54 protein-coding genes, 1 tRNA gene and 1 pseudogene (2 of these 56 only partly in view) are annotated in these 55224 nt (G+C 67.4%); 23 read left to right on the forward strand and 33 right to left on the reverse strand.

From position 1 onward, the window contains the following. Positions 1-1126 carry the 3' portion of a sorbosone dehydrogenase family protein gene (locus AKJ13_RS04765; protein ID WP_050732324.1) on the forward strand. It extends 215 nt beyond the left edge of the window, so the window shows 1126 of its 1341 coding nt (coding positions 216-1341); the start codon falls outside the window, past its left edge; it ends in the stop codon at positions 1124-1126. Between the two features lie 76 nt (positions 1127-1202). Continuing rightward, complete coding sequence (locus AKJ13_RS30215) at positions 1203-1403, forward strand: hypothetical protein (protein WP_082316854.1); 201 nt, start codon at positions 1203-1205, stop codon at positions 1401-1403. 54 nt (positions 1404-1457) lie between these two features. Here the strand turns inward: AKJ13_RS30215 and AKJ13_RS04770 are convergent, their stop codons facing one another. From AKJ13_RS04770 to AKJ13_RS04790, 5 genes and pseudogenes are all read right to left on the reverse strand, one after another. Continuing rightward, complete coding sequence (locus AKJ13_RS04770) at positions 1458-1643, reverse strand: hypothetical protein (RefSeq protein WP_050732325.1); 186 nt, start codon at positions 1641-1643, stop codon at positions 1458-1460. Positions 1644-2002: 359 nt separating this feature from the next. Further along, positions 2003-3691, reverse strand: a complete 1689-nt coding sequence (locus AKJ13_RS04780) for an MCP four helix bundle domain-containing protein (protein ID WP_050732326.1) — start codon at positions 3689-3691, stop codon at positions 2003-2005. 185 nt (positions 3692-3876) lie between these two features. After that, positions 3877-4242: a helix-turn-helix transcriptional regulator gene (locus tag AKJ13_RS32540; protein WP_244471511.1), complete on the reverse strand. Its 366-nt coding sequence runs from the start codon at positions 4240-4242 to the stop codon at positions 3877-3879. 119 nt (positions 4243-4361) lie between these two features. Then, positions 4362-4829, reverse strand: a pseudogene (locus AKJ13_RS32545) (AraC family transcriptional regulator); the annotation flags it as partial. Positions 4830-5184: 355 nt separating this feature from the next. Then, positions 5185-5826: a hypothetical protein gene (locus AKJ13_RS04790; RefSeq protein WP_050732327.1), complete on the reverse strand. Its 642-nt coding sequence runs from the start codon at positions 5824-5826 to the stop codon at positions 5185-5187. 469 nt (positions 5827-6295) lie between these two features. Between AKJ13_RS04790 and AKJ13_RS04795 the strand changes: the two genes are divergently transcribed. Next, positions 6296-7483, forward strand: a complete 1188-nt coding sequence (locus AKJ13_RS04795) for a site-specific integrase (protein WP_050732328.1) — start codon at positions 6296-6298, stop codon at positions 7481-7483. Positions 7484-7554: 71 nt separating this feature from the next. Here AKJ13_RS04795 and AKJ13_RS30220 read toward each other — a convergent pair whose 3' ends face one another. Continuing rightward, on the reverse strand, positions 7555-9624 hold the full coding sequence (locus AKJ13_RS30220) for an EAL domain-containing protein (protein ID WP_244471512.1): 2070 nt from the start codon (positions 9622-9624) through the stop codon (positions 7555-7557). A gap of 514 nt (positions 9625-10138) precedes the next feature. On the opposite strand from AKJ13_RS30220, the gene AKJ13_RS32185 reads away from it, so the two are divergent. The 3 genes from AKJ13_RS32185 to AKJ13_RS04805 are packed head-to-tail and all read left to right on the forward strand — an operon-like array spanning position 10139 to position 11246. Then, positions 10139-10309 carry a hypothetical protein gene (locus AKJ13_RS32185; RefSeq protein ID WP_200905595.1) on the forward strand — a complete coding sequence of 57 codons (171 nt, stop codon included), beginning with the start codon at positions 10139-10141 and terminating at the stop codon, positions 10307-10309. A 17-nt stretch (positions 10310-10326) separates the two neighbouring features. Beyond that, positions 10327-10674, forward strand: coding sequence for a hypothetical protein (locus tag AKJ13_RS04800; protein ID WP_050732329.1), 348 nt, complete (start codon positions 10327-10329; stop codon positions 10672-10674). A gap of 20 nt (positions 10675-10694) precedes the next feature. Continuing rightward, entirely contained in the window at positions 10695-11246 is a 552-nt protein-coding gene (locus AKJ13_RS04805; protein ID WP_050732330.1) for a hypothetical protein, read from the forward strand. A 367-nt stretch (positions 11247-11613) separates the two neighbouring features. Here the strand turns inward: AKJ13_RS04805 and AKJ13_RS31270 are convergent, their stop codons facing one another. Together AKJ13_RS31270 and AKJ13_RS30235 are read right to left on the reverse strand one after the other, a co-directional pair. Beyond that, positions 11614-11961 carry a hypothetical protein gene (locus tag AKJ13_RS31270; protein WP_144426183.1) on the reverse strand — a complete coding sequence of 116 codons (348 nt, stop codon included), beginning with the start codon at positions 11959-11961 and terminating at the stop codon, positions 11614-11616. A gap of 943 nt (positions 11962-12904) precedes the next feature. After that, positions 12905-13780, reverse strand: coding sequence for an ATP-grasp fold amidoligase family protein (locus AKJ13_RS30235; RefSeq protein ID WP_082316858.1), 876 nt, complete (start codon positions 13778-13780; stop codon positions 12905-12907). 677 nt (positions 13781-14457) lie between these two features. Here AKJ13_RS30235 and AKJ13_RS30240 point away from each other — a divergent pair. From AKJ13_RS30240 to AKJ13_RS04815, 4 genes are all read left to right on the forward strand, one after another. Further along, a complete protein-coding gene (locus tag AKJ13_RS30240; RefSeq protein WP_200905587.1) occupies positions 14458-14862 on the forward strand; it encodes a type II toxin-antitoxin system antitoxin SocA domain-containing protein in 405 nt (134 codons plus the stop codon). Beyond that, positions 14862-15272: a hypothetical protein gene (locus AKJ13_RS31275; protein ID WP_144426184.1), complete on the forward strand. Its 411-nt coding sequence runs from the start codon at positions 14862-14864 to the stop codon at positions 15270-15272. The genes AKJ13_RS30240 and AKJ13_RS31275 overlap by 1 nt, the downstream gene beginning before the upstream one ends. 253 nt (positions 15273-15525) lie before the next feature. Beyond that, positions 15526-15729: a hypothetical protein gene (locus AKJ13_RS04810; protein ID WP_144426185.1), complete on the forward strand. Its 204-nt coding sequence runs from the start codon at positions 15526-15528 to the stop codon at positions 15727-15729. Positions 15730-15956: 227 nt separating this feature from the next. Continuing rightward, positions 15957-16445 (forward strand): hypothetical protein, encoded by a 489-nt coding sequence (locus tag AKJ13_RS04815; protein ID WP_050732332.1) that lies wholly within the window; start codon positions 15957-15959, stop codon positions 16443-16445. Between the two features lie 230 nt (positions 16446-16675). On the opposite strand, the gene AKJ13_RS32190 is transcribed toward AKJ13_RS04815, so the two are convergent. The 4 genes from AKJ13_RS32190 to AKJ13_RS04830 form a co-directional block, all read right to left on the reverse strand. Next, positions 16676-16813 (reverse strand): hypothetical protein, encoded by a 138-nt coding sequence (locus AKJ13_RS32190; protein ID WP_200905588.1) that lies wholly within the window; start codon positions 16811-16813, stop codon positions 16676-16678. Positions 16814-16817: 4 nt separating this feature from the next. Continuing rightward, a complete protein-coding gene (locus tag AKJ13_RS04820) occupies positions 16818-17012 on the reverse strand; it encodes a hypothetical protein (protein ID WP_050732333.1) in 195 nt (64 codons plus the stop codon). Between the two features lie 369 nt (positions 17013-17381). Further along, positions 17382-17457 (reverse strand) — tRNA-Lys (locus AKJ13_RS04825). Between the two features lie 103 nt (positions 17458-17560). Continuing rightward, positions 17561-19120, reverse strand: coding sequence for a 2-isopropylmalate synthase (locus AKJ13_RS04830; protein ID WP_050732334.1), 1560 nt, complete (start codon positions 19118-19120; stop codon positions 17561-17563). Between the two features lie 411 nt (positions 19121-19531). Between AKJ13_RS04830 and leuB the strand changes: the two genes are divergently transcribed. The 3 genes from leuB to ubiB all read left to right on the forward strand — a co-directional run bounded on the left by leuB (position 19532) and on the right by ubiB (position 23239). Next, the gene (gene leuB / locus AKJ13_RS04835) at positions 19532-20641 is read left to right on the forward strand and encodes a 3-isopropylmalate dehydrogenase (protein ID WP_050732335.1); all 1110 of its coding nucleotides are present in this window, start codon (positions 19532-19534) and stop codon (positions 20639-20641) included. A 188-nt stretch (positions 20642-20829) separates the two neighbouring features. Next, positions 20830-21612, forward strand: coding sequence for a bifunctional demethylmenaquinone methyltransferase/2-methoxy-6-polyprenyl-1,4-benzoquinol methylase UbiE (gene ubiE / locus AKJ13_RS04840; RefSeq protein WP_007559838.1), 783 nt, complete (start codon positions 20830-20832; stop codon positions 21610-21612). 64 nt (positions 21613-21676) lie between these two features. Next, on the forward strand, positions 21677-23239 hold the full coding sequence (ubiB, locus tag AKJ13_RS04845; RefSeq protein WP_050732336.1) for a 2-polyprenylphenol 6-hydroxylase: 1563 nt from the start codon (positions 21677-21679) through the stop codon (positions 23237-23239). A gap of 29 nt (positions 23240-23268) precedes the next feature. Here the strand turns inward: ubiB and AKJ13_RS04850 are convergent, their stop codons facing one another. Together AKJ13_RS04850 and zapE are read right to left on the reverse strand one after the other, a co-directional pair. After that, positions 23269-26190: a response regulator gene (locus AKJ13_RS04850; protein WP_050732337.1), complete on the reverse strand. Its 2922-nt coding sequence runs from the start codon at positions 26188-26190 to the stop codon at positions 23269-23271. 32 nt (positions 26191-26222) lie between these two features. Further along, entirely contained in the window at positions 26223-27455 is a 1233-nt protein-coding gene (zapE, locus tag AKJ13_RS04855) for a cell division protein ZapE (RefSeq protein WP_050732500.1), read from the reverse strand. A 297-nt stretch (positions 27456-27752) separates the two neighbouring features. On the opposite strand from zapE, the gene AKJ13_RS04860 reads away from it, so the two are divergent. Further along, positions 27753-28346, forward strand: coding sequence for a GNAT family N-acetyltransferase (locus AKJ13_RS04860; RefSeq protein WP_050732338.1), 594 nt, complete (start codon positions 27753-27755; stop codon positions 28344-28346). A gap of 9 nt (positions 28347-28355) precedes the next feature. Here AKJ13_RS04860 and AKJ13_RS04865 read toward each other — a convergent pair whose 3' ends face one another. After that, positions 28356-29117 carry a ComF family protein gene (locus AKJ13_RS04865; protein ID WP_050732339.1) on the reverse strand — a complete coding sequence of 254 codons (762 nt, stop codon included), beginning with the start codon at positions 29115-29117 and terminating at the stop codon, positions 28356-28358. 18 nt (positions 29118-29135) lie between these two features. Next, positions 29136-29381, reverse strand: a complete 246-nt coding sequence (locus AKJ13_RS04870; RefSeq protein WP_050732340.1) for a hypothetical protein — start codon at positions 29379-29381, stop codon at positions 29136-29138. Between the two features lie 182 nt (positions 29382-29563). Between AKJ13_RS04870 and AKJ13_RS04875 the strand changes: the two genes are divergently transcribed. Next, positions 29564-30454, forward strand: a complete 891-nt coding sequence (locus tag AKJ13_RS04875; RefSeq protein WP_050732341.1) for a methyltransferase domain-containing protein — start codon at positions 29564-29566, stop codon at positions 30452-30454. Further along, the gene (locus AKJ13_RS04880) at positions 30451-30819 is read left to right on the forward strand and encodes a DUF427 domain-containing protein (RefSeq protein ID WP_050732342.1); all 369 of its coding nucleotides are present in this window, start codon (positions 30451-30453) and stop codon (positions 30817-30819) included. Before AKJ13_RS04875 ends, AKJ13_RS04880 begins: the two co-directional genes overlap by 4 nt. 119 nt (positions 30820-30938) lie before the next feature. Here the strand turns inward: AKJ13_RS04880 and AKJ13_RS04885 are convergent, their stop codons facing one another. Next, positions 30939-32465 (reverse strand): DUF6880 family protein, encoded by a 1527-nt coding sequence (locus AKJ13_RS04885; protein WP_050732343.1) that lies wholly within the window; start codon positions 32463-32465, stop codon positions 30939-30941. Positions 32466-32481: 16 nt separating this feature from the next. Next, entirely contained in the window at positions 32482-32721 is a 240-nt protein-coding gene (locus AKJ13_RS04890) for a DUF2188 domain-containing protein (RefSeq protein WP_007559814.1), read from the reverse strand. Between the two features lie 105 nt (positions 32722-32826). Here AKJ13_RS04890 and AKJ13_RS04895 point away from each other — a divergent pair, with 105 nt between their 5' ends. Next, a complete protein-coding gene (locus tag AKJ13_RS04895; protein WP_050732344.1) occupies positions 32827-33084 on the forward strand; it encodes a hypothetical protein in 258 nt (85 codons plus the stop codon). Between the two features lie 12 nt (positions 33085-33096). On the opposite strand, the gene fabI is transcribed toward AKJ13_RS04895, so the two are convergent. The 4 genes from fabI to fabA all read right to left on the reverse strand — a co-directional run bounded on the left by fabI (position 33097) and on the right by fabA (position 36205). Beyond that, the gene (gene fabI / locus AKJ13_RS04900) at positions 33097-33927 is read right to left on the reverse strand and encodes an enoyl-ACP reductase FabI (RefSeq protein ID WP_050732345.1); all 831 of its coding nucleotides are present in this window, start codon (positions 33925-33927) and stop codon (positions 33097-33099) included. 192 nt (positions 33928-34119) lie between these two features. Continuing rightward, positions 34120-34242: a hypothetical protein gene (locus tag AKJ13_RS33045; RefSeq protein ID WP_279596884.1), complete on the reverse strand. Its 123-nt coding sequence runs from the start codon at positions 34240-34242 to the stop codon at positions 34120-34122. Between the two features lie 59 nt (positions 34243-34301). Beyond that, positions 34302-35528 carry a beta-ketoacyl-ACP synthase I gene (gene fabB / locus AKJ13_RS04905; protein WP_050732346.1) on the reverse strand — a complete coding sequence of 409 codons (1227 nt, stop codon included), beginning with the start codon at positions 35526-35528 and terminating at the stop codon, positions 34302-34304. A gap of 140 nt (positions 35529-35668) precedes the next feature. Continuing rightward, positions 35669-36205, reverse strand: coding sequence for a 3-hydroxyacyl-[acyl-carrier-protein] dehydratase FabA (fabA, locus tag AKJ13_RS04910; RefSeq protein WP_050732347.1), 537 nt, complete (start codon positions 36203-36205; stop codon positions 35669-35671). 224 nt (positions 36206-36429) lie between these two features. On the opposite strand from fabA, the gene irr reads away from it, so the two are divergent. Further along, a complete protein-coding gene (irr, locus tag AKJ13_RS04915; protein ID WP_007559805.1) occupies positions 36430-36945 on the forward strand; it encodes a Fur family transcriptional regulator Irr in 516 nt (171 codons plus the stop codon). A gap of 457 nt (positions 36946-37402) precedes the next feature. On the opposite strand, the gene AKJ13_RS04920 is transcribed toward irr, so the two are convergent. Further along, positions 37403-37966, reverse strand: coding sequence for an SH3 domain-containing protein (locus AKJ13_RS04920; RefSeq protein ID WP_050732348.1), 564 nt, complete (start codon positions 37964-37966; stop codon positions 37403-37405). A 332-nt stretch (positions 37967-38298) separates the two neighbouring features. Here AKJ13_RS04920 and AKJ13_RS04925 point away from each other — a divergent pair, with 332 nt between their 5' ends. Further along, the gene (locus AKJ13_RS04925; protein ID WP_050732349.1) at positions 38299-39297 is read left to right on the forward strand and encodes a D-glycerate dehydrogenase; all 999 of its coding nucleotides are present in this window, start codon (positions 38299-38301) and stop codon (positions 39295-39297) included. A 15-nt stretch (positions 39298-39312) separates the two neighbouring features. On the opposite strand, the gene AKJ13_RS04930 is transcribed toward AKJ13_RS04925, so the two are convergent. Beyond that, positions 39313-39939 (reverse strand): cyclic nucleotide-binding domain-containing protein, encoded by a 627-nt coding sequence (locus AKJ13_RS04930; RefSeq protein ID WP_050732350.1) that lies wholly within the window; start codon positions 39937-39939, stop codon positions 39313-39315. A gap of 92 nt (positions 39940-40031) precedes the next feature. Beyond that, a complete protein-coding gene (locus AKJ13_RS04935; protein WP_244471521.1) occupies positions 40032-41381 on the reverse strand; it encodes an NAD(P)/FAD-dependent oxidoreductase in 1350 nt (449 codons plus the stop codon). Between the two features lie 177 nt (positions 41382-41558). Here AKJ13_RS04935 and AKJ13_RS04940 point away from each other — a divergent pair, with 177 nt between their 5' ends. After that, complete coding sequence (locus AKJ13_RS04940) at positions 41559-42263, forward strand: sulfate transporter family protein (RefSeq protein ID WP_050732351.1); 705 nt, start codon at positions 41559-41561, stop codon at positions 42261-42263. A 93-nt stretch (positions 42264-42356) separates the two neighbouring features. After that, positions 42357-43643 (forward strand): efflux RND transporter periplasmic adaptor subunit, encoded by a 1287-nt coding sequence (locus AKJ13_RS04945; protein ID WP_050732352.1) that lies wholly within the window; start codon positions 42357-42359, stop codon positions 43641-43643. A 324-nt stretch (positions 43644-43967) separates the two neighbouring features. Here the strand turns inward: AKJ13_RS04945 and AKJ13_RS04950 are convergent, their stop codons facing one another. Beyond that, on the reverse strand, positions 43968-44345 hold the full coding sequence (locus tag AKJ13_RS04950) for a plastocyanin/azurin family copper-binding protein (protein WP_082316861.1): 378 nt from the start codon (positions 44343-44345) through the stop codon (positions 43968-43970). Positions 44346-44607: 262 nt separating this feature from the next. Here AKJ13_RS04950 and AKJ13_RS04955 point away from each other — a divergent pair, with 262 nt between their 5' ends. Then, positions 44608-47427 (forward strand): EAL domain-containing protein, encoded by a 2820-nt coding sequence (locus AKJ13_RS04955; protein ID WP_244471513.1) that lies wholly within the window; start codon positions 44608-44610, stop codon positions 47425-47427. A gap of 42 nt (positions 47428-47469) precedes the next feature. Here AKJ13_RS04955 and AKJ13_RS04960 read toward each other — a convergent pair whose 3' ends face one another. From AKJ13_RS04960 to AKJ13_RS04990, 7 genes are all read right to left on the reverse strand, one after another. Beyond that, positions 47470-48852: a 3-deoxy-7-phosphoheptulonate synthase class II gene (locus AKJ13_RS04960; RefSeq protein WP_050732355.1), complete on the reverse strand. Its 1383-nt coding sequence runs from the start codon at positions 48850-48852 to the stop codon at positions 47470-47472. A gap of 379 nt (positions 48853-49231) precedes the next feature. Next, positions 49232-49552, reverse strand: coding sequence for an RNA polymerase sigma factor region1.1 domain-containing protein (locus AKJ13_RS04965; RefSeq protein WP_007559779.1), 321 nt, complete (start codon positions 49550-49552; stop codon positions 49232-49234). A gap of 54 nt (positions 49553-49606) precedes the next feature. Continuing rightward, on the reverse strand, positions 49607-50989 hold the full coding sequence (gene gor / locus AKJ13_RS04970) for a glutathione-disulfide reductase (protein ID WP_050732356.1): 1383 nt from the start codon (positions 50987-50989) through the stop codon (positions 49607-49609). Beyond that, on the reverse strand, positions 50986-52254 hold the full coding sequence (locus AKJ13_RS04975) for an O-antigen ligase family protein (RefSeq protein ID WP_244471514.1): 1269 nt from the start codon (positions 52252-52254) through the stop codon (positions 50986-50988). Before AKJ13_RS04975 ends, gor begins: the two co-directional genes overlap by 4 nt. Before the next feature lie 350 nt (positions 52255-52604). After that, entirely contained in the window at positions 52605-53168 is a 564-nt protein-coding gene (locus AKJ13_RS04980; RefSeq protein WP_050732357.1) for a DUF2059 domain-containing protein, read from the reverse strand. 30 nt (positions 53169-53198) lie between these two features. Then, a complete protein-coding gene (gene rpiA, locus AKJ13_RS04985) occupies positions 53199-53912 on the reverse strand; it encodes a ribose-5-phosphate isomerase RpiA (protein WP_050732358.1) in 714 nt (237 codons plus the stop codon). Positions 53913-54042: 130 nt separating this feature from the next. Next, positions 54043-54507 (reverse strand): hypothetical protein, encoded by a 465-nt coding sequence (locus tag AKJ13_RS04990; RefSeq protein WP_007559769.1) that lies wholly within the window; start codon positions 54505-54507, stop codon positions 54043-54045. Positions 54508-54635: 128 nt separating this feature from the next. Between AKJ13_RS04990 and gph the strand changes: the two genes are divergently transcribed. Continuing rightward, a protein-coding gene (gene gph, locus AKJ13_RS04995) for a phosphoglycolate phosphatase (protein WP_050732359.1) crosses the window boundary here: on the forward strand, positions 54636-55224 show its 5' portion. The gene runs 110 nt beyond the window's last position; the window shows 589 of its 699 coding nt (coding positions 1-589); it begins with the start codon at positions 54636-54638; the stop codon falls past the right edge of the window.

A 55224-nucleotide genomic window follows, 5' to 3' on the forward strand; every position in this document is an offset into this window, starting at 1 on the left:
CGCGACCGGCCTCAAGAGCCCGCGCTCGCTGCTGGTGCTGCCCAACGGCGACATCCTGGTCGCGGAGAGCGGCGGCCCGACCCCGCCGATCAACCGGCCGAAGGAGATCATCATGGGCTGGCTGGAAGGCCTGTCCCACCCGCCGGAGAAGCCCGGCCAGCGCATCACCCTGCTGCGCGATGCCGACGGCGACGGCGTGGCCGAGCTGCGCACTGTCCTGCTCGAGAACTTGAACGCGCCCTTCGGCATGGCGCTGGTCGGCGACGACCTCTACGTCGCCAACACGGATGCGGTGATGCGCTACCCCTACAAGGCCGGCGCGACCCAGATCGCCGAGCCCGGGACCAAGCTCACCGAGCTCCCGGCGGGCCGGATCAACCACCATTGGACCAAGAGCCTGACCGCGAGCCCGGACGGGACCAAGCTGTATGCGGGCGTCGGCTCAAACAGCAACGTTACCGAGAACGGACTGGACGAGGAGACCGACCGCGCGTCGATCTGGGAGATCGACCGGGCGACCGGCGCCCACCGGCTCTACGCCACGGGCCTGCGCAACCCGAACGGCCTCACCTTCGAGCCGCAGACCAAGACCCTCTGGTGCGTGGTCAACGAGCGCGACGAACTCGGCCCCGACCTGGTGCCGGATTACATGACCTCGGTGAAGGATGGCGGCTTCTACGGCTGGCCGTACAGCTACTGGGGCAAGAACCTCGATCCGCGGGTCATGCCGCAGCGCCCCGAGCTGGTCGCCCAGGCGCTGATGCCGGACTACTCGCTGAGCTCGCACGTCGCGCCGCTCGGGATGGCGTTCGCGACGGGCACCGGCCTGCCGCAGGCTTACCGCAGCGGTGCCTTCGTGGGCGAGCACGGCAGCTGGAACCGCGATCCGCTGAACGGCTACAAGGTCGTCTACATCCCGTTCGAGAACGGCAAGCCCGCCGGTAAGGCGCAGGACGTGGTCACCGGCTTCGTCAATGCCGACAAGCAGGCGCGGGGCCGGCCGGTCGGCGTCGCGATCGACAGCCAGGGTGGCCTGCTGATCGCCGACGATGCCGGCGGCACGGTGTGGCGGGTGGCTGGGTCGAGCGCGCGTTCCGACGCGGCACCCGCGACCATCCTTCGATGATCCCGGTCGGGGCAGCCCGCCATGTCGCTCGTGAGCCCTGCACTCAGCGCGGATCCAACATCGGGAGGCCTGCACGATGACGAAGTCGACCCGTTCACCGACGGCGATCAGTGACGAAGGACGTCATGCCCGGGATCGTGGGGATCCGATCACGGCCAATCCATATCCGGCAGATTCGGACGAGCACCGCATCTGGGAGCGCGGCTATCAGATCCCGGATCGCGAGGCGCAGGATGCGGCGGCGAGCCCGGAGTCGGGTCGGGCGCCGTCACCGTAATTGGCGAATAGCCGGGTCGTCAGGGTCGTGCCGGGCGGCGACCGGCCGGTTTTGCTACGGCGTACGAACGAGGGGGCTCGTTGACAGAACCCGCGGACCCTCGGCGGTATCGTCGAGATCGTCCCGTGCGACGAGCGGGGCGGCGGATCCGAAGCCCTCAAGGGTGTCGTCGAGAAGCCTATCGAGCGTCTCGGCGACCCAGCTCGCGCCGTCGACCATGGACGTCAGGATGGCGTGCATCGCCTGCCTCCCCGGAGCGGGGCATTCGTTCGCGAAGGCGGCGGAGCGCCGGATTGCCGGGCGTTCCGTCGCCGGGACCTGACCGCATCAGGCGAAATGCGCCGGCAGGGCGAGGCTCAGGGCCTGGACATAGGATCCGGCCAGGACCGCGACGGTGGCGATCGTCACGGCGGTGGCAATGGTGAGGCGGGTTGCGAGGGTCATTGGAAGTCTCCATCAGGTCCGCGACTGTGTTCGCGGTGTGACCCTGATGTATGCCCAAGCTTTCCCGGCGGGCGTGCTCCGGCGCACCTGCATCATAACCTGCCTGATCGGTGGGCCGCGCGCTTCCGCCGATAAGCGCGCGGCCGAATCCTGATCTAGGCGGCGCGCACGGTGGCGAGGAAGCGATTGACCTCCGCCGCAAGGTGCTCCGATTGCCGCGAGAGTTCCGACGCCGCTCCGAGCACTTGGCTCGCCGCCGTCCCGGTCTCCTCGGCGGCGCCCGCGACGCCGGCGATGTTGCTGGTCACCGCGCCCGTCCCCATCGCGGCCTGGCTGACGTTGCGGACGATCTCCTGCGTCGCCGCGCCCTGCTCCTCGACGGCCGCGGCGATCGAGGTCGTCACGCCGCTGATCTCCTGGATCCGGGTCGCGATCGAACCGATCGCCGACACGGCTTGACCGGTCGAAGCCTGGATCCGGGCAATCTGGCCCGAGATCTCGTCGGTGGCTTTGGCGGTCTGCTCGGCGAGCGCCTTCACCTCAGAGGCGACCACCGCGAAGCCGCGGCCGGCCGCACCGGCGCGGGCCGCCTCGATGGTGGCGTTGAGCGCCAACAGGTTGGTCTGGCCGGCGATCGACGAGATCAGCCCGACCACGTCGCCCACCCGGGCCGCGGCGGCGCTGAGCTCCTGCACCAGCACGGCTGTCTGATCCGCCTCGTTGACGGCGCGCTGCGCCAGGCTGGCCGAGCCGTCGACCTGTCGGCCGATCTCTTGGACCGATGAGCCGAGCTCCTCCGCGGCAGCCGCCACGGTGTTGACGTTGGACGCAGCCTCTTCCGCAGCCGCCGCAACCGCGCCGGATTGGGCGGAGGTCTGGCCCGCCATCGCCGACATCGCCCCCGCGGTGGCCTGCAACTCGGTCGCCGAGGCTGAGACCAGGCCGATGATCCCGCCCACCGCCTGCTCGAAATCCTGGGCCATCTGGCGCATGCCGAGCTTGCGCTGCTCCTCGGCGGCGAGCCGGGCCTGGGCGGTTTCGGATTCCAGCGCCTTCATCTGGATCAGCCCATCCTTGAACACCTGCACAGCGTCGGCGATCTTGCCGATCTCGGTTTTCGCGCCCTGATGGGGAATCGTCGCCGCAAGGTCACCGGCGATCAGAGACTGCATCGGCTCCACCACCGAGCGGATGCCGCGTGTGACACCCAGGACGATCACAACACCCGACAGCACGGACAGAGCCACCGCGATCCCGATCGCGATGAGGATCAGCATCCGGGTCTCCTCGAAGACCGCTTTGCCTTGAGCCTCGGCAGCGCTGGCGCCGTCGTTGTTCAGGGCGACGAGTTTCTCGAGGGCGCTGGACACGGCGCGACGCGGTGCGAGTCCGCTCGTCTCGTAGAGGCCGTAGGCTTGTGCCTTGTCACCCCGGCGCGAGATGCTCAGCACCTCGTCCCGGATTCCCCGGAAGCTCTCGGATGCGCGGCTCAGGGTCTCGTAGAGCGCCTTTTCCTCCGGCGAGCTGATCAACGCCTCATAGAGCTTGGTCTTCTCGTTCAGAGTCTTATCGAAGTTGGCGATGTCCTTATCGATGCTCGCGAGAAGCGCCGGGTCGGTCGCCTGCGTGTGGCGCAGGAGGAGCCCGCTGCTGCGGGCCGTGAGCGTGTTGATCTCGCTCAGCGTCTTGACGCTCGGCAACCAGTTCGTCTCGATCGCGACGGTCTGATCGCGCAGCGTCTGCGTGGCCGCGAGACCGAGCATGCCCAGGCCGACCACGAAGACGGTCAGGATGGTGAACGCCACGATCAGCTTTGTACGAATGGATACAGATTGCAGCGTCACGACAACCTCGCAATGCAGCGGAATACAAAATCGCTCCGAGCTGCAGCCGCGAATGCTTGCCGAAGATAGATTAACAACCGCTGATTACGGGTGTCTTTCGCGCTACGAATGTTGACCGGTGGCGTAAGGGCGTCGCCCGGCGTCCCGGCCCTGTTTCGACGTCAGCGACGCGCGTTTCCGCCCGATCAGATTTTCGGGGCGGGTTGATCCGAGAGATGGCGGAATTCTTTCGGCGCCATGCCGTACCGGTCCTCAAACCGGCGAGAGAAATGGGCTTGGCTGGCATAGCCGCAGCCATAGGCCGGGGTGCCGATGGAGAGATGGCGGCATCCCTGATCGGTCAACCGCTTGGCCGCCGTCTCCAGCCGCCGCTGCCAGATCCAGTCGAAGATGTGCTGGTCATGCTCGTGGAACAGCTCCCGCAGCCGGCGCAGCGACACACCCACCGCCGCGGCGAGCTGAGGCGGGTCGAGGGCCGGGTCGCCGAGATGAGCCTCGACATAGGCTTTGGCGCGTTGGACCATGACGGTGCCGTGCAGCGGTCGTGGCATTTCGCGCGCCAGGCGCTCGGCGATGCTGGCCGCGACGAGGTCCAGGCGATCGCCGACATCCGCTGGGCGGCGTGCGGCGTGAGGGTGTTCTCGACCCGCAGCAACGTGTCAAGGAACGTCGTCACCAGCCGGGCGCTTCCGAGATCGGCCCCGACGGTCGGGACCGAGAAGTGGCGCGCGTCACCCAGAAGGTTCTCCAGCCGGTCGCGTGGGATCTCCAGAAGGAGGGAGCGGGGCGGTCCGGTCGTTTGCCGGACGGACGGGCGAGCTCGATCCAGGACCATGATCTCGCCGGGCTGTACGATCGCTTGTCGACCGAACTGCTCGCACATCGAAGTTCCAGACAGCTTGACCGTGACCGCGAGGGTGTCCCGCTTGTCGTTTCTGCGGAGCGTCGTCGGTGTCGAGTCGAAACGCACGGCGCTGAAGGTCGAACGCGTGATCAGCAGCGACCCGAGATCGCTTCCTTCGAACAGGCCGTGGAACGTGCCGTCGCCGACCTGATACAGCTCCGCCGGAATCAGGCGAGCATTCGCGAGATCTTTCCAGATCCCAAAATTGCAATCGGAATGCTCGCCGAGGGCCAAAAAATCGTCTTCTTCGCGTCGGCGATCGACCCATCATTTTCAATCTTGGATCGTGGAATTATCTCGCGTCTCGTACAAGAGGGTAGATTTTTAACAAAGGCTCGGAAATCATAAATTGCATAAGTGTTTCCGCACGAATAGCGCAGGAACAGAATTATATGCAGTATAAGCATTGATAATAGAGCATAGGCGGCAAGCGCGGCGATGAGGCGTGGCCGATAGTACTCGGAGTTAAAATGTCATGTGGAGTGTCCTACAGGCGGTCGGCCGGTCCGGCCGTCGATGCGCCCGGTTGCCCTACGATCCTCGATGAATCCCGCAATCCGGCTGCATCCGCGACCACGCGATCCGCCAATCAGTCGGCGATCGGTGGACCGGCCTCGTCGGGGGCCTCACGCGGCGACGGCCGAGGCTTGCGGGCCGGCTTCGCGGGCTGGACGGCACGGGCCTGCGGAGGCGCCTGCGTGGCGGGGCGCTGAGGTGGCCGCGGCGGCCGCTCGATCTGGACCTTCCTGGGTGCGCCGGCCGCCGGCCCGGCCGGAGCCGGTGCGGCGGGCTCCGATGTGGCGCCCGGGCGGTCCGGAGGCGTCGCGGCATGCGCCCGGTTCTGCGGTGCGCGCGTCGGCGGGCCGGCGGCCGCGGGCAACCCTGCCCGCCCCGGCATCGCCGGGAGCGGCGCCGCGGCGTTCGGCGGGGCGACTGCGCATTGCTGCCCGCAATTGCTCACGACCGCCTCGACGGCCTTGCCGTCGATCGTGGCCGCGACGATGCAGCGGGCCGGGTGGTAGACCAATTCGTACTGGAACTTGCCCTTGTCATCCGATTCGGTGCGGAACTTGTCCTCCAGCACCACGGGCATGTGCGGGCGATCCGTGGTCCCGACGACGTAGAGCCGGCCCGTTGCGATCGCCGCCAGGGTGATCTCCGGCGCCGCCCAGGCGGGCCCGCACGCCGCCAGGGCGCCTGCGGCGGCAACGATCGAGGCGAAGCGAACCAACCGACAAATCTCCGAGTTCAACCATCGACAAGCGACGGCTAGACCATCTTCAGGCGGAGATAGTTCCGAAATCTAGATCGCATAGGCGGGAGAAATTGTCCTCCACGCTATCGGGCAGGTTTTGATTTCGTTGTGTACGGAACAGCAGGCCGCATGGCAGCTTCGCTGCCGGACCCTTCCCGTGCGTCGCTCCGGCCGGAACGCAGAAACATCAAGCGCAGCGGCTCATCCGCAGCCTCGAAGTTGTCTTCACAAGAGAATGTTCAGAAAATCTTGGTGGGCGCACTAGGGTTCGAACCTAGGACCCGCTGATTAAGAGGACTAGGCTATAGGCACCATGACGCAAATTAGCTGCTTAGTGGCCGCCGTGTGCCGTTGATTTCGCTGCTCTTTTCGCTGATACCCTCTGAGCGTTGGTCCGCGACGCGCCGTCGTGCGTACCTCGCATGCTTAGTATGTGATCAGTGGAATGCGCCTGACCAACCAGACCGCCGCCGCCGTGCCGCTGCCGACCGAACGGGCCCAGGTCGTGGTGTTCGACGACGATCTGCCGGGCTTCGGGCTGTGCGTGAACCGGGGTGGCTCGCGGCAGTGGATCGTCCAGTATCGCAACAATCTGGGAAAAACCAAGCGAGAGACCCTGGGGCGAGCGGGCCTCCTATCGGCCATGGACGCCAGACGCGCAGCAGGTGAGCGTCTGGCGCGGGCCAAGCTCGGCGAGGATCCGCACGCGGAGCGACAGATCGCCAAGGCCAGGGCCGCCCTGACCCTTGGTTCGAAGGTAGAGCCTTACCTCGCGGCGGCCGGGAAGCGGTTGCGCGACAGCTCGCTCCGGGATGCGACGCGGTACATGCAGGTGGCTTGGAAGCCGCTGCACCGGCTGCCGCTGCACTCCGTCTCCCGGGCGAACGTAGCCGATCGCCTAGCGGTGATCACGGAGGAAAGCGGGCCCTACGCGGCGAATCGGGCGCGGGCCACACTCTCGGCGTTCTACGCATGGCTGATCGGCACCGGCGCGGCCGACACCAATCCCGTCGTCGGCACCCTGAAGACGGCTCAGGAGGAGAAGCGCCGCCGGGTGCTGAAGCCCGACGAGATCGCGGCGGTGCTCAAGGCCTGCCGGGACGACGATTTCGGCCGGATCGTGCGGCTGCTGCTGCTCACCGGTCAGCGCCGGGAGGAGGTCGCGGGACTCCGATGGGGCGAGCTCGATCTAGCCAGCGGCGTCTGGCATCTGCCGGGCGCGCGGACCAAGAACAGTCTGCCGCATGACGTGCCGCTTTCCCGCCCTGCCCTCGAAGTCCTGGCTAGGATCCAGCCGATCTCTGGACGCTCGTACCTGTTCGGTGACGGAGCCGGGGCGTTCTCAGGCTTCTCAAAGGCGAAGGCCGCACTCGACAAGCGGTCTGGTGTCACCGACTGGCGGTTGCATGACCTGCGGCGGACCGTGTCCACCGGCATGAACGACCGGGGTGTGCTGCCCCACGTGGTCGAGGCGGTTCTGAACCACGTGTCCGGATTCCGGGCGGGTGTGGCCGGCGTCTACAACCATGCGCTATACAACCCTGAGAAGCGCGAGGCGCTCGATTTATGGGCCAGCGCTCTTGCCGCCACAGAAATGCTGGCAGGCGAAAAGCTTGGCCCGTGTCTGTTATAGGTGGCGGCTGTGAAAAAACGCAGTACCGTTAGAAGGATCTTTCCAAGAATCCTCTCGCAAAATAGCTGAAATCAGGCGACGAACTGGTCGCTGTGTGCGGCGGCTCGGACTTCGAGCTCGTGGAGCAGCATTCCAAAAGGCATGGGTTTGCCAACCAGGTATCCCTGGACATATCTGCATCCGTGGCTTCGCATTGTGCTAAGTTGTTCCTTCGTTTCAATTCCCTCGGCAATACAGTCAATATGCAAATTTCTACACAAATCGACGATAGTATTTACAACGTTGTATCCAATTTCGGTATCGATATCAGCAAGAAAGCTGCGATCAATTTTAATCTTGTCCAGGTGCAGGCGGTGAACGTAGCTTAAACTTGAGTAGCCGGTTCCGAAGTCATCCAGGGCGATTTTGATCCCTATTGCTCTTAACGCAGCGATTGATCCTCTTGCTGCCTCAAAGTCGCGCATCAAAGCGGTTTCGGTCAACTCTAGTGTGAGGCGGCGAGGGTCGAAGTTGCTCTGACGAACGGACGCTATTATCGACATGATCGTAGAAGGTGATACGAGGTCGTGCGACGAGAGGTTGAATGATAGGCCTACTGTAAGCGGCAGATGGACAGCGTCCGCGAGCGCCTTTCGAAGAAGCATGATGGTCAAAGTGTGGATCATCCCACAGCGTTCTGCAGCCGCAATGAAACGATCAGGTGAGACGCGACCGAGGGTAGGACTGTTCCAGCGCGCCAAACCTTCGACAAGCGAAATAGTATTAAAGGCAGTGTCTAATATAGGCTGGAAGACCACCTCCATTTCCTTCGCGAGATCTGCGTTTTGCAGATTGGTTTCTATTGCGCGTTCGGCTCGGATTGCATCTTCGTGCTCCTGAGAAAATATCGTCGTTCTGCCGCGTTGGCTCGCTTTGGAATGGTAGAGAGCATAGTCTGCGCGATCGAACAATTCGTCTGCGGTATGGCCGCCGGTTGGATAGACCACCAGTCCGCCTGAGCAGCCTGGGACGACCTGCGTGTCTCCCAAAGGGACCGGAATATGCAGTGTCTCGCAAATCCCGTTGCAGAGCGTGAGAACTTCCGAAGCAGCACCAGAATACCGCACAAGTAGGCCGAATTCATCTCCGCCTAAGCGGGTGACTATGATGTCTTCGGTTGCTAATGATGCGAAGCGGCGTCCTGCCTCCACAAGCACTCTGTCTCCCGCAGTGTGCCCGTAGGAGTCGTTGATAGGCTTGAAGTGATCCAAATCAAAAATGGCAAGCGCAAAACCGTGCTGGCCGTCCGCAGAAGTTTTGAGTAACTTGTTTAGTTGCTCGAAGAAGTAGCGTCTGTTCGGCAGCGAAGTGAGACTATCAGTCATCGCCAAGCGCTTATTCTCATCAACTAGTCTTTGTGCCTCCGTTTGTGCATCATACAGTTGTAGAAAATTAACAAAACTTTTTACGATGATCCGAACCATAACAATTGTTACAAATAGAACGTTGAGAGCAATAGCAACAAATACGGTATTTCCGCTCATCAGATAGTAAGGTATGAAGACCCCCATTACGATGGCGGTAGCAAGAAAGGCGGCAGTTGGCAGATGGCTTAAGCAGAAAATACACGCAATAACCGTAATCGCTATGAATACTACGACGTGTGCCTGATGATAGGGGCCGCCGTACTCGTCCAGTGCCAACCCCCAGCTTACGAACCCGATGGACAGCAACACGGTCACGACGCTTGTGCGGCGCAAGTGACGAACAGCATCCGCATGAGATGTTTCGTCAGGACGAAGACGGCACCAGTGAATTCCACGCGCAATGCAAATCGGCAAAAGTACCCCGGGTGCGCCGAGGGTAAGCCATACTGGGGCCAGGGAATAATGCGTGAACGCCAAAGCGAATGCATTAACCAAAATGAGTGCATAAAGGGAAATGATTTGCGGTTGGAGTTCGGCGAGTTGACGGATAACGATTTGGCGATCGGCGGTTTCTACGCCGAGGCCCAGCAAAAATTGCTGCAGGGCGCTCGAGGCATTCATTCGTGACGTGCCGTTCCATCCATAGCGTCCGTATCCATCCATGATCACTACTCTAAAATGTTCGATACGGAGCGTTGCACTGACTATTTCCATCGTTATTACGATAACGTCCAATTAATAGTTCCCGAAGGCGCTTCAAATAATGGCAGGATGGTTAATTGCGACGATTTCATAAAGTATTAAGATATTCGCAGCATTATCAAATCTGCCTTCGAGTTGGCTGCTGGCTAATATTTGCGGCAAATTCGATAATGCTATTGCTTTCGATGATAGTGATACAAGACGCATGCTGGCATTTTGCAAAATTATATAATGAAATACGGCAATTAGCCCTATTTGGACAAGTCTATCTAATCGTGCGACCGGTAGCGACCATTCCGACCTTCTGCAACAAGTCGAAGGACGGATTTGGCGAAATCAGCTCAGGTTGAAATTTGAAGTGGCAGATTAGGCCTCTGGGTTGTATTTCTTCAAACCCTCGACCCATGCGTCGAGGTCACCTCGGCGAACGCCGGACCGGCGCTCGCTGAGCTGTAGTAGCGGAGGCCCTTTCCCTTCCCGGCACAGCCGCCGGAGCGTGGTCGCGCTGAGGCCAAGCTCCTTGCACACGTCGGGGAAGCGCACGACGGTGCGCGCGGGATCAATGCCGTGCATCGCGTTCCCGGCCCCGCCGACCCTCGTCATGAACGATCTCTGGCCGATCCTGGCCGGTCTGCTTGGGATCGGCGTGATGCGCACCTACGAGCGGACAACGGGCGTGCCGGGGGCCGTGCCCGGGGCGCAGGCGGTTCGGCGCTGAGCCGGGATGCGCGCGACATGGCCGCCGCCCTCGAAGCCGTCACGCAGCCACCCGCCTTCCTACGGTTCCAGGATCAAGAGGCCATGATGCCGGAAGGCCAGAAGAGCCAGGACGAGGCCGCCTGGACCAAGATGCAGGTCGACGTCGCGGTCTCGGCGACGAAGCTCGATGCGGTCCAGTCCGATGTGCGCGGGATCCGGGAGGATCTCCGCAACGTCTACGCCACCAAGACCGAACTCAAGGACGTGGTCGACGACGTGTCCAAGCTGAAGGACCACGTCGGCTGGCTGGTGAAATCCGTGCTCGGCGCCATCGTGCTGGCGATCGTCGGGCTCGTCCTGTCGAAGGGCGGGGTGCCGCACTGATGCCCCCAAAACCGGAACCCATGCAGGTCACGATGCTCCCCGAGGTGGACCGTACCGACGAAATCTATGCCCGTGCCATCGAACTCGCCTACGGCCCCTCCAAGCGGCAAGCCCGCCTGCAGCTCGTGCTCAACGGGCTCTACTACAGCACCCTCCTGTTCGTGGTCGGCTGGATCTTCGCCATGGCGATCGACCGCGACCCCCCGGTCCGGCAAGTCTCGCGCGAGGTCGTCAACCCGGGCAAGCTGGTCCGACCCGGTGAGCGGCTGCTGATCCGCGGCGTGCGGGAGCGGTCGCGCTCCTGCGAGATCACGCGCCGCTGGTGGCTGGTCGACGGCGCCGGTCGGCGGCTCGACTACGAGGCCGAGCGCTTCGACGCCTACGGGCCGCTGGGGCGCGAGGAGGAGGTGATCGGCCCGTTCATCCCGCTCGACGCCATGCCCGGCCGCGGGCGGCTCCTCGGCGTGGTGGCATACGACTGCAACCCGTTGCAGCGCGCGCTCGGATGGTCGATCACGACGATCCTGCCGCCGCTGGAGTTCGAGATCTTACCGCGGGCGCCATCACCGTGAACTGCGCACCGCCCGGCCAGGACCTGAGCCACGTCTGGGCCTTGGTCTCGCTTCTGATCGGGATCATCGTCGGTTGGGCCGTGCCGCGGGATCCGCGATAGCTGGCCCACGGCTTGCGATGTTCCCGCGGTTCCTCCCGAACCACTTCCAGCCCCGCCGGCAGCCGCCGCGCGGGGCTGAATTTTCCACTGCATCGCAGGTGCTTCTTGCGTCGGATCCGCTCGCTTTCAACAATTCAGGTCCGAATTTAGAAAGAAGTATTCTGCTAGTCGCAACAGCGGCCTGACCGTACTCGGTAAATTATTTCACGCTCCGACGATAATATTGCCAAATACATAACGCCAGTTGTCTCGGTTCACGGCGCCGACTACAAACTTTTCACCCATAGATAAATCGATTCCCTCATGCCGACCGATCCGGTAGGCCCCCCATTAACGCCCGAGCTATTAGACGCGCCGTTAATTGTCTCCTTGAACGTGAAGTTTGGTCCTGGTATAACTTCAATATGTAATGACCGACGTCCAGATGTAAGAACTACCTTGCTGCCGTTTCTAGTAACGTCAAAATTAAATCCCTTTGCGTTGCGCCATTTGTCAGCTTGAGTAGCAAGTTCATTTGCAATGCGCTTTACTTCTTCATCGTTGCGCTTCGTTTCCTCCTGCTGTTCTTTCAGCTTGGCGTCTACAGCTTGAACTGCTTTATCGAAATCGAACATCGAATCCACCTGACTGCGCCCCCTTCGTCTGTTGCATCTGAGACGTAACACCTTCAGCCCCGCCCGGTTCGCCAGCGCGGGCTTCTCGTTCCTCACCGTCCGCCCGCCGCGCCCGCCGAAGAGCTTGATCCGCCGCCGCCGGAAAGGGTTGAATCGACGCTTCCGGAGAGCTGACCTGGCGTACCCAGCGGCTGCCCGTTTGGGCTCGTGTCCAGATTTGGATTTGAGGACTCAAGGCTGGTAGGAGCGGGACCAGAGGGTGAGACAGGGGCATACTCCTGACGCCCACCAGCCAGAGGCGTCACGACGCGGTCGGGGCGAATGTTCGTTTCGCAAAGGCCCTGACAGATCGGCACCATGAGGTCGGTTTGCTGGCAGACCGGCCTCATCTCGCCCCGGACGCACGTGCAGCGACAAAGAGCTGACGCGGGCGCTGGCAGGAGCAGCAGAGAAGCCCCGAGCATGAGCAGGCGCATGGTGACCAATCCCGGTTGCCCGGGGGCGGTGATCCGCCCTAATAGGATGCTGGATCGAGCAGCCCGAGGCTGCTTCGGCTTCCTAGTTGGTAGTGCCAGCCAAGGACGGCAACGCCGATCCGCCAGCGCCACTTTTTCTTATGTGACCCGAGCTTCGTGCATCCCGAGCCGCGTTGCGTATGGGCTCGACCGCTGGAGCGATCGGACGCTCCCCCGCCCCGTGATCAGATCGGGGCGGGGCCGAGCGGGATCTTAACGCGGCTCCCTTGGGCCTCTAGTTCGTCGGCGACGCCTTGCTCTTCACCGGACCCTATGGAACAGGAACCGCAGCTCGCGCTTGCGATTATTTGGCGTGGTCTCATACATAGTCTTCTACGATTCGGAGAATCCGGACCAGCTAATCACCTGCTCTCAACTCCGCCATCGCACAAGCTCTGCAGGCCACCTGCGCGCCCGGTTAGTATTTTTCATTCCTCTTGGTAACATACTTCATCGGAGTCGAAGTAAGTCCCCCAAACGCTATCCATTCCCGGCGGATCAAATTTGTCTTTGGCCGCACCTGGGGTGAAAGTCAGTTCACCAAATACAATTCGGCCATCTATATTATATAAATCAACTCTCACATAATTGAACCCGCTTGATAACTGATTAGCGACAAATAATAATTCGTCAAGGTTATCTGGTTTATCAACACCATCCGCGGGCCTTCTCTTGTGCCCATGATTTACATCGAGAGGCCTCCAGTCGCGGTCGAATAAATTCACACAATGATTTGTAAAGCGATTTGTGTGGACCTGTACGATTTGACGCCGTTCGCCATTCTTCTGGAAACAATGAATTTTGTAATCATCTGCCAATTTACCTTCGTTAATAAGCAGCTCCTCGAACATGACTAAAGGAGGAATACAATCATAATGGCTTTCTAGACCGAGTTTGTAATAATTAAGTTTCAGCCACGAGGCGGCAGTGTTCACGATTTCCGGCCGATCTATCGATGAGCTGTCTGAAACTAACTTCACCCAACCTGAGCCGTGCGTGGCTTTCATTGCAAAACTACGCGGAAGCTTGTCGAGATCGATATCCTCCGCTTGCGAAATCACGTCATATAATTTTGTGAGATAGCTGCCACCTGCTCTTTGCCTCACGTATTCACGAACGAAAAATTTATCACTAAGCGGGCTGTAAATCTTCCGCGGTCGTAGTACCCGACCGGCGATCTTCTCGCTAAACGTCTGCTGCTTTCGGAAATTGGGCCAAACACCGTGCGACCTACGATGTAATCCATAGATCATCATTCTTCTTGGGAGAACCCGTTTGATGAGAATCTTGAACCGATGTGACATCACAATGTTCCCGCCACGCAAGTATCACGGTGCCGTAAGGCGAATTAAATTTCGAGCCATAACTCATGTTATTTAAAAGCCGACGATTGCTTTATATGCGCTGGGTCGAATTGTGATCTTAGGTCAATCTGCTGAAGGCGCTGGGTGGCCTTCTTGAGGGAGATCAAGGCCCTGCGTGGTACAGCTGCCGGGCGGCAATATCATCACGGTTCACCCGGTCCGTCATGTCAGTTCACGCTTGATGAACCGCAAGCGGCCATTCTGTCTGCGCACTAGCGAGTTCAGACGCTCCCCCGCCCCGTGAGCAGATCGGGGCGGCGCCGAGTGGATTCAAAGGGGCCCACCCGGCGGGCTTCGAAGGGGTGCTAACATTGAAGGTGCAGTCTGCGCTTGCCTATGCCAGCGACACGGTAGGATTTTAGACTTACCTCTAAGTCTGTTCGAATATCTTTTGCGACTCATCATACCCATCCGTTGGCTATGTGGCGCAACGTCGCATTAAGAGAACAAACGCGAAACACCGCACTATCTTTTTAATCTCGTATGGGTATAAGTCCGCGCATGCGCAGCGTCGGCTCCCCGAATCACGTCCGCCCCGTGATCTGATGCACGACAGTAACACCATAGCCAACCAATTTTTAGCATTGGCGGATCGCCGAGGAGCGTCGTTGACGCCCATGCAGATCCTCAAGCTGGTCTATATTGCCCACGGCTGGCGGCTCGGCCTGTATGGAAAGCCGTTGATTAAGGACGAAGTCCAGGCCTGGCAGTACGGGCCTGTCATTCCACGCCTCTATAATGCTATGCGGCACTTTCGGAGTTCGCCCGTTGTCGGGCCTCTGAGCGCTCCAAGTTCGGACACACTCAACAAGAACGAAAAGAGCATTGTAGAGCAAGTATATAATATCTACGGTGACATGAGCGGCCCGGCCCTTTCTAGGCTAACGCATGCTCCTGGAACACCCTGGGATATGACTTACGAAGATGGCGAGTTTGGAGTCGAAATACCAAACGATATTATCGAGGATCACTACGAGCGTCTTGCTTTCTTTGACGATCACCCACGCCAAGTGCGGCCCTGATGACGGAAGTTGCTTCTGACGAGGAAGATGAGCAACCGAAGCAAATTCCAAGGATCGATGCTGAGACAGCGTCACGAGGGATGGTTGTCGGCCGCGATGATGCTGGGATAAAAGAAGCCCAGCTAATTGGAAGCGGCGCAAAAGTTAGTGAGATCAAGAGAAAGTCTGAAGAGCGCGAGTCAGACAGGGCCGAAAAATTCGGAGATAATTTCGAGACTATCTCCATATTTGCATTATGGTTTGGATTTGTCACATTTCTGGGTTTGTTTGGCGTCTGGGCTTATCATCTCGTTACGCCGGAATCTTGGCACTTCTTGAGTAATACGGCGCTGGACAAATTGCAGCTTGTAGTAACAGGCGGGTTTGTTACTGGCGTAGTGTCATCCCACATGAAGAAACGCCTTAGCTAGCTCGTCGCTGGCAGTATCCTCTCCGCTGGTGCGTGCGAGATACGCGAGGACAGCGCCGACTGATCAAAGCAAGTCGGCTCATTGCTGCCTCCCCCCTACCGCTACGATCCTCTCGCCAAACTGTCTCGTCAGCGTAGGCGGTGAAATAAGCGCCGCTATGTAGAGGTGGATACCCTCTCCCGCCCGCCGTCGCCACCTGGCGCAATCAGATCGAACGCTTTGAAGCCGTCATCTACCCATGGCATGTGAGGCCATGACCTACCGTGTTGAATTCCGCAGAGACGGCGCTGTCATCGGCGAGGCTGAGGGCTGCGAGGATCGAGCTGCCGCCAAACGGCTCGCGGAAGCGGAGATCGCCCAACGTGACGCCGAGATCGCACTCGTGATCGACGTGGACGGCACCGGAATCGAGGTCGCGTCCATCAGGCTGGATGCCATGAGGTGGGACGACGAGTAAGCGCTGCACCAGGTCGCTTCTCCGGCTACCGGACGAAGCCTGGGCAGACCAGAGAGCCGCCGGTCTGGGAGCTCGAAGCGAAGGGCGCTCGAAGCGCCTGATCCGACAGGCGTTCTCCGGCACGATCCACACCGCTCCACCGGCAAGATCCGAGACGCAGCCGGCGCCCGTTGATCGGGCCTGCCCGATCTGGCCCGTTCCGTCTTCGTTCCAGAACGGAGGCGACGGTGGCAGGGCTCCTGCGCGATATTCAGCCCGGTCGGGTCTATGTGGATTGCTCGTCCTGCAAGCGCTCGGGCCGGTACACCGTCACCAGCCTTCGCGAGCGGTTCGGGCCGGACATGTCCACGCTTGACGTGTTGCGCACCCTGACGGCGTCGTGCCGCTACCAGCGCCCGCCCGGTTCGCCGCCGGCCCGGAAATACGAGCACCTGTGCCTCGCCGCGATCACGCTGCCGCCGCCCATGCGCCCGACCATTCCGGTCCCGCCCGGCGTGCCCTACACGGTCGAGGTCTGGACCGAGACAGGCGGTGGCATCGAAGCGCAGCTCGCGGTGATCTACCCGATCGACATGGCGCGGGCCGCGTTCCGGGTGGCCTGCGAGCTCTGGCCGAAGCACGAGGTCACGCTCCGGGATCGGTGTCGGATCGTCGAGAAGCGGGAGCGGCCGGCGGCGCCCGCCAGCGCGGCGCCCGCCGATCCGCCTCCTCCCTGATCGCCAGGCCGGTCACCTCGAGGCGCGCCAGCACCAGAGCGGCCTCCCGGCCTCGCTCCCGGCCCGGGATTCCGGCACGCTCAGCGATCTGCGTAGCGGTCGCCGGCTCCGCGGTGAGGGCCGCCAACACGCGCCTGCGGGTGTCCTTGCGCGGCCGGGCGCCTGTTCGTTCGATCCGCACAGCGCTACTGCAGCCGGCCGACGCCGCCGTTCAGGCCGAGCACGATGGCTCACGCCAGCAGGTCCCCGGCCGCGATTGGCTCACCGCCGTCCACGCGCCAGTTCTCGAAGTCGTCGTCGGGCTCTACGGTGTGACCGCGGGACGTGAGCACTGTCACGGCCTCGGCGATGGGATCCTCCTCGAGCATGCGGCTACGCGGACGCCACGATCATTCGGGTCCGAGCCTCAATCATGCGCTGCTCGTAAGGCTGATCCACCATGTCCGCGGCGACCTTCTCGACGATCCGCCGCGTGGTCGCCTCGTCCAGGCCGAGCCCGCGGGCGAACCCGTCGAGCCGGCGCATCATGTGCTGGATCGCCGCCCCTGCATTGGGTTGGTCAGCCATGTGCCGGGCTTCCTACGTCGGCGGTATCAGCGTCAGTTCCTAGAGCACTCAAGATGCGAGAGACATGACGCGCGCCTTCAAGTCCGCGCTCTAGTCTGCTGATCGAACTCTGTGCAATGCCGAGCTGACGGGCGAGATCGTTCTGAGACAGCCCCAACTCACGTCGTCATCCTCCGGATGATTAGCCCGACGGAAAGCGAAGGGGCAGCGGAGTCTTCAGACTCACTCATGCCTCATCCCCTCACTGGATGCGCCAGCAGGATCCCGATGCGGACCAAGTGGGGCAACCCGACTGACTGCAGGTGCCTCACGTGCTTAGTATGTGCTTAGTGGAGGTAGTTCGTACTAAGCACCCGGAGGGCTAAGTCTTGGTGGGCGCACTAGGGTTCGAACCTAGGACCCGCTGATTAAGAGTCAGCTGCTCTACCAACTGAGCTATGCGCCCGATCGCGTCTGCGACCCGCCCGGGTGGCCACCAAGTCCGTCCGGGGTGGCGGGCTGATACCAACGCATCCGGGGGCTGTCCACCCCCGGATGCAGGTTTTTTGTTATTCCGCCGCCGCGTGCTGTGCATGAACCCGCACGGCGTGGGCCGCGAGCTTGTTCAGCGCCGAGAGATACGCCTTGGCGGAGGCCACCAGGGTGTCGGGATCGGCGCCGCGGGCGGTGACGCTGCGCTCGCCGTCGCGCAGGCGCACCGAGACCTCGGCCTGGGCGTCGGTGCCGCCGGAGACGGCCTGGACCTGGTACAGCTCCAGCTCGGCCTTGTGCGGCACCAGGGCGGTGATCGCGTTGAACACGGCGTCCACCGGCCCGTTGCCGTCCGCCTCCTCGATCCGGGTGCCGGTCTCGTCGGCGATGCGCAGGGTGGCGCGCTGCGGCCCCCGCGTGCCGGCGATCACCGAGAGCGAGACCAGCCGGATCCGGTCATGGGCGGTGGCGAGGTTCTCGTCGACGAGCGCCTCGATATCCTCGTCGTAGACGTGCTTCTTCCGGTCGGCCAAGGCCTTGAACCGCTCGAACGCGTCCTGGAACTGGTTGTCGGACAGGTGCAGGCCGAGATCGTCGAGCTTGGAGCGAAAGGCCGCCCGGCCGGAATGCTTGCCCATCACCAAGGAGGTCTTGGTCAGGCCCACCGAGGCCGGGGTCATGATCTCATAGGTCTCGGCGTTCTTGAGCATGCCGTCCTGGTGGATGCCGCTCTCGTGCGCGAAGGCGTTGCGGCCGACAATCGCTTTGTTGAACTGCACCGGGAAGTTGGTGGCGTGGCTCACCAGCTTCGAGGCGCGGGTCAGCATGGTCGATTCGATGCCGGTCTCGTAGGGCAGCACGTCGGCGCGGGTGCGGAGGGCCATGACGATCTCCTCGAGCGCGGCGTTGCCGGCCCGCTCGCCGATGCCGTTGATCGTGCACTCGACCTGCCGAGCGCCGCCCTCGATGCCGGCGAGGGAATTGGCGATCGCGAGGCCGAGGTCGTTGTGGCAATGGACCGAGAAGACGGCCTGATCGGCGTTCGGCACCCGCTCGCGCACGGACGCGAACATGTCGCGGTACTCGGAGGGCGTGGCGTAACCCACCGTGTCGGGCAGGTTGATCGTGGTGGCGCCGGCCTTGATCGCCGCCTCGACACAGCGGCACAGGTAGTCGATCGGCGTGCGGGTCGCGTCCATGGCCGACCATTCCACGTCCTCGACGAGGTCCCGGGCCTGGGCCACGGTCTTCAGGATGATCTCGAGCACCTCGTCCTGGGTCTTGCGCATCTGGTGGGCGAGGTGGATCGGCGAGGTCGACACGAAGGTGTGGATCCGCCCGCGCTTGGCGTGCCGCACCGCCTCGCCGGCCCGGGCGATGTCGGCGGGAATCGCGCGGGCGAGACCCGCGATGGTGGCGCGCTTGGTGCGCCGGGCGATCTCCGACACGGCCTCGAAGTCACCGATCGACGCGATCGGGAAGCCGGCCTCGATGATGTCGACGCCCATCGCGTCGAGGAGCTCGGCGACCGCGAGCTTCTCGTCGTGGGTCATGGTGGCGCCGGGGCATTGCTCGCCGTCGCGCAGGGTCGTGTCGAAGATGACGATGCGTTCGCGGGCGGTGGTGCTGGAGGTCATGGCGTTACCCTATCGCGGGCCGCCCGGCGGAAGGCTCGGGCCGGCGTGGTGCCCCGGGCGGGGCTGGATGTCGCGAGTGCAGAAACTCCCCTGAAGGCCCAGGCGCGCACGCCCAGACGGCCCTCAGGGGCGGGTAAGCAGAAGCGGAAGAAGAAGCCCGGAGCGGCGCGCACGGGACCGAATCACCGTCGAAGCGGCGCGGGCGGTCTCGATCGCTGAGCCGGCTCTGGCCAAGGCTCGTCTCTCCCGGGTGGGGCGCGGACGGCGTGAAGCAGCACCCGCGCAGTGGGCGGCAGAGGTAGCGCCGTCGCCACGGAAACACAAGGTCCGCCCCGGCTCGGCGCCTTGCCAAGCGCGCCCCGCCCTCGATAAAGCCCGCCGGCACATCGAGAGAGAACCCGCGAGACCGTCATGGCCAGCTACAAGCTCCTGCTCCTCCCCGGCGACGGGATCGGCCCGGAGGTCGCGGGCGGCATGCAGGTCGTGCTCGACGCCCTCAAGGAGACTGGGCTCGCGACCTTCGAGACCGAGACCGATCTCGTCGGCGGCTGCGCCCTCGATGCGCATGGCAGCCCGCTCTCGGACGAGACCCTGGCGCGCGCCCGCGCCGCGGACGCGATCCTGCTTGGCGCGGTGGGCGGCCCGAAATGGGCCGGCGTCGCCTACGAGAACCGCCCGGAGGCCGGCCTGCTGCGCCTGCGCAAGGATCTGGAGCTGTTCGCCAATTTGCGGCCGGCAATCTGCTACCCGGCGCTGGCCGACGCCTCCGCGCTCAAGCGCGAGCTGGTCGAAGGCCTCGACATCATGATCGTCCGCGAGCTGACCGGCGGTGTCTATTTCGGCGAGCCCAAGGAGATCACGACCCTGCCAGACGGCTCGAAGCGGGCCGTGGACACGCAGGTTTACACCACCGGCGAGATCGAGCGGATCGCGCACGTCGCCTTCGATCTGGCGGCCAAGCGCTCTGGCCGGGTCGCCTCGGCCGAGAAGCACAACGTGATGAAGTCCGGCGTCCTGTGGAAGGAGGTCGTGACCAAGGTCCATGCCGAGCACTACGCCCAGATCGAGCTGGAGCACGTGCTCGCCGACAATTGCGCCATGCAGCTGGTGCGCCGGCCGAAGCAGTTCGACGTGCTCGTGACCGACAACCTGTTCGGCGACGTGCTGTCCGACCTCGCCGCGATGCTCACCGGCTCGCTCGGCATGCTGCCCTCGGCCTCGCTGGGCGCCGTGGATGACAGCGGCGTGCGCCGGGCGCTGTATGAGCCCTGCCACGGCTCGGCCCCGGACATCGCCGGCCAGGACAAGGCGAACCCGATCGCGATGATCGGCTCGCTGACCATGTGCCTGCGCTACTCGTTCGGGCTCGGTGAGGCGGCGGACGCGCTCGACGGCGCCGTGATGGATGCGCTCGCAAGCGGCGCGCGCACCGCCGATATCGCCGGTGAGGGCACCAACCCGATGGGCACCCGCGCCATGGCGAACGCCGTGGCCGACGCCCTGCGCGCCCGCGTCGGCTGAGGATCCGTCACCGCCCGCGTGATAGGACGCATGGCGGATGGGCGCGGCGTTCGCTATGACGCACGGGCTTAAAAGCGCTCGCCGCCGAAGCGGATACCGGTTCGGCACCAGCGAGCGCGCAACATCGAGAACTTGGATCCGTGCCCGGGCGCAGCGCGATCGGGAACGGCTCTCAGAACGGGAGCGTCATGAAGGCCGGGGACGGGGCGACGGAGCGCGAGAGCGCGGATTTCGGCTTCGAGCGCGTGTCGCTCGACGAGAAGCAGGGGCGCGTCGACAGCGTCTTCCACTCGGTCGCCCGCCGCTACGACGTCATGAACGACTTGATGTCGGCGGGCCTGCACCGGGCCTGGAAGGCGCAGCTCGTCTCGATGCTGCGGCCGCCGCAGGGCCGGCCCTTCGCGCATCTCGACGTGGCCGGCGGCACCGGCGACGTGGCGTTCCGGGTTCTCGCCGCGGGCGGCCCGAAGACGCGGGTCACGGTGCTCGACATCAACGAATCGATGCTGCGCGTCGGCGCCGAGCGGGCCCGCGAGAAGGTCGAGGATGCGGGCGACCGGATCGCCTTCGTGACCGGCAACGCCGAGAGCCTGCCGCTGCCGGACGCCGCCTTCGACGCCTACACGATCGCCTTCGGCATCCGGAACGTGCCGCGGATCGAGACCGCGCTGGCCGAGGCGCGCCGGGTGCTGAAGCCCGGCGGCCGGTTCCTGTGCCTGGAATTCTCCGCGGTCGACATCCCGCTGCTCGACAAGATCTACGACGCCTATTCCTTCCACGTGATCCCGCGGATCGGCGCACGTGTCGCCGGCGATGCCGAATCGTACCGCTACCTGGTCGAGTCGATCCGCAAGTTCCCGACGCGCGGCGCCTTCGCGGGCATGATCGAGCGCGCTGGCTTCCGCCACGTTACGGACCGGCCGCTGTCCGGCGGGATCGTGGCGATCCATTCCGGCTGGAAGGTCTCCTGATCTTGGCCAACGCATGCCACCGCCCGCCCGCCGTCGCGGTGGGGGGGAAAGCCCCGGTGCGTTCATGATCGGCGCCGCGATCAACCTGTTCCGCGGTGCCCGGGTCGGCTTCGTCCTGGCGCGCGAGGGCGCCCTCGCCCTCGTCGACCCATCCGAGCTGCCGGCCCATCTGCGCTTCGCCCTCAAGCTCGGGCGTACGCTGGAGCGGCGCGGTCTGGGACATGGCGCCGCCGGATTGTCGGCCGCCCTGACGCGGCTCGGCCCGTCCTACGTGAAGTTCGGCCAGTTCCTGGCGACCCGGCCCGACATCGTCGGCATGCGGGCGGCCTCCGACCTGGAGCGGTTGCAGGACCGGGTGCCGCCGTTCCCGCAGGAGACCGCCCTCAAGGTGGTCGAGATGGCGCTGGGCAAGCCGGTGCACGCGCTATTCGTGTCGTTCAGCGAGCCGATCGCCGCCGCCTCGATCGCGCAGGTCCATAAGGCCGTGGTGCAGGATGCCGACGGCACCCGGCGGGCGCTTGCCGTGAAGGTGATGCGCCCGGGCGTGCGGGAGCGCTTCATGCGCGACCTCGAAGTCATGCGGTTCATGGCCCGGGTGGTGCACGCGCTCTCGCCGCAAGCCGAGCGGCTGCGCCCGCGCGAGGTCGTCGAGATCCTCGCCCGCTCCGTGCTGATGGAGATGGATTTCCGCCTCGAGGCCGCCGCCGCCTCGGAGATCGCCGAGAACACCAAGGACGACCTCGATTTCCGGGTGCCGAAGCCCGAATGGGAGCTGACCGCCCGGGAGGTGCTGTCGGCCGAGTGGATCGAGGGCGTGCGCTTGCACAGCGCGGCCGAGCTCGCCGCCGCCGGCCACGATCCGCAGGCGATCGGCCGCACGGTGATCCAGAGCTTCCTGCGGCAGGCGATCCGCGACGGCTTCTTCCACGCGGACATGCACCAGGGGAATCTGCTGGTCGACGCCGAGGGCCGGCTGGTCGCGGTCGATTTCGGCATCATGGGCCGGCTCGGCCTGAACGAGCGCCGGTTCCTGGCGGAGATCCTGCTCGGCTTCATCCTGCGCGACTACCGCCGGGTGGCGAAAGTGCATTTCGAGGCCGGCTACGTGCCGGCGCACCACTCGGTGGAGGATTTCGCGCAGGCGATCCGGGCGATCGGCGAGCCAATCCATCAGCGCCGGGCCGACGAAATCTCGATGTCCAAGGTGTTGACCCTGCTGTTCGACATCACCGCGTTGTTTGACATGAGCACGCGGACCGAACTCGTGATGCTCCAGAAGACCATGGTGGTGGTCGAGGGCGTGGCCCGCTCGCTCGATCCGCGCCTCGACATGTGGACCACCGCCGAACCGGTGGTGCGCAGCTGGATCACCAAGAATGCCGGCCCGCTCGGGCGCGCCCAGAGCGGCTTCGAGGCGCTGCGGGTGGTCTCCGATCTAGTCGGCGATATTCCCGACCTCGCGACCCGGCTTAAGCGCGTGCTGATCCGGCTCGACGAGGCCGGCACCGGCGATGCGCGGCGTCTGGAGCACTTCGCCCGCAGCGAGGGTCGGCGCGCGATCTGGTCGACCCTGGCGCTCTGGGGCATTGCCGTCGGGGCGCTGGTGATGGCGTTCCGCGGCGTCTGATGACCGGGACGGGGTGAGCCCTGGCCGGCTTACTCCGCCTCGACGTGCCCGGGCATCAGCGCCCGAAGCTCCCGGGCCAGCTCGCTCAAGCCCGTCGTGCCCTTGGCGAGCACGCGGTCGGCCTGACCGGCGAGGCGACGGCGATCCTCGGCGGTGATGTCCTTGGCGGTCAGCACCACCACCGGGATGTCCCGCCAGTCGGGCCTGGCGCGCAGGGCCCGCAGGAAGCCGAACCCGTCCATCTCCGGCATCATCAGGTCGAGCAGCACCAGGCAGGGCCGCTCCGCCTCCAGGGTCTCAAGCGCGCGCACGCCGTTCTCGGCCGCGACCACCGGAAAGCCCTCGCGGCCGAGATAGGCGCAGACATGGGCGCGCGCATCCGCCTCATCCTCGACCACCAGGATCGGACCCTCGGCGGCGACCGGCCGGAAGCGGTCGATGACGTGGCGTAGGCTGCCCCAGTCGATCGGCTTCTGCAGATAGTCGGTGGCGCCCAGCGAGAAGGCGAGGTTCTGCTCGTCCAGAACCGTGACCATCACGATCGGCGTCGCGCCGATCTCCGGGTCCGCCCGCAGGGCGCGCAGCACCGCCCAGCCGTCCATCTGCGGCATGGTCACGTCGAGAAGGACCGCTCGGGGGCGCAGGGTGCGGGCGAGCTCGAGCCCGCGCCGTCCATCCTCGGCCACCGCCACGGAGAACCCTTCGCGCTCCAGGAAGCGGGCGAGGAGATCCCGGGTGGCGGCATCGTCGTCGACCACCAGGATCGTCCGGCGGTCGCCCGGGCTCTCGCCGGCCAGGCCTGCATGCTCGGCCTCCGGGCCCTGGAACTGCACCGGCAGCGTGAGGGTGAAGGTGGTGCCCTGCCCTTCCAGGCTCTCGACCGCGATGGACCCGCCCAACATCTCCGAGAAGGCGCGGGTGATCGACAGGCCGAGCCCGGTCCCGCCGAAGCGCCGCGTCGTCGAGGCGTCGGCCTGGGTGAAGCGCTCGAACAGCCGCCCGACCTGCTCGGCGCTCATGCCGATGCCCGTATCCGTGACGGTGAAGCACAGAGCCTCCACGGTGCGGCTGACGCCCAGGGTGATCCGGCCGTTCTCGGTGAACTTCGCCGCGTTGCTCAGGAGGTTGATCAGGCACTGGCGCAGCTTGGTCACGTCAGTATGGGCCGTGCCGACATCCTCCGCCAGGTCGAGGGCCAGGGTGTTGCCCTTCTTCGCGATCAGGCCCTCAACCGTGGCGGCGACGTCGCGCACCACCTCGGCGACATCGAAATCCTCCGCGTAAATCTCGACCCGGTCGGCCTCGATCTTGGAGATGTCGAGCACGTCGTTGATCAGGCCGAGCAGGTGGCGGGCGTTCGACTCGATCTTCTTCATGTCGGCGATGAGGTCGGCCTCACCGAGATCCTCCAGCTCTTCCTGGACCATCTCGGAATAGCCGATCACCGCCGAGAGCGGCGTGCGCAGCTCGTGGCTCATATTGGCCAGGAACTGGCTCTTGGCCTCGTTGGCCGCCTCGGCTGCCGCGCGGGCCGCCTCGATAGCGGCTTCCGCCTCCTTGCGCTCGGTGATGTCGGTGTGAGTGCCGACCCATTCGCGCAGCGTCCCGTCGGCTTCCAAGATCGGGACCGCCCGCACGCTCATGTGGCGGTAGGCGCCGGAGCGCGCCCGGATCCGGTGCTCGGTGGCGTAGGGCTGCAGCGTCGTCACCGCCCGCGTCCAGTCGGCCTGGGTGTGGGCGCGGTCGTCCGGATGGATGACGTCGAGGAAGCCGAGGCCGGAATAGGTGGCCTCGTCCTGGCCGGTGAAGCGGCTCCAGGCTGTCTGGCGCCGGTGCAGGCTCCCCTCCGGGTTGGCGGTCCAGACGATCGCCGCGCTGGCCTCGATCAGCGAGCGGAAGCGCTCCTCGCTGCGCCGGGTCCGCATCTCTGCGAGGTGGCGGATCGTGTCGTCGACCACGACCAGGCCGACGCCCTCGACATCCTGGCCGCTGTCGCCTCCGGTCCCGTCGCCGCGCAGGGGGTAGAAGCTCATCGAGAACTGGCGCACCCCGCCGGGGGCAGACGGCGTCGGGACCGCCACCGGCACGTTCGGCGAGACCAGGCCTTCCTCAAGCGCTGCGGCGAGCTTGGGCGCCAATTCCTCGCGCAGGGTCGGGAGCATGGCCCAGATCGGGGCGCCGAGATCGGCCCCGAAGCCGCGCTCGCTCATCGTGGCGAGCGCCCGGTTCATGTGGCGGATCTTCAGGTCGCGATCGAGGAAGCCGAGGCCCACCGGGGCGTTGGCCAGCACGCCGTCGAGCAGCCGCGACATCCGCAGCGATTCCTGCCGCCGCACCAGGGCGAGGCGGGCGAGCAGCACGATCGCCCCGAGTGCCGCCGCGCCGGAAAGCAGGAACAGGACCAGCCCGCGCCAGCGCTCCCGGGTCTGCAGGTCGGCGAGATGCTGTGCGGTGATCGCCTGGCGGGCCGCGGCCTCCATGCGGATTGCGTCCATGACGCGCTTGCCCTCGCCGGTGCGGACGAGGTCGGTGGCCGCGTCGAAGCCCTTGTCCCGACGTGCCGCGACCACGCGGGTGGCGAAGGCGCGCTTCTGCGCCACCAAGCCGGCGAGCGACGGGGCGCCGGTTCGGACCGGCTCCTGGGCGGTCGAGCCGAGCGCGCTGAGCTCGGTCTCGATCTTGCCGAGCGCCTGGGTATAGGGCGCCAGGTAATCCTCGCTGCCGACCAGGACGAAGCCGCGCTCGCCGGTCTCCAGGTCCTTGACCTCGGACAGCAGGCGCTCGACCCCCGCGATGGTGGCGTTGGCCTGCGCGGTGGCGGCGCGGTCGGCTTCCCCGCCCAGGTAATTGGCCGTGCCCGCGACCAGCGCCACGACCAGCAGGATGAAGGCGGCGGGTGAGCCGAGCAGCGGTCCCAGGGGACCGGCGCCGCGCCAGTTCGGCCGCCGCAAACGAAAGATCGATCCGACTCCCTGACGACCGCTCACGTCTCCACCAGCCCGGTGCTCGCACCCGAGGCCTCGGAATCAGCCCGTCCATGCGGCAAAGCGAGGTATTCGTGCGAGCGCATCTCGATCAGGCGGGAGACGGTCCGATCGAACTCGAACGCCTCGCGCCCAGTTTCGGCGCTGTAGAGGTCCTGTGCCTCGGCGGCCGCGGACGCGACGAGCTTCACGTGCCGGTCGTAGAGCGTGTCCACCAGGGTGATGAAGCGCTTGGCCTCGTTGCGCTCGGCCTCGCTCAGCACCGGGATCCCGTCGAGGATCACCGTGTGGAAGGAACGCGCCAGGGCCATGTAGTCCGATGCGCCGAGCGGCTGCCCGCAGAGGTCGTCGAAGCTGAAGCGCGCGACACCGTTCGCCTCCTCGGGAACCGCCACGTCCCGGCCGTGGACCTGGATCGTGGCCGGGCGACCCTTGGCCTTGCCGGTCAGCGCCTTGAACGCGGCGTCCAGGGCCGCGCGGGCGGCCTCGTCCGCCGGGACGTGATAAACGGCCGCGCCGCCGAGCTTCTCCAGGCGGAAATCGGTTCGTGAATCGAGGCGAACGACCTCGACCTGTTCCTTGAGCGTCGCGATGAACGGCAGGAACAGGGCGCGGTTGAGGCCGCCCTCGTAGAGCCGATCCGGCTCGACGTTCGAGGTCGCCACCACGGTGACGCCGCGCCGGAACAGGTGCCCGAACAGGCGCCCGAGGATCATCGCGTCGGCGATGTCGGTCACCGTGAACTCGTCGAAGCATAGCAAGGTCGCCTCGTCGGCGAGCTGGTCGGCCACCGGACCGATCGGGTCGTCGCCCTTCACGGTGCCGGCTTTCAGTGCCTGCCGATAGGCGTGGATGCGCTCGTGCGCATCAGCGAGAAACCCATGGAAATGGACGCGCCGTTTCGGGGCCGGCGCAGCCTCGTGGAACAGGTCCATCAACATGGTCTTCCCGCGCCCGACCGAGCCCCAGATGTAGAGTCCCTTGGGGGATTCGGCCTCGTCCTTGCGCCGGAACAACCAGCCGAGCGCGCTGGTCTTGCTGGCACGCTTGCGGCGTCCGAGATCCTGAAGCAGCCGATCGAGGGCACGCACCAGCTGCCCCTGGGCGGGGTCGCGCTCGATGGCGCCCGTGGCCACCAGGGCTTCGTAGCGTTCGTGAACCGGGCCGGGCGAGACGGCGCCGGCCCGAGCCTCCGCGGAGGGCGCGTGTCGCTTCCCGGATTGCTCGCTCACGCTGCCGGTCCCCTGCAACTCGCTACGGCGCCGGACCGGCACCCCCCGTACCCGATCGGCCGTTCCCGACCCGAGCCGCCTCCCTGTGCCGTGCAAGCTCGGCTCGAATCAAGCCCGGGACAGAACACGCGACGCCAAACCGTTCCATCAGGCCCACGCATGGCAGCCTGCCTAAGCCGGGGCTCGGTCATATTGCTGCATTGCACAACGGCCGAGGGAATGCGAGATCATCCTAGTCTTTGGGGAGGAACGTCCGGACTCATCGGCGCGACAACGCGCTCAGACCGGAGACCCATCATGGCTGTTCGACACCTCGCAGTGTCGGCCCACACGGTCCGGCGCCTATGGCCGGCCGACCGCAATGCGGTGCTCGATTACTTCCTGCGCCTCGATCCGGAGGCACGTGCGAATCGCTTCATGGGCAATGTCAGCGAAGCCGGCGTGCGGGCCTATGCCGCGCAGGCGCTGACCGCCGAAGGCGTGATGTACGGCGCCTTCGTGGATGGTGACCTGCACGGGCTGGCCGAGTTGCGCCCCATGGAAACCGGTTCGTCGCCCTATGTCCTGGGGCCGCGCGCCGAGGCCGCCTTCGCGGTCGAGCGGGATTTCCGTCGCCGAGGTATCGGGGCGGCCCTGTTCGCCCGGATCGCGCGCGCCGCGCGCCACCGCGGCGTGGTCGACCTGCATGTGCGCTGTCTCTCGGGCAACGGCCCGATGCTGCGGCTGGCGGCCAAGCACGGGGCTGCATTGCAGCGTGCCGGGACCGAGACCGAGGGTGCGCTCCATCTGGCCCGGCCCACGCCGTTCTCGCTCTGGTACGAGAGCATTGCCGAGGCGTTCGACTTCACCCTGGCGGTGAGCTTTCCGCGCCGCGAGCGAGCCTCGGCCTGACCGGGAGCCTTACCCGACGGCGTCACCGACCAGCGCGAAGGTGAGCAGGTCGACCGATGCCGCCCCACTGCGCAGAAGCGCCCGGGCGGCCGCGTTCCCGGTCGCGCCGGTCGTCATCACATCGTCGATCAGCAGGACCCGCCGACCGCGGATCCGGTGCGCCTGCGCCGCCGCCACCCGGAACGCCCCGCTCAGATTCTCGGCCCGCGCCGGCCGGCTGAGGCCGACTTGCGAGCGGGTCGCCCGGATCCGGACCAGAGCCGACGGCTCGAACGGCAGTCCTGCGCCTTTGGCGATCACCCGGCCCAGCAACGCCGCCTGATTGAACCGCCGCCGCCACAGCCGCCAGTGGTGAAGCGGGACCGGGACGACGCATTCGGCCTCGGCAATTAGCGTCCGGCCGCTCGCCGCCATCATCCGGCCCATCACGCCGGACAGGTCGAGCCGATCCTCGTATTTCAGTCGGTGGACGAGACGGCGGGCGGCATCGTCGTAGAGCGCGACGGCCCGGGCCCGCCCGAAAACCGGTGGCTCGGCGATCGCCCGGGGCGAGAGCAGCGGCCCCACGCCGAGATCGACGGCGAAGGGCGTACCGAAGCGCTGGCACAGGGGCTCTTCGATGAGGCGCAGGCCGGTCCAGCAGGACGGGCACAGGGCGCCGGGATCCGCCGTGGCACTGCCGCAACCGGAGCAGGTCGGCGGGTAGATCAACGACAAGGCCCTGCGCGGCATGCCGCGCAGGGCCGATGTGACGGCCTCGATCGCCGTCATGCGGGCGAAGGACGAAGCTTAGCGGGCCGAGACGGGGCGCGCGCCCCGCTGGTCGAAGTCCTGATCCCGCTGCCGGGCCTGCGAATTCGCCCGGTGCCGGCCGATCGCGCAGCCTGCGGCGGCGCCGACCAGGCCGTGATGGCCGGCATAATGGCCTGCGATGCCGCCGACGATCGCGCCCTTGATGCAGCCCTTGGCCTCGGCGCCGCTCGCGGCGGTAAGGGCGGCGAGAGCCATGGCGGCCCCGACGAGCGTGCGCTTCATGACCTGAACTCCCTGATCCATCTCGGCCTTGCGGCCAGTCGCAGCAGGAACGGCGACGATGCCGACTCGTTCCGTGAGGTTAGGGCACCTCGCGGGTCTGTGTGCAGCTGCGATCGCTGCCATTCACAGCGATGTGGAGAGAATGCTGGCGGGACGGTGCCGCAAGCGCCATGTGCAGGCCCATGGATGCACCGGCCACCCTGTTCGACACCGCCCTCGCCCGCCAACGCCTCGCCAGGGCCGAGCGGAACGGCTACGCCGGTTTCCTCCTCGACCGCGTCGTCGAGGATCTGGACGACCGCCTCGGCGCGGTGCTGCGCAACTTCGGCACGGTGCTCGACCTGGCCACCCCCGGCGCCGGCGCTGCGCAGGCCGTCGCGGCCCGATACCCGGAGGCGATTCATCTCCGCCTCTCGGCCGTGCCCCGACCGGGCGGGAATCGGGTCGTCGGAGACCCGGAATTCCTGCCCTTGGCCGCTGGAAGCCTCGACCTCGCCGTGTCGCTGCTCGCGCTCCACGCGGTCAACGATCTGCCCGGAACGCTAATCCAGCTGCGCCGGGCGCTCCGGCCGGACGGCCTGTTCCTCGGCTGCCTTCTCGGCGGGGCCACTCTGACCGAGCTGCGTCAGAGCTTCGCCCAGGCCGAGAGCGAGATCGAGGGCGGGGTCAGCCCGCGGGTGGCGCCCTTCGCCGCCGTGCGCGAGGCCGGGGCACTGCTGCAGCGCGCCGGCTTCGCACTGCCGGTGGCCGATACCGACACGCTGACGGTGCGCTACGCCGACCCGTTCGGGCTGATGCGCGACCTGCGCGCCATGGGCATGACCAACGTGCTCACCGAGCGTCGGCGGACGCCCCTGCGCCGGGCGACCCTGGTGCGCACCGCGGAAGTCTACGCCGAGCGCTTCTCGGACCCCGATGGGCGCATCCGCGCGACCTTCGAGGTTCTGTGGCTGTCCGGCTGGGTCCCGCACGAGAGCCAGCAGAAGCCGCTGCGTCCCGGGACCGCGAAATCGCGCCTCGCCGACGCCCTCGGAACCGTCGAGCTGAAGCCCGAACCCGGGAGGACATCATGATTGAACCTGGACCCGACCATCCGATCACCGTGACGCCGGAGCCGCGCCGGGTTCGCGTGCTGGTGGCCGGCGTGGCGGTGGCCGACACGTGCGATGCGCTTCGCCTGGACGAAGGTTGCTACCCAGCGGTGTTCTACATTCCCCGGGCCGACATCCGGGCCGAGCATTTCATGCCGTCGGCGCGGACCAGCCATTGCCCCTACAAGGGCGATGCCCGTTACTTCGACCTTGTGGTCAACGGGACCCGGCGCGCCGATGGAGTGTGGAGCTACGAGGCTCCGTTTCCCGCGGTTGCGCCGATCGAGGGCCACGTCGCGTTCTATCCCGATCGGGTCGATGCCATCGAGGTTCTGGACGCGTCATAGGGATTGCCCGCCCGCCGTTCACGCGAGGCGCGGGCGTATGATCGCCGCGCCTTCATCGCGAAGTGACGGAAGGCCCCGGGCTCGTTCTCGCGTCGCCCGACGGCACGGCTTGAAAAATCTCAGTCTCGCAGCAGCCCCCAGAAGGCGTGCTTGCGGCCGTGGTCCCGCCGCAGCCTCTCCCGGTAGGCGGCCGGCGACGGATCGATGGCATCTGCAGCCAGGCGGTCGGCGAGACCGTCGAGTTCCAGCAGGTATCGGGCGCCATGCGCATAGGCGGCGCTGCGGCCGGATTCGAGGATGCCGTCGAGCAGGCGGCGATACAGGATCGTCGCAGCGAGCGGGTGATCCTGAACCAAGGCCTCTGCGGCCGGCGCAAGCACGGAATAGTGCTCGCCCAGCCAGACCTTACGCTTCTCTTCGACCAGCCCGGCGGCCCGCGGCAGATCCGGCCAGCCCACCAGGAAGGCGAGCGCCCGGTGCGGATTCCCGTAAGCTCCGGCGTGATCGAGCGCCCGCAGCAGCGCCTCCTCGTCCTCGAAATCCGGAAGCTTGGCGAGGAAGGCGCGCAGCATCGGCGCGTCGAGATCGCGCTCGAACAGCGCCCAGCGCAGCGCCTGCGCCTCCTCGCGCCGACCCAGCGCGTCGAGGATCTCGATTTCCAGCCCCTTCCGCGCTCGGTCGGGCCCGCGCGGGTCGAACCCTGCAATCAGGTCGGCCCGCGTGACGATGCGCAGGCCGACCTCCTGCTCGCGGCGGATCCAGTCGAGCGCCTCTTGGGCTCGACCGGCGGAGAGCAGCCGCTGCGCGATCGAGAGACGGTCCTCTTGGCCGGGGGCGATCTCCCGCTCCAGGGCGATATAGGCGTCGGCGTCGTTTCGCCGGTCGGCGATCACCTGGCGCTGGCGCAGGATCTGGCCTCTGGCGGCGATGTGGCGATGATCGGCCTGGCTGCGCGCCTTGCCGGCCTTCGGCATCCCGGATGCTGCCTGCGCGAGCGCGGCGTCGATCTCCGACAGCGTGCCCGGATCGAGCGTCGGAACCATCTCCGTCAGAAGCGTGCCGAGCGGGCCGAACGGGTCGGCCGTGAAGGGGCCGACGAGGCCGGCGGCGACCCGCGCCGCCTCTGCGGGCGACAGGGCGGCCGCGATCGCCACGAAGGCCTCGGTGGCGCGCTCGTAGACGCCCTGCACCGCGCCGGTGCTGTCGTCGACTCGGTTCAGCACGGAATCGGCGCCGTCGAGAAATCGCTTAAGGCGCTCCAGGGCGGCGCCGGCATCCAGCGGGCGCAGCTCGTCGAGGATGACGGTCACGGTGGCGTTCAGATCGGCCGCGAAGGCCCTGCGCTTCTGCCAATCGATGTAGCCCTGGGCGGATTCGAGCGCGGCCAGGCGGCGGTCGATCATCGCCGCCACGGCGTCCGGCCCCTGCAGGGAGGCGAGCGCCGCGGTGACGAGTTTCTTGAAGGTGGGGTTGCGAGCGGTCTCGCCGAGGATCAGGCCGATCAGCCGGTCCGCCCCCAGCGCCGCTAGGGTCTGCGGCGACGGGGTGGTGCGGCGCGCGCCTTTGGGACGCGCGGGCTTGGCGATGGCGTCCGGCTTGGGGCTCGTCGTGGCGCGGGCCTGGGTTGTGGCTTTCGCTGAGGCCACGGCAGCGCCGCTCCTGTCAGTCCACAACCTTGGCGCGGGGGCGATCGCTGCCCTGCGCAGTCTCGTCATGCCAGCTTCCGGCCTGATCCTGGTAGCGGATGCCCTCGGTGGAGCCGGGCACCTGCTGCTCGGCGGCCGCCGCCTGGGCTGCCTGCAGTGCCTCTTCGCGGCTCGGGAAGGTCTCGGAGAAGACGTCGCCCACCTTGTAGGCGAAGCCGCCATCGTGCTCGACGATGCGATAGGTAACCTCGGACATCTCGACTCCTGTACGCACGCGGTTGTGTTGAGCGCGAACCCGTCGCGCGCCGCGGGGTTCCCGCGCGGCCTCCGATCCGCCGGAAAGTCAGGCTACGGGCGCCGCATGACGACGCTCCTTCGCCCGATCCTGGCTCTCGGCCTCCTCGTCGCTTCGACGCATGCGCACGCCGCGGAGGGCTTTTTCGACTCTCTCTTCGGGGGCTCTTCGCGGTCTGCGCCGCCCAACCCGTTCGCCTCGAATTATCCCTCGGCCCCGCCGACCCACGACGAGGTGCGGGCCGAGCGTCAGCGGCGCCCGGTCCGGACCGAGCGCGAGCGCGGCCGGGGTCCGCTCCCGCCGGGCCGGATCCCGGAGGAATAGCCGGCTCAGGCCTCAGGCATCGCCCACGACGCCGGCCGCGTCCTGTGCTTGGAGCACGTCGGGGCGCGGCATCGAGATGATGTTGTACCCGGCATCGACGAAATGGACCTCGCCGGTGACGCCGCCGGAGAGCGGCGACAGCAGGTAGAGGGCCGAGCCTCCGACATCGTCGAGGCTGACGGTGCGGCGCAACGGAGCGTGGGCCGCCTGGTGGTTGAACATCAGGCGGGCGTCGGCGATGCCGGCGCCGGCCAGCGTCCGCATCGGGCCGGCCGAGAGGGCGTTAACCCGGATCCCGTCCGGACCGAGATCGCTTGCCAGGTAGCGGACCGAGGCTTCCAGCGCCGCCTTGGCCACGCCCATCACGTTGTAGTTCGGCATAACCCGCGTAGAGCCACCGTAGGTCAGGGTCAGCAGGGAGCCGCCTTTCGTCATCCGCTTGGCGGCCCGCTGGGCGATCTCGGTGAAGGAGAAGCACGAGATCGTCAGGGTGCGCGCAAAGTTCTCGCGGGTGGTGACGTCGACGTAGCGGCCCTTGAGCTGCGCCTTGTCGGAGAAACCGATGGCATGGACCACGAAGTCGAGCTCGCCGTCGAAGCGTTCGTCGAGGGCCGCGAAGGTGGCATCCACCGAGGCGATGTCCTCCACGTCGCAGGGCAGCACGATGTCCGAATCGACCCGCGCCGCCAGGGGGGCGACCCGCCGGCCCAGAGCCTCGCCCTGATACGTGAAGGCGAGCTTGGCGCCGTGGGCGTGGAGGGTCCGGGCGATGCCCCAAGCGATCGAGTGATCGTTGGCGACGCCCATGATCAGGCCGCGCTTGCCCGCCATCAAACCTGTCATGCCGACTCACATTCCGTACGAGCACGCCGCGCCGGGGAAACCGGAACGGGCCGCGATGCGGTGAACAACGGCACCGCGACGCAGGTGCCTTAGCGCGGCTTGGCGCGCGTTCCAAACCGCGAGGCCCCGGGATCGGGCCAAAAAAAAAGCCCCGCGTCGGGCGGGGCGTTCATCACAGGGTGGACGGGCGTCCTAGAAATACCCGTCCGTATGCGAGCGGGCTTCCTCGATCAGCGCTTGCTTGGCGTAGATCGCGGCGCAACCTGCGATCATCAGGCCGCTCAGCGCACCGATCAGGAACGTACCCATGGTCACCACCCCATTCAACAGACGGTAAACGCCGCCTCGCACGGGGTGGTTCCGAAATGAGACTGTCAAGCGTCTACGTGCTTCAGGACCAGAGTGGCGTTGGTGCCGCCGAAGCCGAAGGAGTTGGTCAGGACGTAGCCGAGCTTGGCACCGTCCCGGCGCTCCCGGAGGATCGGCATGTCAGCGAAGGCTGGGTCGATCGTGTCGATATGCGCGCTCTCGCAGATGAAGCCGTCCTGCATCATCAGGAGGCTGTAGATCGCCTCCTGCACGCCAGTGGCGCCCAGCGAATGGCCGGTCAGCGACTTGGTCGCCGAGATCGGCGGGCAATCCTCGCCGCGGCCGAACACCTCGCGAATCGCCTCGATCTCCTTGTCGTCGCCGACCGGGGTCGAGGTTGCGTGCGGGTTGATGTAGTCGATCCGGGCGCCCTTCAGGCCTTCCATTGCCTGGCGCATGCAGCGCACCGCCCCCTCACCGGACGGGGCGACCATGTCGTGGCCGTCCGAGGTGGCACCGTAGCCGGCGACCTCGCCGTAGATCTTCGCGCCGCGGGCCTTGGCGTGCTCCAGCTCCTCGAGGACCAGCACGCCGGCGCCGCCGGCGATGACGAAGCCGTCGCGGTTGGCGTCGTAGGCGCGTGAGGCCCGGGACGGGGTGTCGTTGTACTTCGACGACATGGCGCCCATGGCGTCGAACAAAGCCGAGAGCGTCCAGTCGAGATCCTCGCAGCCGCCGGCGAAGATGACGTCCTGCCGGCCGCCCTGGATGATCTCCGCGGCGTTGCCGATGCAGTGGTTGGACGTCGCGCAGGCCGACGAGATCGAGTAGTTGACGCCGCGGATCTTGAACCAGGTGGCGAGCGTCGCCGAGGCGGTCGAGGACATCGCCTTCGGGACCGCGAACGGACCGATCCGCTTCGGGCCCTTGTCGCGGGTGATGGCGGCGGCATCGACGATCACCCGGGTCGAGGGGCCGCCCGAGCCCATGATGATGCCGGTGCGCTCGTGCGAGATGTCGGCCTGTTCGAGCCCGGAATCCTGGATCGCCTGATCCATGGCGACGTGGTTCCAGGCGGACCCGCCGCCGTGGAAGCGCATGGCGCGCCGGTCCACCGCCCCCTCGGGATCGAGGCTGGGCCGGCCGGAGACCTGGCTGCGGAAATGGTGCTCGGCATAGCTCGCGTCGCGCGCGATACCCGAGCGCGCCTCGCGGAGGGAGGTCAGCACCTCCTGCGGATTGTTTCCGATGGACGAGACGATGCCCATCCCGGTGATGACGACGCGGCGCATGGTCGTGACGATTCCTCCGTCGCGGCGTCGGTCGCCCGCGCCGCGTCCCGGTCAGCTAAGGTGACGCGGACATAATCTCAACTGCCGAGGGCGTCCGGCGTTGCCGCCGGATGCGAAAGACGCCCCCGAACCGGGCTCGATCAGCTCTGGAACAGGCCGACCCGCATATCCTGGACCTGATAGACGCGCTCGCCGTCGGCCTCGAGCCAGCCGTCGCCGATGCCCAGCACCAGCTTGCCCTGGCGGACGCGCTTCACGTCGACGTTGTAGACGACCTTTTTCATGGTCGGCAGGACCTGGCCGGCGAGCTTCACCTCGCCGACGCCGAGCGCCCGGCCGCGGCCTGGCGAACCGAGCCAGCCGAGATGGAAGCCCAGCATCTGCCACAGGGCGTCGAGTCCGAGGCAGCCTGGCATCACCGGGTCTCCCTGGAAGTGGCAGGGGAAGAACCAGAGGTCGGGACGGATGTTGAGCTCGGCCGTGACATGGCCCTTGCCGTGGGCGCCGCCCTCCTGGCCGATGCTGGTGATCCGGTCGAACATCAGCATCGGCGGCAGCGGAAGCTGCGCATTGCCCGCGCCGAAGAGTTCGCCGCGCCCGCAGGCCAGTAGATCCTCGTAGGAATAGTGCGACTTGCGGCTCGCGGCCTGTTCTGGCGTCTCGGCGTCTGTCGGCATGAAGGTGGCTGTTTCCTCTGGACTCTCTCGACGGGGCGGGTGCGCGCCATGCGCCGGTCGCCCGGTTCTTCGGCGCGCGGGTTAGCACGGGGCGCAGCGCCTTCAAAGCCATCAACGCCTTCGCACTGGGTCCGAGGCGGCTCGGGTTGCGACCGGATGACCACTTCCATATAATGCAGCGAATCCCATTCCTTCAGGGTCCTCGTCGAGCGTTCAGTCCCAAAATGTCCGAACTGCTGCCACTCCAGGCGATCCTCAACGGCCGGGTGCCCGCCCCCCAGCTGGAAGCCAATGGGATGCCGCGCCGCGGCTGTCCGCTGTCGGACCTGCGCGACCGTCTGCGCCGGGCCGGCCTGCGTCCGACCCGTCAGCGCCTGTCCCTCGGCTGGCTCCTGTTCGGCCGCGGCGACCGCCACCTGACCGCCGAGATGCTCTACGACGAGGCGATGCGCGCCAAGGTGCCGGTCTCCCTGGCCACCGTCTACAACACGCTCCATCAGTTCACCGAGGCCGGGCTGCTGCGGCAGCTCGCGCTCGATGGGTCGAAGGCCTATTTCGACACGAATCCGAGCGAGCACCACCACTTCTATCTCGAGGACGAGAACCAGGTGATCGACATGCCGGATTGCGGCATCACGGTCGATTCCCTGCCCGAGGCTCCCGAGGGCATGGAGATCGCCGGCGTCGAGGTGATCGTCCGTCTCCGCCGCGCTCGCCCCGCTGGCCGCCGTCAGAGCTGATTTTTCAGAGCGCCTCGGCCGCCGCGTCGAGATCGAGCCGCCCGGTTTCGGGCGGCTTTTTTGTTACGCATCGGTCGTTTCCGGATGTGCGCGGTTCCCCTCTCCCGTAGGGGGGCGTGTCGCGGTCTGCATGAGCGAGGGTGTCAGCATCGCAGCGCGTGTGGGTGAACAGCCTGCGCCTCGCGGAGGCGAGCGCCTGCCGGTCCTCAACCGAACCGCGGCAGACTGTTCCGAAAAGCGCTTATCCCCCTCCTCCCCTCGTCCTGAGGCGACGGAGCGCAGCGGAGGCTTCGAAGGGGGCTCCAGGGATCGCGCGGGTTTTGAAGGGCTCCTTTGCGGGCGACGCTTCGCGCGGCCGCCTCAGGACGATGAGGTGGATCGGAGGCGCGGCGCCGACGGGGTCCCGGAATCGAACCGATCAGCGTGGCCCAGCGCGCCTCCCGAAATACGAAAAAAATTACTCCACCACCTCGTTCGGATAGACGCCCCAGAGGCGGTTCTGGCGGATGTAGCCGTCCACGTCCCGGCGGTTGGGCAGGGCGACGATCAAGCGGCACCAGGTGCCGGTGCAGCTCTTCACGTTGCCGATGACGCCGGTCTGGAGCCGGGCCTCGTCCTCGGCGCCCTCGTCGGCCTTGGCGCGCAGCGAGATCGCGGCCTTCTCGGCGCCCTTGTCGGGGCCGGCATTCACGATCGCGGTGCGCCGTCCCGACAGAAGGGAATGCAGCACCCAACCCTCGGTGCCCTCCGAGTCGCGGATCCGCCGCCAGGTCTCGAACTCGCCGACGATCTCCACCGGCAGGCCGGCGCGCTGGAACACCCAGAGGGTGCGGTGATCCTTGGAGGGCCCTTCGCGCAGGTTGACGCGGTCGGTCTTGAGGCTGGCGTAGCGGGGCAGCGGCAGCTTGGTGACGGGGCCGATGCCAGTCTCCGGCGCGGAGGGCGGCGGGGCCGCGTTCGCGAAGGACAAACCGCTCAGGAGCAAAGCCGCGACGGCGAAGCTGAGGCGTGACGCGCGCATGGTCCTCTCCCTACCCCCATGGAACGTTGCTGCGCGGACTCGTCTGGGGCCGATCCGCTCGGGTTCTCGATCCCGTATCCGGCACCGCCCGGCGAGACGCTGCGCGGTCGCCCGGATCGCGACGGCGCGGCCCCGTGGCAGGCGACTTCCGATTGTGTTCCGGCCCACCTCTGGTAGAGAGGCCGACGGGTCGGAACAGGCTCCGGGACAGGTGCCTCGCACCCGACCTGTCTGGCCGAGTTCGGTTAACGGACGCTTGCCGCGGATGGTCCGGATCTGGGCCGCCGGGCGGGGATCGCCAACACGGCCGCGAGGCTGACGGGGAGAGAGACGTGTCGAAGCGCAAGCCGCTGGTGGTCGTGACGCGGCGCCTGCCGGATGCCGTCGAGACGCGGATGCGCGAGCTGTTCGACGTGCGGCTCAGTCCCGACGATTCCGCGATGCCGCCGGACGCCCTCGCGGCGGCCCTGCGCGAGGCCGACGTGCTGGTCCCGACCGTCACCGACGAGATCGATGCCGGGCTCCTCGCCCAGGCCGGCCCGAACCTGCGGCTGATCGCGAATTTCGGCAACGGCGTCGACCATATCGACGTGGCCGCGGCCCTCGAGCGCGGCATCACGGTCACCAACACCCCCGGCGTCCTGACCGAGGACACCGCCGACATGACGATGGCGCTCATCCTGGCGGTGGCCCGCCGGGTCACCGAGGGCGCCCGGATCATCCCGGACGACGACTGGACCACGGGCTGGTCTCCGACCTGGATGCTCGGCCGGCGGATCACCGGCAAGCGGCTCGGCATCGTCGGCATGGGCCGGATCGGCCAGGCGCTCGCCAAGCGCGCCCGCGCCTTCGGCCTCCAGGTCCATTACCACAACCGTCGCCGGGTCCCGGCCGCGATCGAGGGCGCGCTCGACGCGACCTACTGGGAATCCCTCGACCAGATGCTCGCCCGGGTCGACATCGTGTCCGTGAACTGCCCGCACACGCCCGCGACCTACCACCTGCTCTCGGCCCGGCGGCTCAAGCTGCTCAAGCCCGAGGCGATCGTGGTCAACACCGCGCGCGGCGAGGTGATCGACGAGAACGCGCTCGCCCGGCTGATCGAGGCGGGCGACGTCTCGGCGGCCGGCCTCGACGTGTTCGAGCAGGAGCCGGCGGTGAGCCCGCGCCTGGTGAAGCTCGCCCGCCAGGGCAAGGTCGTGCTGCTGCCCCATATGGGCTCGGCCACCTACGAGAGCCGCACCGACATGGGCGAGAAGGTCATCATCAACATCAAGACCTTTATGGACGGCCACCGGCCGCCGGACCGGATCCTGCCGAGCATGCTCTGATCGCGAGCGGCGGCGCTACAGCGCGTCGCCGCGGGCGGCCACGGGCTGCGGCGCGGTCTGGACGCTCTGGAACAGCCGCTCGCTGGTCAGCTTCAGGAAGTAGAACCCGAATTCCGGGTTCTGATAATAGAGCTGCTTCACGTCGGAATAGGACACGCACAGCGCGTTGCCCGCCTCGATGCAGATCAGCGAGGCGGTGCGGGTGTTGCCGGGCGCGAGCAGGCCGAGCTCGCCGACGATCCCACCCTTGCGCACCTCGATCCCGACCTCGGGGATCCGGAACGCGCCGCTCTCGACGTAGTACATCTCGCCCGCGGCATCGCCCTTGCGGAACACCACCTCGCCGATCCCGAATCGGCGCTGCGAGCCGAACGGGCGCAGCCATTCGAGGGAGAGGTTGCCGTCGGCGGCGGTCTCGACGTCGCGCACCAGGCGCATCATCTGCCAGAGCCGGTAGGCGTTGAACGGGATCTGGATCGCCTCGGTGAGCACCACCGGCATGCTGCCGATCAGGATCCCGTAGGTGATCACCGCGCAGCTGGCGCAGAGCGAGATGATCCGCAGCGGGATCATGGTGCTCATCGCCGAGGCCGAGATGGTGAGCGCGGTACCGAGGTAGCCGATCGCCTCAATCCAATCCACGCGCGCCCCCCCCCAGCTCCCGAGCCTTAAGCGGGATGCCCGTCCCGCCGGGCTCCGGCAAGACGTGCGGCGGCGGGCGGCGCGCGTGCGGCTCAGCCTGTGCCCGTGCGGATACGCTCGGCCGCGTCCGCGGCGGCGCGGGTGCCCTCCTCGTAGGCGCCCCCGACCGTGCCCCATTGCAGCCGCGACAGCGCCTCGCCGGCGAACCAGACCGTGTCGGCGAGTGGCGCCTGCAGGAACGCGCGGGCCGGCGCGTGGCCTGGGGGCACCACCGCCCAGGAGCCGCGCGCCCACGGATCGTGACGCCACGCGCTCACCGCCGGTATGGTCAGATCGCGCAGCCGCGCGCGGCCGAATTGCTCGGCCAGGACCGAGCGGACATGGCGGCGCACCCCGTCCGGACCGGACCCGGCCGCGTCGAGCGCCTCAGCCTCGTGCACGTCGAGCTCGTAATAGTGGAACGGCGTGCCATCGATGCGGGTGAGCAGGCCGGGGGGCGAGCGCCGCGTGCCGTGGATCGCCGCCAGCCGGTCGCGGCCCTGGAACGGGCTCGACGGCCAGTGCAGCACTGCGTGCTCGTAGAGGCCGGTGGAGAAGCCGTCGATCGCCGCCCGGACCGCGTTTGGCAGCGGCGGCGAGAAGGCCGGCCCGTCGCGCAGGACCATGAGCGGCACCGTCACGATCACCGCCCGGCCCCGGTATTCTGCGCCGCCGGCAGTCTCCACGCACACGCGCCCGTCCGACCAGTCGATGCGAGTCACGGGGCTTGAAAGCGCCACCGGCAGGTCGTTGGCGAGCCGGGCGAGGTAATTGCCATAGCCCCCGGCCAGGAAGAAGTTCTCGCTGTATTCGAGGCTCGGGAAATCGTGCAGCGACACCTCGCCGAGCGGCCGGCCCGAGACCAGCCCGTGGACCTGCGCCACCCGGGATCCCCAGGGGCCGAGGCCCGGCGGCAGGGCGCTTCCCGCCGGCCGGTCCGGCCCCGGCTGCGCGGCCCCGCCTGTCATCGCCCGGTCGGCCCGGTCGAAGGCCCGGGCATTGGCCCGGACCTCGTCGGGGCGGCCCCGCCGGCGGTCGACCCAGACATGGCTCTCCTGGGGCGCGAGCTTCAGGCGCTCCCCGCGCGCCCGGCCGAGGGTCACCAGGGGGTTGATCGGTCCGGCGTGGAGCCAATGCGCCCCGAGATCGAGGGCGTGGCCGCGCACCGAGACCGTGAACGCCCGGCCGCCGATCCGGTCGCGCGCCTCCAGCACCGCCACCCGCACGCCGAGCGCGACGAGGGAACGGGCCGCCCCGATGCCGGCCGCGCCGGCGCCGATCACCAGCACCTCCGGATCCTGGGGCAGCGGCGCGAGGCGCGGGCGGTAATCGGGCGCGCGCGGCGGGTCCGCCGAGTGCCGTTCCGCTGCCCGGGGGGAAGTCGTCGAGGTCGAGGCCGTCATCCTGGCGTCCTGCACGCGCGCTCCTGTCCGCTCGCTCCGGTGCGGCGGCGCCCGGTCTTGCGCCGGTGGCCGCACCCCTTCACAACGCTGCCGCGCCGGGTCCGGCGCCCGAATCCCGACCTCATGCGTCCCTGCGGGTCTCCCCCGGCGGCGCTCGCAAGCCGGAAACCCCGCCCGATGATCGTCGAGTCCGCCGCGGCGGCTTTGCGCCAGACCTTCTCCCCGCCCCTGCGGGCGATCCTGTGGAAGTCCCTGGGCCTGACGCTCGGGCTCCTGGTCCTGCTGTGGCTCGGCCTGACCCGGCTGGTCCAGGCCTTCCAGGCGAGCCACCACATCTCCGCCCAGTACCCGATCCTCGACAGCCTCGCCTACTACCTGGCCGGGTTCGGCCTGTTCGTGGTTCTGGCGTATCTCATGCCGGCGATCTCGATCCTGGTGGCGGGCTTCTTCCTCGACGACGCCGCCGCGATCGTCGAGCGCACGGATTTCCCGAACGATCCCCCGGGCCGGCCGATGCCGCTCGGCACCGCGATGTTCTACGCAGTGCGCTTCGCGGGCGTGACGCTGCTCGTCAACCTGGCGGCTCTGGTGATCTTCTTCGTGCCGGTGATCGGGATTGCGGCGTTCTTCGGTGCCAACGCCTACCTGCTGGCGCGGGAATATTTCGAGATGGCGGCGGCCCGGTTCCGGCCGCTTCCCGAGGCCGCCGCAATGCGCCGGACCTTCGCGATCCGCACGTTGAGCGCCGGCTGCCTCATGTCGGCGATGATGGTCGTGCCGATCCTCAACCTGTTGACGCCGCTGTTCGGGATCGCCCTGATGGTCCACCTGCACAAGCGCCTCAGCGGGCGCCTGCGCCTGCACGGTCCGGCAGCACGCTAGCGCCCGCTGCGTCGAAGCCTCGCGCTGGTCGGCACGGACTTTGCCCGCTACCCTGGCCGGATCCGGGCGCTGCTCGGGGTGGAGAGCCGATCGATGAAGGCGCACGACGCGGCGCAGGGCGACACCCGAGACATCCCGCCGGCCCCCGGACTCGCCCCGTTCCTCCTGGTCGGGCTGGTGGCTGCCGGCCTGCTCGGCTACGGCGCCTACAATCACTGGCAGCGGGACGTCGAGGCCACCGCAACGCTGGAGGGGATCAAGACCCTGGTGCCCCAGCTGCGCACGATCGTGGCCGAGCGGGCGGACGGGCCGCTCGATCTCACCCTGCCGGGCGAGACCCAGGCCTTCGCCACCGCATCGATCGCCGCCCGCGCTACCGGCTACATCGCCGAGCGGCGGGTCGATATCGGCTCCCGCGTCAAGGCCGGCGACCTGCTCCTGCGCATCGCCGCCCCGGATCTCGACCAGCAGCTCGTCCAGGCCGAGGCGCAGGTCGGCCAGCTGCGGGCGCAATTGCTCCAGGCCCAGGCGCAGGTCGAGCAGGCCCGCGCCAACGTCAATCTCGCGAACTTGACCAACAACCGCACCTCGACTTTGGCGGTCCAGGGCTGGGCCTCGCGTCAGAATGCCGACACGTCGCAGGCGAGCGTCCTGTCGCAGGCCGCGACTCTGGCGGCCGCCGAGGCGGGGGTGAAGGTCGCCACCGCCAACATTAAATCGCAGGAAGCGGTGGTCGAGCGGCTGAAGGCGCTCACCGCGTTCGAGCGGGTGGTCGCGCCGTTCGACGGCGTGGTCACGACCCGTAACGTCGATGTCGGCGATCTGGTCAAAGCCGACAATGGCGGCACGCCGCTGCTCAGCGTGGACCAGGACAGCACGCTCCGCATCACCGTGAACGTGCCGCAGAACGATGCGGTCGGCGTCAAGCCGGGCGTCCAGGCCGAGATCAGCGTGCCCCAGATCCCGGGGCGGCGCTTCGGCGGCTTCGTCGAGCGCAGCTCGGTGGCGCTCAACGCCGCCTCGCGCACCCTGACGACGCAGGTCGACGTACCCAACCCCGACCGGGCTCTGCGGGCGGGGCTCTACGCCGCCGTGACCCTGAAGATCCCGCGCATCGAGGAGAGTGTCTCGGTCCCGGCCGAGGCGACGGTGTTCAAGAGCAACCGACTCCAGGTCGCCGAGGTCGGAGAGGACGATCGGGTGATCTGGCGGACGATCAAGGTGCGGCGCGATCTCGGGCGGGTGCTCGAACTCGAATCGGGCTTGGCGGCTGACAGCCACATCATTTTCAGCCCGCCCCCGGAGCTGCGCGACGGCCAGACGATCGAGCGCGTGAAGCCCACACCCCAGGCCAAGCCGATCCGGGCGGCGGAGCGGTAGGGACTTCTGGTCAACCGTGAAGCGGGCCTCTGCCGCCCCTTTCACCCAACCCGGCATCCTGAGGCGACGGAGCGAAGCGGGGGCCTCGAATGCGGCCTCCAGACATCGCGCGGCGTCTGGAGGGCTCCTTCGAGGCCCTCTGTGGCGGGTTTCCCAGGATGAGGGGATCGATGCTGTCGTACGCGTCGGCCGTCATTGCGCGTGCAACGAAGCAACCCAGCGAAACACGACAATCAGGTAGCGCGCGCCGCCCTTGGTTGCTTCGCTGCGCTGGCAAGGACTGTGAGCGGTCGAACTCCGACCCCGTCACCCCATCGGACGGGGCTAATTCACCTTCACCACCAGCTTCATCTTCGGATGGATGCCGCACAGCACTTGGAAGGTGCCGCGCTCGGTGAAGGTGACCGGCGTGCGGCTGCCCGGTTCCTGGTCGCCGGAATCGAAGCTGAACGTGTCCGATTCAACGAAGACGTGATGCAGCAGGTCGCTGTCGTCGTTGACGAACATCACCGTCTCGCCCCGGCTCAACGCGAGATTGCCCGGCTGGAACGCCCGGCCCTTCTGCGACACCATCAGCCCGGAGGCTTCGAGATCGCCGATCAGGATCAATCCGCAGATCATCCCCAGCGCCAGAGCGATGAAAGCCGGCAGGGCCGATCGCCCGCGGGGCTGTGCGAACAAACTCGACGCTGCGGGGGGCATGCTGTTCCTCGGGCTCGTCCCGGCAATCTACCCGAGATTTGATTGAGAAATCATTTTCACGATGCCTCGCGATCCTGCCATTTCGGCTGTTTGGGCAGTGATCGCGATATCAAAACGGTTGTTGACGGGTCGTTTCGGCAATCCACCGGGCTAATCGCGTCTTAACATGTAGCAATTACGGTTCACGGCACCTGTCACACGGCGGCCCGGTGCGATGCGAGACCCCGAGAGAGCGACGGACGAACGCGAAGCCTCGGGTCCGATGCGCGCCGTGCGCGGCATCGCGGGGCTGCCTGCGACGATCCGAGGCCGGATCTTCGTCGCCTTCCTGGGCATGAGCCTGCTGTCCGGCGCGCTCGGCCTCTACGCCGTCGTGGCGATTTCGCATGTCGGGGTGCTCGTCAATCGCACCTATGACGAGTCGCTGATGTCGATCAATTACGCCCGGGCAACCGCGGCGGATTTCGCCAAGATGCGCAGCGCCTTCGCGCGCCGGACCCATGTCCGCGACGACGCCGCGGCGTCCAAGCTCGATGCCGAGATCGCCGAGCTCTCGACCACCCTCTCCGAAGACCTGACCATCGCGGTCGAGCGCTCGCAATCGGACCGGTCGGTGCGCACCGCCGGGGCTGTCCAGGCCGCGGTGGCCACCTGGGAGGAGATGCGCCGCGGCCTCGATCCGGCCACCGCCCAACCCGAGCGCTGGGACGCCCTGGACCATCAGGCCAACGTGGTGGATGGCCAGATCGACCTCCTGGTCAACTACACCGCGGGCGACGGCTTCACCTTTCGGCAGGCCGCCCGGATGCTCGTCGCCCGGGAGATGCAGGTCAACGCCATCGTGGCGGGTCTGGCGGTGTTCGCCTGCGCGATGATCGCCTGGCTGCTCAACCGCCGCATCACCGGACCCCTGGCGGATGCCTCGGCGGCGGCAGAGCGGATCGCCAGCGGCCGGCTCGACGACCGGATCCCGGCCGGCGGTCGCGACGAGCTCGGCAGCCTGCTGCGCTCCATGGCGGTGATGCGCGACAACATCCAAGCTATGATGCAACGCGAGGTCAGCCAGCGCCGCGTCGCCGAGGCCCTGGTGACCGATGCGCTCCAGACCTCCCGCGAGGGCGTGGTCGTGGTCGATGCCGAGGGCGTCATCGCGCTCGCCAACACCCAGGCACTGCACTTCTTCGACGGGCTGGCGGCCGCGATCACGGCCGGCCTGTCCCTGTCGCGTCCCGCCCCCGGCCCGCCGAATCTCGACGAGTGCTTCCGGGCGCTCGCCCGCGACGGCGAGATCCGGCTGGCCGACGGGCGCTGGCTTCGGGTGAGCCGCAGCGCCACCCAGCAGGGCGGCTTCGTGGCGGTGTGCAGCGACATCAGCCTGCTTAAGGAGCAGGAGGACCGGCTCACCGAGACCAACCTGCGGCTCGACGCGGCTCTGGACAACATGTCCCAGGGGCTGTGTCTCTACGATTCCCAGCACCGTCTGATGGTGGTGAACCGCCGCTACAGCGAGATCTACGGTCTGCCCGCCGGTGCGGTCGTCCCCGGGATGTCCGCGCAGGACGTGCTGCGGATCAGCCTCGCGGCCGGCAACCATCCGGGCAGCGACCTCGCCGCCCTTCTCCGCCAGGAGCACGAGGCGCATCGCGGAGGCATCTGGCACACGCAGTTCCAGGAGCTCGCCAACGGCCGAACGGTCTCGATCGATCGGCGCGAGACCGCCGATGGCGGCTTCGTGGCGACCTACGAGGACGTCACCGAGCGCCGGCGGGCCGAGGCGCGCATCGCCTTCCTGGCGCATCACGACACGGTGACCGGGCTGCCGAACCGGGAGGCTCTGGGCCAGCAGATCGACCTGGCGGTGGCCCAGGCCGGGCGCGATGCGGGCTTCGCGGTCTTCGCCATCGACCTCGACGATTTCCGGCCGGTGAACGAGACCCTGGGGCATGGGGTCGGGGACGAGCTGCTGGCCGCGGTCGGCGCGCGGTTGACCGCCTGCGTGCGCGAGGTCGACTGCGTCGCCCGGCTCGGGGCCGACGAGTTCATCGTCGTCCAGCGCGGCGTCGACCGTCCGGAGGAGGCCGCGATCCTGGCCCGGCGGATCCTCGAGGTGCTGAGCGCGCCCTACAGCCTGAGCAACCACGAGATCAGCGTCGGGCTGACCATCGGCATCACCCTGGCGCCAGGCGACGGCGCGAGCTGCGAGAAGCTCCTGAAGAACGCCGAGGTTGCCCTCGACCGCGGTAAGACCGAGGCCCGGGGCTCGTTCCGGTTCTTTGAGCCCGAGATGGATGCCCGTCTCCAAGCCCGGCGCATGCTGGAGCGCGACCTGCGCGACGCGCTGGCCCGCGAGGCGTTCGAGGTCTACTACCAGCCGATCTACAGCCTCGCGACGGACCGGATCTGCGGCTTCGAGGCCCTGCTGCGCTGGAACCACCCGAGCCGCGGCTTCGTCTCGCCCACCGAGTTCATCCCGATCGCCGAGGAACTCGGCCTGATCGTCCCACTCGGCGAATGGGTCCTGCGCCGGGCCTGCGAGGAGGCCGCCCGCTGGCCGGACGGGCTCAAGGTCGCGGTGAACGTCTCGGCGGTGCAGTTCACCTCGGCCAGCCTGGTGACCGCGGTGCGCGAGGCCCTGCGCCGGACCGGCCTGCCCGGCCGCCGACTGGAGCTCGAGATCACCGAATCCGTGCTGGTCGCCAATCCCGGCGCCACCACCGCGATCCTGCACAGCCTCAAGGCGTTGGGCGTACGGGTCTCGATGGACGATTTCGGCACCGGCTACTCGTCGCTGAGCTACCTGCGCAGCTTTCCGTTCGACAAGATCAAGATCGACCAATCCTTCGTGCGCGACCTGTGCCTGAAGGACGGGACCGACTTCATCGTCCGGGCGGTGATCGGGCTCGGCACCAGCCTCGGCATGACCACCACCGCCGAGGGGGTGGAGACCGAGGCCCAGCTCGCGCATCTGCGCACGGAGGGCTGCGACGAGATCCAGGGCTACTTGATCAGCCGCCCGGTCCCGGTCTGCCAGGTGGGCGAGGTCATCCAGCGCTGGAACGGCGCCGCCCGGGCGATCGCCTGACGGGCCCCTCCCCCGTGGCGGGGGAGGGATTGGCGCACCGTCTCACTCGGCCGCGTCGAGGCGCGGACGCTCCACATGGCTGCGCTCGGCCTTGACCAGCTCGGCCGTGCGGAACGCCACCTCCAGCGCCTGCTCGGCGTTGAGGCGCGGGTCGCAATAGGTGTGGTAGCGGTCCTGCAGGTCGTCGGCGGTGAGCGCCCGGGCGCCGCCGGTGCACTCGGTCACGTCCTTGCCGGTCATCTCGAGATGAATGCCGCCCGCGAACGTGCCCTCGGCCCGGTGGACGCCGAAGAAGCCTTCGATCTCCTGCATCACCCGGTCGAACGGCCGGGTCTTGTAGCGACCGGCCGCGACGGTGTTGCCGTGCATCGGGTCACAGATCCAGACCACGGACCGCCCCTCCCGCTCGACCGCCCGGATCAGGCCCGGCAGGTGGTCGCCGACCTTGTCGGCGCCGAATCGGCAGATCAGGCTCAGACGGCCGGGCTCGTTCTCCGGGTTGAGCAGGTCGATCAGCCGGATCAGGCCGTCCGCCTGCATGGACGGGCCGCATTTCAGGCCGATCGGGTTCTTGATCCCGCGGGCGTACTCGACATGGGCATGGTCCGGCTGGCGGGTCCGGTCGCCGATCCAGAGCATGTGGCCGGAGGTGGCGTACCAATCGCCCGTGGTCGAGTCGACGCGGGTCAGCGCCTCCTCGTAGCCGAGCAGAAGGGCCTCGTGGCTGGTGTAGAAATCGGTGGTCCGCACCTCCGGATGCGTCTCCGGGTTGATGCCGATCGCCCGCATGAAGTCGAGCGCGTCGGTCATGCGGCCGGCGACATCCTGGTAGCGCGAGGATTGCGGTGAATCCTTCACGAAGCCCAGCATCCAGCGATGCGCGTTCTCCAGGTTGGCGTAACCCCCGGTGGCGAAGGCACGCAACAGGTTCAGGGTCGCGGCCGATTGCCGGTAGGCCTCGAGCTGGCGGCGCGGGTCCGGCGTGCGGGCCTCCTCGCTGAAGCCGATGCCGTTAACGATGTCACCCCGGTAGCTCGGCAGGCTCACGCCATCGAGGGTCTCGGTCGGCGAGGAGCGCGGCTTGGCGAACTGCCCGGCGATGCGCCCGACCTTCACCACGGGCGAGCCGCCCGCGAAGGTGAGCACCATCGCCATCTGCAGGAACACCCGGAAGAAGTCGCGGATGTTGTCGGCCGAATGCTCGTCGAAGCTCTCGGCGCAGTCGCCGCCCTGGAGCAGGAAGGCTTCGCCGGCCGCGACGCGCCCGAGCGCCGTCTTCAGCTTGCGGGCCTCGCCGGCAAAAACCAGCGGCGGAAAGCTCGCGATCTGGGTCTCGACCGCCTGCAGCACCGCCGAATCCGGATAGGCGGGGACCTGCTGGATCGGCAGGTTCCGCCAGTTCTTCGGTGTCCAACGCTCGGCCATGACCTCTCTCCGCGCACATCCTTCGTGCGATCGCGCGTAACGCGCGAAGCGCGGCTTATAGAGAGGTTCCCAAGCCCTTGCGAGTGCCGGATTCCTGAGGGCAGGCAGGAGCCTGAAGCAGAGTTGGACCCCGGACGGTGCGGCGGCCTGCTGCCGGCAAGTTGTTGTCGAAGCCTGATCGTACCGAGGCTTCGGACCTTCTGAGCACGAAAGACCTTTCGCTGGCGGGCGCCGGATGTGCGCGGACGCCCCTGTCCCTCCCCGTCATCCGGGGCCGCGAGCGGAGCCCCGGACCGACCATCTAATTTATTCTGTGCGGTCCCGGCAGTGATCAAGGACGAAATCTGCGGGCGCCAGAAAGCAACCCGCTACCGTCTCTTCACGCCTCGCCGTCCTCGACCTCGATCCCGTGCTCGGCCAGGATCCAGAAGATCGCCTCCAGATCCTCCGCGGAGACGTCGCGGGGGGGCAGCGCTTCCTCGAGGTCGTCGTAGGTGAGGCAGCGGCTGCGCAGGGTCTCGGCCTTGGCGAGCAGCCGGTCGATCGCGCGGCGGATGTCGGCGGGCAGCGCGTCGTGGCTGGGGACCCGGTAGCTGAAGGCCGGCCGCAGCGCATCGGCCAGCAGGCCGTCGATGATCGCCTGACGCCGCGCGTGCGCGTCGTCCTCGCGATTGCCCTTGCCTGCGCCCTGCTTGCCCATGACCCTGATATGGCTCGGCCGCGCACCGCGTCGAGACCCCGCGACGCGGCGAACTTAACCGACCCCTACGGGATGCTTGGTCACCTCCGGCACCCGCATGGTCACGAGCTCCTCGGCGGCGGTCGGATGGACCGCGATGGTGCGGTCGAAATCCGCCTTGGTGGCACCCATCGTGACCGCGATGCCGACCGCCTGGATCAGCTCGCCGGCATCATGGCCGAAGAGGTGGACGCCGACCACCCGGTCGCTGGCGCAATCGACCAGCACCTTCATGAGGATCCGTTCCTCGCGGCCGGAGAGCGTCGCCTTCATCGGCCGGAAGCGCGCCTTGTAGACGTCGATCTTGCCGTAGATCTCCCGGGCGGCGGCCTCGGTATGGCCGACGATCCCGATCTCGGGGGTCGAGAACACCGCGGTCGGGATCAGCCGGTGGTCGACGCAGGACGGCTTGCCGCCATAGACCGTGTCGGCGAAGGCGTGGCCCTCGCGGATCGCCACGGGGGTCAGGTTGGCGCGGTTGGTGACGTCGCCGACCGCGTAGATCGAGGGGACCGAGGTCTGGGAATAGGCATCGACCGGGATCGCCCCGGCGGCATCGGTCTCGATCCCGACCGTCTCCAGCCCGAGCCCGGCGACGTTCGGGCGCCGGCCGGTGGCCACCAGGACCTGATCAGCCAGGATCTCGGAGCCGTCGTCGAGGCGCGCGCAGAGCCCGTCGGCGCTCCGGTCGATCCGGGTCAGCGTGCGGCCGAGCCGCAGGTCCATGCGCTGGCCATAGGCCTCGGCGAGGGCGTCGCGGACCTCGTCGTCGAAGCCGCGCAGCAGCCGATCACCCCGGTGGAGCAGGGTCGTGCGGCTGCCCAAAGCCGCGAAGACGCCCGCGAACTCGACCGCGATATAGCCGCCGCCGATCACCAGGATGCGCTCGGGCAGGCTCTCGAGCTCGAACACCTCGTTCGAGGTGATGGCCAGCTCGATCCCGGGCACCGCGGGCTCCTTCACCGGATGCCCGCCGACCGCCACCAGGATCCGTTCGGCCCGGACGATCCGGTCCGATCCGAGCAGGCGGATCGTGTGCGGATCCTCGATCACGGCGCGCTCGGGCACGATCTCGACGCCGGCGCGCATCAGGTTGGTGTCGTAGATCCCTTCGAGCCGGGTCACCTCGGCGTCGCGGCGCTGCTTGAGGACGCGCCAGTCGAAGCGCGGGCGCTCGACCGTCCAGCCGAAGCCCGTGGCGTCCTCGAACTCGTCGGCGAAGCGGCCCGCATAGACCATGAGCTTCTTGGGCACGCAGCCGCGGATCACGCAGGTGCCGCCGACCCGGTATTCCTCGGCCAGCATGACCTTGGCGCCGTAGCCGGACGCGATCCGGGCGGCGCGGACGCCCCCCGAGCCGCCGCCGATGACGAAGAGGTCGACGTCGAAGGCGCTCATGCGGGGCCGTCCATCTCGGGTTCCGTCGCGGCGGCGCGCGGCGCAGCCGCACGCATCCAGGTGATGGCAGCGCCGAGCCCGGCCGTCCACCATGCCGCCCAGCCATTGTGCTCGACGAACGCGATGGCGGCGGCGCAGGTGACGAGACCCAGTGCCGCGGCCCGGTCGGGCTGGGGCAGCCTGGCGACGCGGCCGAGCATCAGCAACAGGACCGTTGTCCCCAGGAGCGCGCCGGGCAAACCCAGCTCAACCCAGACCTGCAGGAAGCTGTTATGCGGGTGGCCGACCCCGAGGAGGATCCGCATCTCGGGCGCGACCGTGCCGGCCACCGGAGTCTCGGCGAAGCGCGCGCTGGTGCCGAAGCCCGCGCCCCGCCACGGATCGGCCGCGACAGCCGCGCCGAAGCTGCGGGCGATGGCGACCCGGGCCCGGGAGGAGGACTGGACAAGGCGCTCATGCGCTGCCTCCGGCATGATTCTGGCCAGCAGGTCGCCCTCCACGGGCGCGAGGGCCACGGCAAGGCCGAGGCCCAAGCCCGCCAGACCAATGCCGGCCCGCCGGGGCAGCAGACGGGCCAGGGCGAACAGCCCGGCTCCGGCGAGCAGGCCGAGCTGCGCGGCGCCGCTGATCGAGCGCAGCACGCCCAGGGCGCCGAAGACCAGGGTGGCGACAGCGAGACCTCGGGCCCGGGTCAGCCAGAGCACGAGGGCCACGGGGCCGGCCACGAGATCGAGCGTCAGGGCCGGCCGATTGTGCACGAAGGCCGCGACCCGGCGTCCGACCGCCCGCTCCAGGGCGAGATCTGAGGCGAGGTCGATGGCGATGATCAGGCCCGCCAGCCCGATCGCCGCCGCTGCGAGACGGGGCGCGAAGGCCGGGATCCGGCCGGGGGCGAGGCAGGCCAGCAGATAGGCGGCGATCAGGGTGGGCAGGAACTCGCCCAGCACCCGCAGCGACGCACCGGGGAATGGCGTCCAGGCGAAGGAGACCAGGCACCAGGCCAGGAAGGCGAGGACGGTGAGGCCGAGCGGCTGTTTCAGGGGGGTAACGACGTGCGGCGCGAGGGTGCGGCGATCCTCGAGGAAGCGTCCAACCAGGAAGGCGAGCGCGGCGAGGCCGATGAAAACCGGGCTCGACCGGTTGGCGAGCACCATCGCCAGCGGCAGGACAGCGAGCAGGGCCGCACCCGCCGCGTAGAGGCGGTTGATCGTCTGCGCGGAACGTGTCTGACCGTGCGCGCTCGCCGGCATGGAGTTCAACGGCATCGGATGTCCAAGGCGCCCCCGTCATCGAGCGAGGATGTTCACACATCTTCGGTCGTGGCGCGGGTCCCATCTCCCGTGTGGGAGAGGGACAGGGTGAGGGGTGCGACCTTTCCGGAGAAACCTGATCCCTCACCCCAACCCTCTCCCGCACGGGAGAGGGGGCGCGTCGCGGCTTGCGTGGGTCGAGGTGGGAGCGCGGCGTGCCTCGAAGGAGCCCTCCAGCCAGCCGAGCGATCCCTTAAAGTCTCCTTCGAGGCCTCCGCTTCGCTTCGACGCCTCAGGATGAGGGCAAGGGCGGGAATGCTCGGGCCCAGATCAGAGGCGCGGCGGTCGATCCGCCGGCGATATCCTCACTGCATCTGGTGGCCGCGCTTGCCCATCTCGGCCCGGACCCGGACCATGACGTATTCGGACACTTCTTGCGTCCAGTCCTGCATCTCCTGCACCATTTCGTCGAGGAGCTGCGGCTGGGCCTCGACATAGTGCTTGCCGGCCGGCGAGCGGAAGAAGGTCGCGATCTCCTTCAGCTCGGGCTCCGGGAACTTCGCCGCGTAGGTGCGGGCGGCGATGTCGATCATGCGCTGCTTCTGCAGCTCCATCTCGGGCTGGAGCGCGGCCAAAACCTCGTCGAGATCCTTGCTGAGTTCGGGCCGCGTCACCGTCTGCTTGCGGATCTGGTCGGCGAAGGCCGGCAGGACCGAATCGAACGAGCGGGCGATGCCGGAGCTGAGCATCACTTCGCGCGCGAGAGCCAGGTGGCTCGGCGTGTAGGTCGGCGTCGCGGCGGCTGGCGTGTTCGGCTGCGCCACCGGCTTGGCGGGGGCCGTCTTATTCGCCTGGGCCGAAGCCGCGTGCGGGAGGATCGTGACCGCGGCGAGGGCCAGGCCGAGCGCGGCGGTGAGGCGACGGGACATGCTGAACGTTCCTGCGAGGAGTATGGCGCTTCAGACCAAGCTGCCGAGAACGGTGACCTCAGCCTGCCCGTCCCGATTCGCCGCGAGGATCGCGGCGTCGGCGATGCCGAGGAACAGGCCGTGCTCGACCACGCCCGGCACTGCCCAGAGGGCGGCGCCGAGCGCGTCGGGGTCGGGGATGGCGCCGAGATGGGCGTCGAGGATGTGATGGCCGCCATCGGTCAGCAGCGGCTTGCCGGCCGGGTCGCGGCGCAGCCGGACCGGCCCGGAGCAGCCGACCCGGGCGACGGCCGCCTCGACGGCGCGATGGGTGGCGGTCAGGCCGAACAGGTTCACCTCGATCGGGAGCGGGAAGGCGCCGAGCCGGGCGACGTACTTGGCCGCGTCGGCGATCACCACCATGCGGCGGCTGGCGCAGGCGACGATCTTCTCCCGCAGCAGCGCGGCGCCGCCGCCCTTGATCAGGCGCAGCTGGTCGTCGACCTCGTCGGCGCCGTCGATGGTCAGGTCAAGCTCCGGCTGCTCGTCGAGCGTCGCGAGGCGGATGCCGAGGCCCTCGGCCTGGAGCCTCGTCGCCTCCGAGGTTGGCACGCCGACGATGTCGAGCCCGCCGCGGACCCGCTCGCCGAGCAGGGCCACGAAGGAAGCCGCGGTCGAGCCGGTGCCAAGGCCGACCCGCATGCCGGGCTCGACCAAGTCGAGGGCGCGCGACGCCGCCGCCCGGCGCAGGTCCGGCCCACTCACGGACGGGCGGCCCGGTCGGCGGGGTGGATCGAGATGTCGCGCATGCGGGGCAGCCGGGCTTCCTGAGGCGGTCGCGCGGCCCCTAGCACGCCGCAGGGCGGACCGAAACGCCTCCGCGGGGCGGGTGGCTTCAAAAGCGCCCGCCCTGTGCCGGCGTGGCGCTGGCCCCGGCCCGGCCGGGGGCCGGCCCGGTGAGCGGCGCGTCGGAACTCGCCTCAGCGCCGGGCTTGGCCTGCTGGGTGCAGACCACCTGCTCCTTCTTCACCAGCACGAAGCAGATGCTCATCTCGCCGGTGCGGTAATTCACCCGGAACACGCCGGCCTCGCGGGTGTGGCGGCTCGCGACCAGGCCGTATTCCGACGGTGCCTGCGGGCCGGCGCCCTCCCCGGGGCCGAAGCACACGGTCTGGCCGATGCCGCCGGCCGATTCCTGGAGCCCGTACTGGCACGATGTCACCTCGCCAGTGACCTTGTCGACCCGGTACATCCGGTTAAGGTCGGTCTGCGGCGCGGGCACGAACTCGAACGAGGTCGCGGCGGCCGGCGCGCTCGCCAGCGCGAGGCAGAGAGCAAGAAGGGGCAGGGACGGTTTCATCGCGGGATCCGGGAGCTGACGCGCCCAGCCTTTCGCTGGGCTTTCGGGCGAGTGTGGGGCGCCGCGCCGCCTTGCCGCCAAGTCCAGCCGGCTTTAGCGAGGCCGTATCCCAGCAGGAGCCCGACCAGATGCCGCCCGACTCGACCGCCCGTCCGCCGATCGCCGTGTTCGACTTGGACGGAACCCTGGCCGAGACGGCGGGCGACCTGATCGGCACCCTTAACGTGCTGATGAAGCGCGAGGGCCTGGCCGAGCTGCCCCTGTCCCAGGCCCGCGGCCTGATCGGCGCGGGCGCCAAGGCGCTGATCCGGCGCGGCTTCGAGGCGGAGGGCCGCGCACTCTCGCCGGAGGATCACGAGCGGCTGTTCGAGGCCTTCATCGACCATTACGGCGCGCACCTCGCCGACACGTCGCACCTCTATCCCGGGGTCGTGGAGGCGCTGGATGCGCTGGAGGCGGCGGGCTTCCGGCTAGCGGTCTGCACCAACAAGTTCGAGGGCCAGTCGGTGGAACTGCTGCTCCTGCTCGGCATCGGCCACCGCTTCGCGGCGATCTGCGGGCGCGACACCTTTCCGGCCTACAAGCCCGACCCGAGCCACCTCACCGGCACGATCGAACGCGCCGGAGGCGATCCGGCCCGGGCCGTTATGGTCGGCGATTCGCGCACCGACATCGACACCGCCAAGGCCGCCGGCGTCCCGGTGGTGGCGGTGACCT

Origin of the sequence: Methylobacterium sp. ARG-1 (assembly GCF_001262595.1) — a bacterium.
Lineage (GTDB): Bacteria > Pseudomonadota > Alphaproteobacteria > Rhizobiales > Beijerinckiaceae > Methylobacterium > Methylobacterium brachiatum.

Bases quoted from the DNA above. Each gene is read 5' to 3' on its own strand.
- AKJ13_RS30215 (WP_082316854.1), top strand. From the start codon at position 1,203: ATGACGAAGTCGACCCGTTCACCGACGGCGATCAGTGACGAAGGACGT.
- AKJ13_RS04770 (WP_050732325.1), bottom strand. From the start codon at position 1,643: ATGCACGCCATCCTGACGTCCATGGTCGACGGCGCGAGCTGGGTCGCC.
- AKJ13_RS32540 (WP_244471511.1), bottom strand. From the start codon at position 4,242: ATGCCACGACCGCTGCACGGCACCGTCATGGTCCAACGCGCCAAAGCC.
- AKJ13_RS04795 (WP_050732328.1), top strand. From the start codon at position 6,296: ATGCGCCTGACCAACCAGACCGCCGCCGCCGTGCCGCTGCCGACCGAA.
- AKJ13_RS04800 (WP_050732329.1), top strand. From the start codon at position 10,327: ATGGCCGCCGCCCTCGAAGCCGTCACGCAGCCACCCGCCTTCCTACGG.
- AKJ13_RS04805 (WP_050732330.1), top strand. From the start codon at position 10,695: ATGCAGGTCACGATGCTCCCCGAGGTGGACCGTACCGACGAAATCTAT.
- AKJ13_RS31270 (WP_144426183.1), bottom strand. From the start codon at position 11,961: ATGTTCGATTTCGATAAAGCAGTTCAAGCTGTAGACGCCAAGCTGAAA.
- AKJ13_RS30235 (WP_082316858.1), bottom strand. From the start codon at position 13,780: ATGTCACATCGGTTCAAGATTCTCATCAAACGGGTTCTCCCAAGAAGA.
- AKJ13_RS30240 (WP_200905587.1), top strand. From the start codon at position 14,458: ATGCAGATCCTCAAGCTGGTCTATATTGCCCACGGCTGGCGGCTCGGC.
- AKJ13_RS31275 (WP_144426184.1), top strand. From the start codon at position 14,862: ATGACGGAAGTTGCTTCTGACGAGGAAGATGAGCAACCGAAGCAAATT.
- AKJ13_RS04810 (WP_144426185.1), top strand. From the start codon at position 15,526: ATGACCTACCGTGTTGAATTCCGCAGAGACGGCGCTGTCATCGGCGAG.
- AKJ13_RS32190 (WP_200905588.1), bottom strand. From the start codon at position 16,813: ATGCTCGAGGAGGATCCCATCGCCGAGGCCGTGACAGTGCTCACGTCC.
- AKJ13_RS04820 (WP_050732333.1), bottom strand. From the start codon at position 17,012: ATGGCTGACCAACCCAATGCAGGGGCGGCGATCCAGCACATGATGCGC.
- AKJ13_RS04830 (WP_050732334.1), bottom strand. From the start codon at position 19,120: ATGACCTCCAGCACCACCGCCCGCGAACGCATCGTCATCTTCGACACG.
- leuB (WP_050732335.1), top strand. From the start codon at position 19,532: ATGGCCAGCTACAAGCTCCTGCTCCTCCCCGGCGACGGGATCGGCCCG.
- ubiE (WP_007559838.1), top strand. From the start codon at position 20,830: ATGAAGGCCGGGGACGGGGCGACGGAGCGCGAGAGCGCGGATTTCGGC.
- ubiB (WP_050732336.1), top strand. From the start codon at position 21,677: ATGATCGGCGCCGCGATCAACCTGTTCCGCGGTGCCCGGGTCGGCTTC.
- AKJ13_RS04860 (WP_050732338.1), top strand. From the start codon at position 27,753: ATGGCTGTTCGACACCTCGCAGTGTCGGCCCACACGGTCCGGCGCCTA.
- AKJ13_RS04865 (WP_050732339.1), bottom strand. From the start codon at position 29,117: ATGACGGCGATCGAGGCCGTCACATCGGCCCTGCGCGGCATGCCGCGC.
- AKJ13_RS04870 (WP_050732340.1), bottom strand. From the start codon at position 29,381: ATGAAGCGCACGCTCGTCGGGGCCGCCATGGCTCTCGCCGCCCTTACC.
- AKJ13_RS04875 (WP_050732341.1), top strand. From the start codon at position 29,564: ATGGATGCACCGGCCACCCTGTTCGACACCGCCCTCGCCCGCCAACGC.
- AKJ13_RS04880 (WP_050732342.1), top strand. From the start codon at position 30,451: ATGATTGAACCTGGACCCGACCATCCGATCACCGTGACGCCGGAGCCG.
- AKJ13_RS04890 (WP_007559814.1), bottom strand. From the start codon at position 32,721: ATGTCCGAGGTTACCTATCGCATCGTCGAGCACGATGGCGGCTTCGCC.
- AKJ13_RS04895 (WP_050732344.1), top strand. From the start codon at position 32,827: ATGACGACGCTCCTTCGCCCGATCCTGGCTCTCGGCCTCCTCGTCGCT.
- fabI (WP_050732345.1), bottom strand. From the start codon at position 33,927: ATGACAGGTTTGATGGCGGGCAAGCGCGGCCTGATCATGGGCGTCGCC.
- fabB (WP_050732346.1), bottom strand. From the start codon at position 35,528: ATGCGCCGCGTCGTCATCACCGGGATGGGCATCGTCTCGTCCATCGGA.
- fabA (WP_050732347.1), bottom strand. From the start codon at position 36,205: ATGCCGACAGACGCCGAGACGCCAGAACAGGCCGCGAGCCGCAAGTCG.
- irr (WP_007559805.1), top strand. From the start codon at position 36,430: ATGTCCGAACTGCTGCCACTCCAGGCGATCCTCAACGGCCGGGTGCCC.
- AKJ13_RS04920 (WP_050732348.1), bottom strand. From the start codon at position 37,966: ATGCGCGCGTCACGCCTCAGCTTCGCCGTCGCGGCTTTGCTCCTGAGC.
- AKJ13_RS04935 (WP_244471521.1), bottom strand. From the start codon at position 41,381: ATGACGGCCTCGACCTCGACGACTTCCCCCCGGGCAGCGGAACGGCAC.
- AKJ13_RS04940 (WP_050732351.1), top strand. From the start codon at position 41,559: ATGATCGTCGAGTCCGCCGCGGCGGCTTTGCGCCAGACCTTCTCCCCG.
- AKJ13_RS04945 (WP_050732352.1), top strand. From the start codon at position 42,357: ATGAAGGCGCACGACGCGGCGCAGGGCGACACCCGAGACATCCCGCCG.
- AKJ13_RS04950 (WP_082316861.1), bottom strand. From the start codon at position 44,345: ATGCCCCCCGCAGCGTCGAGTTTGTTCGCACAGCCCCGCGGGCGATCG.
- AKJ13_RS04955 (WP_244471513.1), top strand. From the start codon at position 44,608: ATGCGCGCCGTGCGCGGCATCGCGGGGCTGCCTGCGACGATCCGAGGC.
- AKJ13_RS04960 (WP_050732355.1), bottom strand. From the start codon at position 48,852: ATGGCCGAGCGTTGGACACCGAAGAACTGGCGGAACCTGCCGATCCAG.
- AKJ13_RS04965 (WP_007559779.1), bottom strand. From the start codon at position 49,552: ATGGGCAAGCAGGGCGCAGGCAAGGGCAATCGCGAGGACGACGCGCAC.
- gor (WP_050732356.1), bottom strand. From the start codon at position 50,989: ATGAGCGCCTTCGACGTCGACCTCTTCGTCATCGGCGGCGGCTCGGGG.
- AKJ13_RS04975 (WP_244471514.1), bottom strand. From the start codon at position 52,254: ATGCCGTTGAACTCCATGCCGGCGAGCGCGCACGGTCAGACACGTTCC.
- AKJ13_RS04980 (WP_050732357.1), bottom strand. From the start codon at position 53,168: ATGTCCCGTCGCCTCACCGCCGCGCTCGGCCTGGCCCTCGCCGCGGTC.
- AKJ13_RS04990 (WP_007559769.1), bottom strand. From the start codon at position 54,507: ATGAAACCGTCCCTGCCCCTTCTTGCTCTCTGCCTCGCGCTGGCGAGC.